A 57,671-nucleotide genomic window follows, 5' to 3' on the forward strand; every position below is an offset into this window, starting at 1 on the left:
CCCGTAATACTGGTACTCGCCGTGTGCGCGCCGGGGCGCGCGGCCGTGCCGGATCTTCGACACGGTGATGGGGCGAACAAGATTATCGGGCTTTTGCCTATTTGCACGGTGTGAAGGCAACCCCCACGGGAGACCCGGAAGGAGACCTTGTGAGGGCATGCGCCAGCCCACCGAACAGACAAGATTCTCATGGTATCGCGAGAATGCCCCGGACGCGAAATCGCGTCCGGGGCATCCGGGTGGGACCGGCTGCGCCGGCCCCTGGGTGGTGCGGGTGTTACTTGGCCTTCTCGATGATCTCCACCAGGCGCCACCGCTTGGTGGCGGACAGCGGGCGGGTCTCGCTGATCAGGACCATGTCGCCGATGCCGGCGCTGTTCTGCTCGTCGTGCGCCTTGACCTTGGAGCTGCGGCGAAGCACCTTGCCGTACAGGGCGTGCTTCACGCGGTCCTCGACCTCGACGACGATCGTCTTCTCCATCTTGTCCGAGACGACGTAGCCACGGCGTACCTTGCGGTAGCCGCGCGAGTTGGCGTCGTGGACGGCCTTCTCGGTTCCTACGGTCGTTTCGCTCTGCTGCTCACTCATTTGGCGTCCTCCTCAGAAGCCTCGGTGTCCGCGGACGGTGCGTCCTTCGCGGAGGCCTTCTTGGCTTTCTTGGGCTTGTCCGCCTTCGCGGGTGTCGCATCCTCGACGGGAGCGACGACCTCGGGACGGATGCCCAGTTCACGCTCACGCAGCACCGTGTAGATGCGTGCGATGTCGCGCTTGACCGAACGAAGGCGACCGTGGCTTTCGAGCTGGCCGGTGGCCGACTGGAAACGGAGGTTGAACAGCTCCTCCTTGGCCTTGCGCAGTTCTTCCACCAGACGCTCCTTATCGAAGCCGTCCAGCTGGTCTGTTGCCAGTTCCTTTGAACCCAGAGCCATAACTATTCACCACCCTCACGACGCACGATGCGTGCCTTCAACGGCAGCTTGTGGATCGCGAGGCGCAGGGCTTCGCGGGCTACCTCTTCGGAAACGCCGGACAGTTCGAACAGAACCCGTCCCGGCTTGACGTTGGCCACCCACCACTCGGGCGAACCCTTACCGGAACCCATGCGGGTCTCGGCGGGCTTCTTGGTCAACGGGCGGTCCGGATAGATGTTGATCCAGACCTTGCCGCCACGCTTGATGTGGCGGGTCATGGCGATACGAGCGGACTCGATCTGCCGGTTGGTGACGTATGCCGGGCTCAGAGCCTGGATACCCCACTCACCGAAGCTGACCTCGGTACCGCCCGTGGCAGCGCCCGAGCGACCCGGGTGGTGCTGCTTACGGAACCTGACTCGACGTGGGATAAGCATTTAGGCCTGTCCTCCTTCAGTCGCAGCGGGGGCTGCGGCGGTCTCGGCGGGTGCTGACGCACCCTGGCCCTCGGAGCGCTCGGGGGCGCGACGACGACGGTCGCCTCCACGGTCGCCGCCGCGGTCGGCGCCGGCAGGGCCACGGCCCGGACGGTCTCCGCCACGGCCGCGGGAAGGAGCGGCTGCAGCCTGGGCTGCGAGTTCCTTCGCCGTGACGTCACCCTTGTAGATCCACACCTTCACGCCGATGCGGCCGAAGGTGGTCTTCGCTTCGAAGAAGCCGTAGTCGATGTTGGCGCGGAGCGTGTGCAGGGGAACGCGTCCCTCGCGGTAGAACTCCGAACGGCTCATCTCGGCGCCACCCAGGCGACCGGAGCACTGGACACGGATGCCCTTGGCGCCGGCACGCTGTGCGGACTGCATGGCCTTCTTCATCGCGCGGCGGAACGCCACGCGGGAGGAGAGCTGCTCGGCGATGCCCTGGGCGACGAGCTGTGCCTCGATCTCGGGGTTCTTGACCTCGAGGATGTTCAGCTGGACCTGCTTGCCGGTGAGCTTCTCGAGCTCGCCGCGGATGCGGTCTGCCTCTGCTCCACGGCGTCCGATGACGATGCCGGGGCGTGCCGTGTGGATGTCCACGCGGACACGGTCCCGGGTGCGCTCGATCTCGACCTTGGCGATGCCGGCGCGATCCATGCCGGTCGACATCAGCTGGCGGATCTTGATGTCTTCGCGGACGAAGTCACGGTAGCGCTGGCCGGGCTTGTTGCTGTCGGCGAACCAGTGTGACCGGTGGTCGGTGGTGATGCCGAGTCGGAACCCGTGCGGGTTTACTTTCTGTCCCACTTAGCGGACCTCCACTTTCTCAGGGGTAGCGACGACAACCGTGATGTGGCTGGTCCGCTTGTTGATGCGGAACGCGCGGCCCTGGGCTCGCGGACGGAACCGCTTCATCGTGGGGCCATCGTCAACGAATGCTTCGCTGATGATGAGGTTGTCCTCGTCGAATGCGACGCCGTCACGGTCCGCGAGGACACGTGCATTGGCCATCGCCGACTGGACCACCTTGAAAACCGGCTCCGAAGCAACCTGTGGGGCAAACTTCAGAATAGCCAGAGCCTCATTCGCCTGCTTACCACGAACAAGGTTGACGACGCGCCGGGCCTTCATAGGCGTTACGCGGATATGACGCGCAATAGCCTTGGCTTCCATTGCTTTCCTTCTCTCGTCTTAGCCGTAAGAGCAGCGCCTAGCGGCGCTTGCCCTTGCGGTCGTCCTTAACATGGCCGCGGAAGGTCCGCGTGGGAGCGAATTCGCCGAGCTTGTGCCCGACCATCGACTCGGTGACAAACACCGGGATGTGCTTGCGCCCGTCGTGCACCGCGATCGTGTGCCCGAGCATGTCGGGGACGATCATGGAGCGGCGGGACCACGTCTTGATGACGTTCTTCGTGCCCGATTCGTTCTCGCGAGCGACCTTTACGTAAAGGTGCTGATCGACGAAGGGGCCTTTCTTCAGGCTGCGTGGCATGTCTCCAGGCTCCTATCGCTTGTTCTTGCCGGAACGACGGCGACGCACGATGAGTGAGTCGCTCTCTTTGTTGGGGCGACGGGTGCGGCCTTCGGCCTTGCCGTTGGGGTTGACCGGGTGGCGTCCACCGGAGGTCTTGCCCTCGCCACCACCGTGCGGGTGGTCGACCGGGTTCATGGCCACACCACGGACGGTCGGGCGGATGCCCTTCCAGCGGCTGCGGCCGGCCTTGCCCCAGTTGATGTTCGACTGCTCGGCGTTGCCGACCTCACCGACCGTCGCGCGGCAGCGGACGTCGACGTTGCGGATCTCACCGGAGGGCAGTCGCAGCTGGGCGAAGCGGCCTTCCTTGGCGACGAGCTGGACCGACGCACCGGCGGAGCGTGCCATCTTCGCGCCGCCGCCTGGGCGGAGCTCGACGGCGTGGATGACGGTACCAACGGGGATGTTGCGCAGCGGCAGGTTGTTGCCGGGCTTGATGTCAGCCCCGGCGCCGGCCTCGACGAAGTCGCCCTGCTTGAGCTTGTTCGGCGCGATGATGTAGCGCTTCGTGCCGTCCACGTAGTGCAGGAGGGCGATGCGCGCGGTGCGGTTGGGATCGTACTCGATCTCGGCAACGCGGGCGTCGACGCCGTCCTTGTCGTGGCGGCGGAAGTCGATCAGACGGTACTGACGCTTGTGTCCACCACCCTTGTGGCGGGTCGTGATCTTACCGGTGTTGTTACGACCACCCTTCTTCGGAAGGGGGCGGACCAACGACTTTTCCGGCGTCGACCGTGTGATTTCTGCGAAGTCGGCAACGCTCGAGCCGCGACGGCCCGGGGTTGTCGGCTTGTATTTACGGATTCCCATAACTCAATTCCTCGTTAAAGTGGTCTCCGCTCTAGGAGAGCGGACCGCCGAAGATGTCGATCGAGCCCTCTTTGAGGGACACGATGGCACGCTTGGTGCCCTTGCGCTGGCCCCAGCCGAACTTGGTGCGCTTGCGCTTGCCAACCCGGTTGATGGTGTTGATCGAATCGACCTTCACGGAGAAGATCTTCTCGACCGCCAGCTTGATTTCTTCCTTGTTCGAGCGCGGGTCGACCAGGAAGGTGTACTTGCCTTCGTCGATCAGTCCGTAGCTCTTCTCCGAGACGACGGGTGCAATGACGACGTCGCGCGGATCCTTTGCGATGGTGCCGCTCACTTGGCATCCTCCTCGGTGATGACATCAGCCGTGCCGACGAACTGGTCGTAGGCGGCCTTGGTGAAGATGACGTCGTCGGACACCAGCACGTCGTACGTGTTCAGCTGGTCTACGTAGAGGACGTGTACCTCGGGAACGTTGCGCACGGAGAGTGCTGCGACGTCGTTGGCACGCTCGATGATCACGAGCAGGCGGGGCCGCTCGGAGATCGCGCGCAGGGTGTCGATCGCGCCCTTGGTCGAGGGCTTGTCGCCCGTGACCAGGGATTCGAGGACGTGGATGCGACCGTTGCGGGCCCGGTCCGAGAGGGCGCCGCGCAGGGCTGCGGCCTTCATCTTCTTGGGGGTGCGCTGGCTGTAGTCGCGGGGCGTGGGTCCGTGGACGACGCCGCCGCCGGTCATGTGGGGGGCGCGGATCGAACCCTGGCGGGCGCGACCGGTTCCCTTCTGCTTGAACGGCTTGCGGCCTGCGCCGCTCACCTCGGCGCGGGTCTTGGTCTTGTGCGTGCCCTGGCGGGCGGCAGCAAGCTGTGCGACGACGACCTGGTGCAGCAGCGGCACGTTGGTCTGCGCGTCGAAGATCTCGGCGGGGAGATCGACGTTTACGGTGTTGGCAGCCATTTGGCTATGCTCCCTTCACGGCGGTGCGTACGAGGACGACCTGGCCGCGGGCGCCGGGGACGGCACCCTTGATCAGCAGCAGCGACTTCTCGGCGTCGATAGCGTGAACCCGGAGGTTCAGCGTGGTCTGACGGACGGCGCCCATACGGCCCGCCATTTTCATTCCACGGAAGACGCGGCTGGGGGTGGATGCTCCACCGATGGAACCGGGCTTGCGGTGGTTCTTGTGAGCACCGTGCGACGCTCCCACACCGTGGAAACCGTGGCGCTTCATGACGCCGGCAAAGCCCTTGCCCTTGGTGGTGCCGATGACGTCGACCGTCTGGCCGGCTTCGAACATCTCGACGGAGAGCTCCTGGCCGAGCGAGTACGAGTCGGCGTCGGAGGTCCGCAGCTCGACGACGTGACGGCGAGGCGTGACGCCTGCCTTCTCGAAGTGGCCCGCGAGGGGCTTCGTGACCTTGCGGGGGTCGATCTGGCCGAAGCCGATCTGGACGGCGGTGTAGCCGTCCTTGTCCTCGCTGAGGAGCTGGGTGATGACGTTCGAGTCTGCCTGGACGACGGTGACGGGGATGAGGATGTTGTTCTCGTCCCAGACCTGGGTCATGCCGAGCTTGATGCCGAGCAGGCCCTTGACCTGGCGCGTAAGTGAAGTAGACATATGTATCCGCTCTCCCTTACAGCTTGATTTCGATGTTCACGTCCGCAGGCAGGTCGAGACGCATCAGCGAATCGACGGCCTTGGGCGTGGGATCAATGATGTCGATCAGGCGCTTGTGAGTACGCATTTCGAAGTGCTCACGGCTGTCCTTGTACTTGTGCGGGGACCGGATGACAACGAAAACGTTCTTCTCCGTGGGCAGGGGCACGGGGCCCACTACCGTTGCGCCTGCGCGCGTCACCGTCTCAACGATCTTCCGGGCTGAAACATCGATGACCTCGTGGTCATATGACTTCAGCCGGATGCGGATTTTTTGTCCCGCCATGGCGTCTCGACTCTCTCTCTACATAACTGCCTGGGCAGTTCCGGTACGTACGTACATTTCCTGCGTCCGTTGTGCGACGCTTCCCGAACAGGCTGAATCCGGAAGGATCCGGGTTCCTCACCCTGCCGGGCTCCGACCCCCGCGCTCGGGCGTGTCGCGCTGTGCACGAACAGCACAGTCTGGACACGCACGTTCCGTGGATTCCGGACGAGCGGAACGGGGTGGATCATATTTGGGCTCCACGTGCCGGCGGATCCGGACCCTGCGCCAGGCATTATCCTGACCGGGATCGGGTCTCTGACCGCACGCGCTAGCGCTTGAACAACTTACCTAGTGTGGCAGATCGCCGGCACGATTGCGAACCGGGCCGGTCGTCGCCCGGGTGATGTGTACTACCCGACCTTCCGCCGCCGCGGTCGAACCGGGTGCGCGAGACCCGGGATACCGGCCACGGCGCGGAGGACGCCCCTTGTGGGCGTCCTGGTTCGCCGGTACGGAAGGTGAATGTCCTGCTTCCGCCGACTCGTCGTCCGTGTACGGTGCGGGTGTGCTGGGCCGGACCCGTCGACGCAGAAGGGCCCCGCTGCGGAAGCAGCGGGGCCCTTCTGAGAATCACTCAGGCAGTCGGAAGGACTACTTCAGGATCTTGGTGACACGTCCCGAACCGACGGTGCGGCCGCCTTCGCGGATGGCGAAGCCGAGGCCCTCTTCCATGGCGATCGGCTGGATGAGCTCGACGGTCATCTCGGTGTTGTCGCCGGGCATGACCATCTCGGTGCCCTCGGGGAGGGTGATGACGCCGGTCACGTCCGTGGTGCGGAAGTAGAACTGCGGGCGGTAGTTCGAGTAGAACGGGTTGTGACGCCCACCCTCGTCCTTGGCCAGGATGTAGACGTTGGCCTCGAAGTCGGTGTGGGGGGTGATCGAACCCGGCTTCACGATGACCTGGCCACGCTCTACGTCTTCGCGCTTGATGCCGCGGAGCAGCAGACCACAGTTCTCGCCGGCCCAGGCCTCGTCGAGCTGCTTGTGGAACATCTCGATACCGGTGACCGTGGTCTTCTGGACCGGACGGATACCGACGATCTCGACCTCGGAGTTGATGGCGAGGGTGCCGCGCTCGGCGCGGCCCGTGACGACGGTTCCACGACCGGTGATCGTGAAGACGTCCTCGACAGGCATGAGGAAGGGCTTGTCCTTGTCGCGGATGGGATCCGGGACGTTGTTGTCGACGGCTTCCATCAGGTCCTCGACGGACTTGACCCACTCGGGGTCGCCCTCGAGGGCCTTCAGGCCGGAGACGCGGACCACAGGGGCGTCGTCGCCGTCGAAGCCCTGCGAGCTGAGCAGTTCGCGGACCTCCATCTCGACGAGGTCGAGGAGCTCTTCGTCGTCGACCATGTCGGACTTGTTCAGCGCGACCAGCAGGTAGGGGACGCCGACCTGGCGGGCGAGCAGGACGTGCTCGCGCGTCTGGGCCATCGGACCATCGGTGGCTGCGACGACGAGGATCGCCCCGTCCATCTGGGCCGCACCGGTGATCATGTTCTTGATGTAGTCGGCGTGGCCGGGAGCGTCTACGTGGGCGTAGTGGCGCTTCTCGGTCTGGTACTCGACGTGCGAGATGTTGATGGTGATGCCGCGCTGCTTCTCCTCGGGAGCCGAGTCGATCGACGCGAAGTCACGCTGCTCGTTGAGAGTGGGGTACTTGTCGTACAGCACCTTGGAAATGGCAGCCGTCAACGTCGTCTTTCCATGGTCAACGTGACCGATGGTGCCGATGTTAACGTGCGGCTTAGTCCGCTCGAACTTTGCCTTCGCCACGGGTTCCTCCTAGAACGTTTGAGAAGATTTGCTTCCCAGCCGCGCTTGTCGCAGCTGAAACTCATGCAAGTCTACTGGGGGCTTTTGGTTTGATGAAATTGCTCTGCACCGCCGGGCCTGCTGGCCCGGCGGCAGGGGGACGGGGCGGCCGGCCCTGGGACAGGCCGCCTCCGCTCCCCCGGATCCCGTTCCCGGGAGGGGTCTATTCGCCGCGCGTCTTCTGGATGATCTCGTCGGCGACTGCCTTCGGGACCTCGGAGTAGCTGTCGAACTTCATGGAGTACACGGCACGGCCCTGGGTCTTCGACCGCAGGTCACCGATGTACCCGAACATGCCCGAGAGGGGCACGTGGGCGGTGATGACCTTCACGCCGCTGGCATCCTCCATGGACTGCATCTGGCCGCGGCGGGAGTTGAGGTCACCGATCACTTCACCCATGTATTCCTCGGGGGTGCGGACCTCCACCTCCATCAGGGGTTCGAGCAGTACGGGCTTCGCCATGCGTGCGGCTTCCTTGAAAGCCATCCGGCCGGCGATCTTGAACGCCATCTCCGAGGAGTCGACGTCGTGGTAGGCGCCGTCGAGCAGGGTCGCCTTGATGCCGACCACAGGGTATCCGGCGAGCACGCCGTCGTTGAGGGCATCCTGGATGCCGGCGTCGACGCTCGGGATGTACTCGCGGGGCACGCGGCCACCGGTCACCTTGTTGTCGAAGGCGTACATGACACCTTCCTCGACCTCCATCGGCTCGATCGCGATCTGGATCTTCGCGAACTGGCCGGAGCCACCCGTCTGCTTCTTGTGGGTGTAGTCGTGCTTGGCGACCTTGCTCCGGATGGTCTCGCGGTAGGCGACCTGGGGCTTGCCCACGTTCGCCTCGACGCGGAACTCGCGGCGCATGCGGTCCACCAGGATGTCCAGGTGGAGCTCGCCCATGCCGGCGATGATCGTCTGTCCGGTGTCCTCGTTCAGGGACACCTGGAACGTGGGGTCCTCGGCCGAGAGCTTCTGGATGGCCGTGGACAGCTTCTCCTGGTCGCCCTTGGTCTTCGGCTCGATGGCCACCGAGATCACGGGTGCGGGGAAGCTCATGGACTCGAGCACGATCTGGTTCGCCGAGTCGGAGAGGGTGTCACCGGTGGTGGTGTCCTTCAGGCCGATCGCGGCGTAGATGTGCCCGGCCGAAGCCTCCTCGACGGGGATCTCCTTGTTGGCGTGCATCTGGAAGAGCTTCCCGATGCGCTCCTTCTTGCTCTTCGTCGAGTTCACGAGCTGCGTACCGGCCGTCACGTGCCCGGAGTACACGCGGATGAACGTCAGCTGGCCGAAGAACGGGTGCGTCGCGACCTTGAACGCGAGGGCCGAGAACGGCTCCTCGGTGCTCGGCTTGCGGGTGAGCTCGACCTCTTCGTTCCGGGGATCGTGACCGATCATCGGGGGGACGTCGAGGGGCGAGGGCAGGTAGTCGATGACGGCATCGAGCATCGGCTGCACACCGCGGTTCTTGAACGCGGAACCGCAGAGGATCGGGTAGAGCTCGGAGTTGATCGTCATCTTGCGGATGCCGGCCTTGAGCTCGTCGACGGAGATCTCTTCGCCTTCGAGGTACTTGTTCATGAGCTCGTCGGAGGACTCGGCGACGGTCTCGACGAGGGCCGCGCGGTACTCCTCGGCCTTCTCCTTGAGGTCGGCCGGGATCTCCTGGATCTCGTACTTCGCACCCATGGTGACGTCACCCTTGGAGTCGCCGGGCCAGACGAGGGCACGCATGTAGAGCAGGTCGACGACGCCGACGAAGTCGTTCTCGGCGCCGATCGGGAGCTGCAGCACGAGGGGCTTGGCGCCCAGGCGGCTGATGATGGTGTCGACGGTGAAGTAGAAGTCGGCGCCCAGCTTGTCCATCTTGTTGACGAAGCAGATGCGGGGCACTTCGTACTTGTCGGCCTGGCGCCAGACGGTCTCCGACTGGGGCTCGACGCCCTCCTTGCCGTCGAACACCGCGACGGCGCCGTCGAGGACGCGCAGTGAGCGCTCGACCTCGACGGTGAAGTCGACGTGCCCGGGAGTGTCGATGATGTTGATCTGGTTGTTCTCCCAGAAGCAGGTCACGGCGGCAGACGTGATGGTGATGCCGCGCTCCTTCTCCTGTTCCATCCAGTCGGTGGTGGAGGCGCCGTCGTGCGTCTCACCGATCTTGTGGTTGACACCCGTGTAGAACAGGATGCGCTCGGTAGTAGTGGTCTTGCCGGCATCGATGTGGGCCATGATGCCGATGTTGCGGACCTTGTTGAGGTCGGTAAGCACGTCCTGTGCCACGGTGTCTCCCTTAATACGAAAATGGAGTTCTGCTGGATCGCCCGCGGGGCCGTCCCCGGAAGGGGGACGGCCCGGCCGGCAGAAGTGCTACCAGCGGTAGTGTGCGAAGGCCTTGTTGGACTCGGCCATCTTGTGCGTGTCCTCGCGGCGCTTCACTGCTGCTCCGAGACCGTTGGACGCATCCAGGATCTCGTTCTGCAGGCGCTCGGTCATGGTCTTCTCGCGGCGGGCCTTGGAGTAGCCCACGAGCCAGCGGAGGGCCAGCGCGGTCGAACGACCGGGCTTGACCTCGACGGGGACCTGGTAGGTGGCGCCACCGACGCGGCGCGAGCGGACCTCGAGGGTCGGCTTGACGTTGTCCATGGCCTTCTTCAGCGCGGCGACGGGGTCGCCGCCGGACTTGGCACGGGCGCCTTCGAGCGCGCCGTACACGATGCGCTCGGCGGTGGACTTCTTGCCGTCGACGAGCACCTTGTTGATCAGCTGCGTGACCAGGGGGGAACCGTAGACGGGATCTACAACGAGCGGCCGCTTCGGGGCCGGGCCCTTACGAGGCATATTACTTCTTCTCCATCTTCGCGCCGTAGCGGCTGCGAGCCTGCTTGCGGTTCTTCACGCCCTGGGTATCGAGAGCGCCACGGACGATCTTGTAGCGGACACCCGGGAGGTCCTTCACACGACCGCCGCGCACGAGCACGATGGAGTGTTCCTGAAGGTTGTGACCGACACCGGGGATGTAGGCGGTGACTTCGATGCCGCCGTTGAGGCGTACGCGGGCGACCTTGCGGAGAGCCGAGTTCGGCTTCTTCGGGGTGGTGGTGTAGACGCGGGTGCAGACGCCGCGCTTCATGGGGCTGCCCTTCAGTGCGGGCGCCTTGGTCTTGGAGACCTTAGGTGTCCGGCCCTTGCGGACCAGCTGGTTAATCGTAGGCACTTTCGTGTTCTCCGTAATGTCTGAAGATGAGATCTGTGACGCCCTACTCCGCGGGTGCGGCCGCTTCGCAGGGCCGCGCCGTCCAGAGATCGGGATGATCGGTCGTTTGGCGCACCACCGACGGACAGGCTGCCGCAGAACGACTGTAGGCGTGCGAAATTGTGGCATTCGCTGTACAACTTACGTACAACACGGAGATACGTTTCTCAACGCCGATCCACTGCCACACAAACAATTGGTCCCCAGTCTACCAGAGATCGGGTTCGGCCCTGTGCGCGCTCCGCTCCCCCGCGTGGTAGGGGCGGACTCCGCAGGACGCGGGAAGGCCCCGGACCGTGAGGTCCGGGGCCTTCCGTCCAGGCGGCTCCGCTCGGCGGCAGCGCTCCTTCGGGCAAGGAGCCCGGACCCGACCCTCGCAGGTGCGGGTCGGGTCCCTCGCGGCCTCCTTACCGGAAGTCGCTCGAGCCCATGTCGTAGTCGTCCAGCGGGATCGCGTGGAACTCGGGGCTCAGGCCGCCCTCGACGCCGGCGTAGTCGAAGTCGCTGAACGCGCTCGGACCGGTGAAGAGGTTCGCCTTGGCTTCCTCGGTGGGTTCGACCGTGACCTTCGTGTAGCGGTCCAGGCCGGTACCGGCCGGGATGAGCTTACCGATGATGACGTTCTCCTTGAGGCCGAGCAGCGGATCGCTCTTGCCTTCCATGGCGGCCTGCGTGAGGACACGCGTGGTCTCCTGGAAGGAAGCGGCCGACAGCCACGACTCGGTGGCGAGGGAGGCCTTGGTGATACCCATGAGCTCGGGACGGCCGGAGGCCGGCTTCTTGCCCTCGGACACCACGCGTCGGTTCTCGTCCTCGAAGCGGCGGCGCTCGGCCAGCTCACCGGGGAGCAGGTCCGACTCGCCGGACTCGATCACGGTGACGCGGCGCAGCATCTGGCGGACGATGACCTCCACGTGCTTGTCATGGATGCCCACACCCTGGCTGCGGTACACACGCTGGACCTCGTCCACCAGGAACTCCTGGGCCTTGCGGGGGCCGAGGATCCGGAGGATCTGCTTCGGGTCGACCGCGCCGAAGACGAGCTGCTGCCCGACCTCGACGTGCTCGCCGTCGGACACGAGGAGGCGTGCACGGCGCAGGACCGGGTACGCGATCTCCTCGGAGCCGTCGTCGGGGGTGACCACCAGGCGAAGCTGCTTCTCGGCATCCTCGATGGTGACGCGCCCTGCGACCTCGGAGATCGGGGCGACACCCTTGGGGGTACGCGCCTCGAAGAGCTCCTGGATGCGGGGCAGACCCTGGGTGATGTCCTCCGCCGACGCCACACCACCGGTGTGGAAGGTACGCATCGTCAGCTGGGTGCCGGGCTCGCCGATCGACTGTGCGGCGATGATGCCGACGGCCTCTCCGATGTCCACGGTCTTGCCGGTCGCGAGCGAACGGCCGTAGCAGAGGGCACAGGTGCCGACGCTGGACTCGCAGGTGAGCACGGAGCGCACCTTGATGTCCGAGATGCCGGCCTCGAACAGTTCACCGATGAGCACGTCTCCGACGTCGGCGCCCGCGGCAGCGAGCACCGTGCCCTTGGAGTCGACGACGTCGGTGGCCAGCGTACGGGCGTACGCCGAGTTCTCGACCTCTTCGTGCAGCACCAGTTCGCCGTCGGCGTTCGGCACGGCGATGGTGACCTTCAGGCCGCGCTCGGTACCGCAGTCGTCCTCCCGGACGATGACGTCCTGCGAGACGTCCACCAGTCGACGGGTCAGGTAACCCGAGTTGGCGGTACGCAGGGCGGTGTCGGCGAGGCCCTTACGGGCACCGTGCGTGGCGATGAAGTACTCCAGGACCGACAGGCCCTCGCGGTACGAGGACTTGATCGGACGCGGGATGATCTCGCCCTTGGGGTTGGCCACGAGGCCACGGATACCGGCGATCTGGCGGACCTGCAGCCAGTTGCCTCGTGCGCCGGAGGACACCATGCGGTTGATGGTGTTGTCCTTCGGCATCGCGGCGCGCATGGAGGCGGCGACCTCGTTGGTGGCCTTGTTCCAGATGTCGATGAGCTCCTGGCGGCGCTCCTCGTCGGCGATGAGGCCCTTGTCGAACTGCGACTGGACCTTGGCGGCCTGCGTCTCGTAGCCCTCCATGATGCCGGCCTTGTTGATCGGCGCGGAGATGTCCGAGATCGCGACGGTGACGCCCGAGCGGGTGGCCCAATAGAAACCGGCGTCCTTCAGGTTGTCCAGCGTCGCCGCCGTGACCACCTTCGGGTAGCGCTCCGCGAGGTCGTTGACGATCGTCGACAGCTGGCCCTTGTCGGCGACCTTCTCCACCCAGGGGTAGTCCAGGGGGAGCGTCTCGTTGAACAGCACCTGTCCGAGGGACGTCTCGATCAGGGCCGGCGTACCGGGCTCCCAGCCCTCGGGAGCGGCGACGTCGGCGCTGGGCACGAAGTTGTCGACGCGGATCCGGACCACCGAGTTGAGGTGGAGCGAGCCCATGTCGAACGCCATGACGGCTTCGGCCATGCTCGTGAAGACGCGGCCTTCGCCGGCGCTTCCCTCACGCTTGGTGGTGAGGTGGTGCAGACCGATGATCATGTCCTGCGAGGGCAGGGTCACCGGACGGCCGTCGGACGGCTTCAGGATGTTGTTCGAGGAGAGCATCAGGATGCGCGCCTCGGCCTGGGCCTCGGGGCTCAGCGGCAGGTGGACTGCCATCTGGTCACCGTCGAAGTCCGCGTTGAACGCACCACAGACCAGCGGGTGGAGCTGGAGTGCCTTGCCCTCGACGAGCTGCGGCTCGAACGCCTGGATGCCGAGGCGGTGCAGGGTGGGTGCACGGTTCAGCAGCACGGGGTGCTCGGTGATGATCTCCTCGAGGACGTCCCACACCTGGGGACGGTACCGCTCGACCATGCGCTTGGCGCTCTTGATGTTCTGCGCGTGGTTGAGGTCCACCAGGCGCTTCATCACGAACGGCTTGAAGAGCTCCAGTGCCATCTGCTTGGGCAGGCCGCACTGGTGCAGCTTCAGCTGCGGGCCGACGACGATCACCGAACGGCCCGAGTAGTCGACACGCTTGCCGAGGAGGTTCTGGCGGAAACGACCCTGCTTGCCCTTGAGCATGTCCGAGAGCGACTTCAGGGGACGGTTGCCCGGTCCGGTGACGGGGCGGCCGCGGCGGCCGTTGTCGAACAGGGAGTCGACCGCTTCCTGGAGCATGCGCTTCTCGTTGTTCACGATGATCTCGGGAGCCCCGAGATCCAGCAGGCGCTTCAGGCGGTTATTGCGGTTGATCACGCGGCGGTACAGGTCGTTGAGGTCGGACGTCGCGAAACGGCCGCCGTCGAGCTGGACCATCGGGCGCAGTTCCGGCGGGATCACCGGGACGGCGTCGAGGACCATGCCCAGGGGGCTGTTCGTCGTCGTCAGGAACGCGTTGACCACCTTGAGGCGCTTCAGGGCACGCGTCTTGCGCTGACCCTTGCCGTTCTGGATGATGTCGCGGAGCATCTCGGCTTCGGCGGGCATGTCGAAGTTCTCGAGGCGCTTCTTGATCGCCTCGGCACCCATGGAGCCCTCGAAGTACAGGCCGTAGCGGTCGCGCAGCTCGCGGTAGAGGCCTTCGTCGCCCTCGAGGTCGGCGACCTTCAGGGTCTTGAAGCGCTCCCACACCTGGACGAGGCGCTCGATGTCGGCGTCGGCGCGCTTGCGGACGTTCGCCATCTGGCGGTCGGCCGAGTCGCGGGCCTTCTTCTTGTCGGCGGCCTTGGCGCCTTCTCCCTCGAGGCGGGCGAGCTCGTCCTCGAGGTCCTTGGCGATCGCGGCGATGTCGGCGTCGCGCTGGTCCGTCATCTGCTTCTTCTCGAGGTCGTGCTCGGCCTGGAGGTTGGGCAGTTCGGCGTGGCGGTTCTCCTCGTCGACCGAGGTGATCATGTAGGCGGCGAAGTAGATGACCTTCTCGAGGTCCTTCGGTGCCAGGTCGAGGAGGTAGCCGAGGCGCGAGGGGACGCCCTTGAAGTACCAGATGTGCGTGACGGGAGCGGCGAGCTCGATGTGCCCCATGCGCTCGCGGCGCACCTTGGCACGCGTCACCTCGACGCCGCAGCGCTCACAGATGATGCCCTTGAAGCGCACGCGCTTGTACTTGCCGCAGTAGCACTCCCAGTCCCGGGAGGGGCCGAAGATCTTCTCGCAGAAGAGGCCGTCCTTCTCGGGCTTGAGCGTGCGGTAGTTGATGGTTTCCGGCTTCTTGACCTCGCCGTAGGACCAGCCGCGGATTTCGTCCGCGGTGGCAAGGCCGATTCGCATGAGGCCGAAGGAGGATTCGCTGGACATAGGGTCCCTGTTCTCTCTTTGTTCTCTAAATTCTTGAAGTCTTATGGGGTGCGGCGAAAAGCCAGGTGGACGCCGTACCGGTGTTCGAGGAAGGGGCCTTTAATATTTCAAGGCCGCCCGCGGCCGCAGAAATTTCGTTGGCCCCGTTCGAACGCCGGTACGGCGTCGTGCAACCTAGACTTCCTCGACAGAACTCGGCTCGGCCCGTGAGAGGTCGATGCCCAGTTCCTCCGCGGCCCGGAAGACTTCTTCATCCGAGTCACGCATCTCGATCGTCGTGCCGTCGGTGGAGAGGACTTCCACGTTCAGGCAGAGCGACTGCATTTCCTTGATGAGGACCTTGAAGGACTCGGGAACGCCCGGCTCGGGGATGTTCTCGCCCTTCACGATGGCCTCGTACACCTTGACGCGTCCGTGGATGTCGTCCGACTTGATGGTCAGGAGTTCCTGCAGCGTGTACGCCGCGCCGTAGGCCTCGAGGGCCCAGACTTCCATCTCACCGAAGCGCTGTCCGCCGAACTGTGCCTTACCACCCAGCGGCTGCTGCGTGATCATCGAGTACGGGCCGGTGGAGCGCGCGTGGATCTTGTCGTCCACCAGGTGGTGGAGCTTCAGGATGTACATGTAGCCGACCGAGATCGGGTCCGGGAACGGCTCGCCGGAGCGGCCGTCGAACAGCCGCGCCTTGCCGGACTCGCCGATGAGGCGCTGTCCGTCGCGGGTGACGTTCGTGGAACCCAGCAGGCCGACGATCTCGTCCTCGGTGGCGCCGTCGAACACGGGGGTCGCGACGGTGGTCGAGGAGATCTCCCGGGGAAGGTTCGGGAGGTTCTTCAGCCACTCGGGCTCGCCCTCGATCTTCCAGCCCTGCTTGGCTGCCCAGCCGAGGTGGATCTCGAGGACCTGTCCCACGTTCATGCGGCCCGGGACACCCAGGGGGTTCAGGACGATGTCGACGGGCGTACCGTCCTCCATGAAGGGCATGTCCTCGATCGGGAGGATCTTGGAGATGACGCCCTTGTTGCCGTGGCGGCCCGCGAGCTTGTCGCCATCGGTGATCTTGCGCTTCTGGGCCACGTAGACGCGGACCAGCTGGTTCACGCCGGGGGGCAGCTCGTCGTCGTTGTCGCGGTCGAAGATGCGCACACCGATGACCGTTCCGGACTCGCCGTGGGGGACCTTCAGCGAGGTGTCGCGGACTTCGCGGCTCTTCTCGCCGAAGATGGCGCGGAGCAGGCGCTCCTCGGGGGTCAGTTCCGTCTCGCCCTTCGGGGTGACACGGCCCACGAGGATGTCCCCGGCCTCGACCTCGGCACCGATGTGGATGATGCCGCGCTCGTCGAGGGCCCCGAGGACCTCCTCGGAGACGTTCGGGATGTCACGCGTGATCTCCTCGGCACCGAGCTTGGTGTCGCGGGCATCGACTTCGTGCTCCTCGATGTGGATCGACGTCAGGACGTCGTCGGAGACGATGCGCTGCGACAGGATGATCGCGTCCTCGAAGTTGTGACCCTCCCAGGACATGAACGCGACGAGCATGTTCTTGCCGAGCGCGAGCTCGCCCTGGTCCGTGGAGGGACCGTCGGCGATGATCGTGTTGTACTCGACGCGGTCGCCCTCGGCGACCAGGACGCGCTGGTTGTACGCGTTGCCCTGGTTGGAGCGGGCGAACTTCATGATCGGGTAGTTCGTCTCGGTGCCGTCGTCGTTGAGGATGCTGACGAGGTCCGCCGACACCTCCTTGACGACGCCGGCCTTCACGGCGGTGACGGCGTCACCGGCGTCGACGGCGGCGTTCTTCTCCATGCCGGTGCCCACGAGGGGACGCTCGGAACGGAGCAGGGGCACGGCCTGGCGCTGCATGTTGGCACCCATGAGGGCACGGTTGGCGTCGTCGTGCTCCAGGAACGGGATCATCGCGGTCGCGACGGACACCATCTGGCGCGGGGAGACGTCCATGTACTCGACCTCGCCGGGCGCGACGAGGACGGGCTCGCCGGAACCACCGCGGGTCCGCACGAGGACCATGTCCTCCACGAACGTGTTGTCCGCGGCGAGGGGGGCGTTCGCCTGGGCGATGAGGCGCTCCACCTCGTCGTCGGCGGTCAGGTAGTCGATCTGCTCGGTCACGAGGCCGTCGACGACCTTGCGGTACGGGGTCTCGATGAAACCGAACGCGTTGATCCGGCCGTACGAGGCGAGCGAACCGATGAGGCCGATGTTCGGGCCTTCAGGGGTCTCGATCGGGCACATACGTCCGTAGTGCGACGGGTGGACGTCACGGACCTCCATGCCTGCACGGTCACGGGACAGACCACCGGGGCCCAGCGCGGACAGGCGACGCTTGTGCGTCAGTCCGGCCAGGGGGTTGTTCTGGTCCATGAACTGCGAGAGCTGGGAGGTTCCGAAGAACTCCTTGATCGCGGCCACGACAGGGCGGATGTTGATCAGGGTCTGCGGCGTGATCGCTTCGACGTCCTGCGTGGTCATGCGCTCACGGACGACGCGCTCCATACGGGACAGGCCGGTGCGGACCTGGTTCTCGATGAGCTCGCCGACCGCGCGGATGCGACGGTTGCCGAAGTGGTCGATGTCGTCGACCTCGACGCGCAGTTCCACGTCGCCGCCGTCGCGCTTGCCGCCGAGGGTCTTCTCGCCGGCGTGCAGCGCCACCAGGAACTTGATCATCGCGACGATGTCGTCGATGTTCAGGACCGAGGCGTCGGAGTCCGTGAGGGCCTTGTCGATGCCGAGCTTCCGGTTGATCTTGTACCGGCCGACCTTCGCGAGGTCGTAGCGCTTCGGGTTGAAGTACAGGTTGTCCAGGAGGGTCTGGGCAGCCTCGACCGTGGGGGGCTCGCCCGGTCGCAGCTTGCGGTAGATGTCCAGGAGGGCGTCCTCGCGGGTCTCCGTGGCGTCCTTCTCCATGGTGGCGCGGATGGAGTCGTACTGGCCGAACTCCTCGAGGATCTGGCCCTCGGTCCAGCCGAGCGCCTTGAGGAGCACGGTGACGGACTGCTTGCGCTTGCGGTCGAGGCGGACACCGACCTGGTCGCGCTTGTCGATCTCGAGCTCGAACCAGGCACCACGCGAGGGGATGATCTTCGCGCTGAAGATGTCCTTGTCGCTGGTCTTGTCGGCGGTGCGCTCGAAGTAGGCGCCCGGCGAACGGACGAGCTGCGACACGACGACACGCTCGGTGCCGTTGATGACGAAGGTGCCCTTGTCGGTCATGAGGGGGAAGTCACCCATGAACACGGTCTGCTGCTTGATCTCGCCCGTGTTGTTGTTCATGAACTCGGCCTTGACGTACAGCGGGGCGGAGTAGGTCGCGTCGCGATCCTTGCACTCGGCCATCGTGTACTTGGGGTCGGCGAACTCCGGCTCCGAGAAGCTCAGGGACATGGTGCCCTGGAAGTCCTCGATCGGGGAGATCTCCTCGAAGATGTCGGCCAGGCCGGAGGTGGTGGCGAAGCCCTGCAGCCCCTTCTCCAGCGCTTCCTCCACGCGGGCCTTCCAGCGCTCGTTGCCGACGAGCCAGTCGAAGCTGTCCGTCTGGAGCGCGAGGAGGTTGGGGACGTCAAGCGGTTCGTGAATCTTTGCGAATGAGAGCCGGGGTGCGGCGCCGTCGGCGTCGACCTGGCTGGTAGCGGTTGCATTATTAGAGGTGCTCGGGGCGACCAAGAGGGATCCTTCCACAGACCGTCAGGCTTGTCAGCGCTTTCGCCTCAGCACCGCCACCGCAGGATGCTGCGGGGATCTCAGTGCTCACCGGAGTCTGCTCACATCCGTCCCAACCATGTGGCCAGGTCCAACGACGAGAGCAGAGCAAAGCCCACCGCTATATGAAGGCTGAGGTTTAGAGGGAAGACGCAAAGACCTACATTACGGTAAGGGCAGGCAGAAGTCCAATAGCCGCTCTCCCCGCCTACGTCAAGCCCGCCGTGCGTCAAGCCCGCCGCGCCGACGTCGGGCCGCCACGGAGTCGGTGCGCACGGCGTCCGGCTCCCCTAGCCGGCGGCGGGCTCCGCCAGGGGCCCCGTGCTCACGTCGCCCCGCAGGCGCTTCACGATGAGCTCGGCGCTGATGAGGCACATCGGGATGCCGATGCCGGGCACGGTGGAGCTGCCCGCGTAGAACAGGTTCTCGACCTTCGCGCTGCGGTTGGAGCCGCGGAAGAATGCGCTCTGCTTCAGGATGTGCGCGGGCCCGAGGGACGTCCCCCGCCAGGCGTTGAGGTCCTCCGCGAAGTCCTGCGGTCCGTAGCTGCGCCGGACGACGATGCGCTCGGCGAGGTCGGGGATCCCCGCCCAGTCGGAGATCTGGCCTATGACGGCGTCGGCGAGGTCCTCGACCCGCTGGTCCCCCCCGCGGTCGAGGCCACCCTTGCCGATGGTCACGTCCGCCGGGATGGGCACGAGGACGAACACGTTCTCGTGCCCCTCGGGCGCCACCGAGCTGTCGGTGGCACTGGGACGGCAGACGTACAGCGACGCCGGTGACGGCACGGAGGTCTCCTTGCCGAAGATCCGCCCGAAGTTGTCCCGCCAGTCCGTGGTGAACAGCAGCGTGTGGTGTTCGAGCTGCGGGAGGGAGCCGCGCACCCCCAGGTACAGCAGCAGCGCGCTCGGCCCCGGGACGCGCTTCTGCCAGTACTTCTCGGGGTAGGTCTGCAGGTCGGCCGGCAGGAGGGTGGTCTCGGTGTGGTGGAGGTCCGCGGCGGAGACGACGACGTCGGCGTCGACCGAGGTCGTCGTGCCGGCCGTCCGGTAGGTGACCGACCGCACCGTCGCAGCCTGGCGGTCCAGCGGGGACCGGCCGGGCGTACGCGTGTCCGTGTCGATGGCGACGACGTCGGCGCCGGTGCGGATGTCGACGCCCGCGTCCGTCGCGACCCGGCGCATCGCGTCGATGAGGGTCGTGAAGCCGCCCATCGGGTAGAGCACCCCGTCGTCGAGGTCGAGGTGGCTCATCAGGTGGTACATGCTCGGGGCGTCGAAGGGCGAGCTCCCGAGGAAGACCGCCGGATACCCGAGGATCTGCTGGATGCGGGGATCCTTGAACCGCTTCTCGACGAACGACTGCAGGGGCTGCAGGAGGAGCGCGCCGATGCGGGGCAGCCGCTTGAGGACGTCGGGCCGGATGAACGGGAGGAAGGACTGGAAGGTGGAGTAGAGGAAGCGCTTCTTGGCGATCTCGTAGGCGTCCTCGGCGGAGTCGAGGTACTTCGAGAGTTGCTCGCCGGCCCCGGCCTCGAGGGTCTCGAAGAGCTTCATGACGGCCTCGCGGTCGGCGGGGACGTCGACGACGTCGAGACCCTCCTCGAAGACGACCCGGTAGCCGGGGTCCAGCTTCACCAGCTCGAGCTGTTCGGCGGCGCTCGTGCCCATCAGCTTGAAGAAGTGGTCGATGACCTCGGGCATCAGGTACCAGGACGGTCCCGTGTCGAAGCGGAAGCCGTCCTGCTCCCAGGACCCCGCCCGGCCGCCGACCTCGTCCCGCTTCTCCAGCAGGGTGACGTGGTGACCCTCCCTGGCCAGCAGTGCCGACGTCGCCAGCCCGCCGATCCCGCCGCCGATCACGACGACGTCCCTGGCCCCGATGCGTGGTCGCTCGCTGTGCTGTGCGGTCATGCCGTCCTCTCCTGCGCGGCGGGTTCCGGTACCGCGCGACCGGTGAAGGCTTGCGCCATGATGCGGAACTTCACCGGGTTGGGGACCCGGATCCGTGCCCGCAGGAGTTCGTCGGCGGGCGTGCGCCTCAGGCGCGCCGCGAGTTCGGTGAACAGGCCCTGGGCGAGGGCGACGGCGCGGCGCGGCGTCCGGGGCAGCCCCGGGAGCGCGGCGGCCGAGATCCGGAGATCCTCGTCGATGTCGTCCAGCAGGCGGTTCTTGTCCGCCTCCGTGAAACTGCCGGGACGGACGCCGGGGAAGTAGCTGCGTCCGAGGGTCGAGAAGTCCTCGGCGAGGTCGCGCAGGAAGTTGATCTTCTGGAAGGCGGCGCCGAGGTGCCGCGCTCCGTCCACCAGCACCGCGTCCTCCTCCGGCGACACGGACCTGCCCACCAGGAACGCCTTGAGGCACATGAGCCCCACGACCTCCGCCGATCCGTAGACGTAGCGGTCGAACGACTCCTGGGTGTGTTCGTGCTGGGTGATGTCGGCACGCATCGAGGCGAAGAAGGGCCGGGTGAGCTCGACGCCGATCCCGGTGCTCCTCGCGGTGACGGCGAACGCATGCACCACGAGGTTGGCGCTGTAGCCCGTGGCCATCGCCGTCTCGGTGTCCCGCTCGAGGTCGTCGAGCAGGCGCTCCACCTCGCGGTCCGACAGGCCGGCCCCCGCCGCGGCGCCGTCGACGATCTCGTCCGCGACGCGCACGAGGGCGTACACGGCCTCGATGGAGCTGCGCGTGGTCCGGTCCAGGATGCGCGAGGCCAGGCCGAAGGACGTCGAGTAGCTGCGGATGACCTCGGCCGATGTCTTCAGCGCGGCGTCGCTGTAGCGCGCGAGCGACTCGTCGACGCCCACTCAGTGCACCCTGTCCACGACGGCGGTGACCACGGGTTCGAGCGCGGAGCGCAGGGCGTCCGGGACCGCGGCGGAGTCGAGGTGCACGCGGGCACGGGACGCGTATTGGGCGGCGAGGTCCGCGGAGTAGTCCTTCGCCCCGCTGTCGACGAGGATGCGCCGGACGAAGTCGGCGTCTGACGCCGACATGCCCGGACTCCCGACGAGCGAGGAGATGCTCTCCCACTCGGGGCGCGCGGACATGTAGGACAGGAGCGCGGTCCGCTTGCCCTCGCGCAGATCTCCCCAGTTCGTCTTCCCCGTGCGTGTCTCGCTGCCGAAGACGCCGAGGAGGTCGTCGGCGATCTGGTAGGCGATACCGGCGTCGCGTCCGAAGTCGCCGAGCCGCTCGACCACCTCGCCGTCCGCGCCCGCGAGGACGGCACCGGCCTGGAGCGGTCCCTCGAAGGAGTACACCGAGGTCTTGAGGCGGGCCATCTGGAGGATGTCCTCGAGCGGGGGGACCTCGGGCCTGAATGACGTCTCGACGTCGAGGAACTCCCCCGCGGCGGAGGCGAACACCGCTTCGTCGAGGATGTCCCCCAGCCGGCGTCGCGTGGCCGGCGAAGCCCGGACGCGCTCGAGCAGGCGGTAGGCGTTGGACAGGGCGAGATCGCCGGCGATCACCCCGGCGGACAGGCCCACGTGGCGTGCGCCGTCCGGTGACAGGCCCGCGGCCTCGGCGACGGTGCGGTACCGGCCGGACACGTTCGGGATCCCGCGGCGGACGAAGTCGCGGTCGATGACGTCGTCGTGGACGATCAGGGCCGTGTGGAGGAGCTCGAAAGCCGCTCCGAGTTCGGCCGCGTTGTCGAGGTCGCGGCCGCCGAGCATCTGGTAGGCCGACATCACCAGGCGGGGGCGGAAGCGTTTGCCGCCTGCGGTGCAGCGCTCGAGGGTCTCCCACAGCGCGTGGTAGCCGGGGCCGATCTTCGCGGCCCGGTTCTTGGACTCCTCGAAGAACCGCCCGAGGGCACCCTCCACCTGTTCGAGCCCGGCGGGCTCGACCAGCAGAGTGTCCATGTCCATAGGTAAAGTAAACAACGGAAAGTGCGCCCTTGACGACAGGGGGCGGCTGCCGCCGGGACGGTCTCGCGGCGGCAGCGACCCGCGGGACGCGCGGGCAACCAGCGGAAAGAGAGCCACCATGGCGAGCGAAGCAGGAATCATTCAGCAGGGCGCCGCCGGTGATGCCGGGGTGCCCCACGACGTCGAGCTCGTGGTGCTGCTGGCCGAGGACGGCACGCCGCTCGGGACGCAGGAGAAGGCGACGGTCCACACCCTCGACACGCCCCTCCACCTGGCCTTCTCCGCCCACGTGTTCGACGGCGAGGGGCGCATCCTGGTGACGCGGCGCGCGCTCGGCAAGAAGGCCTGGCCCGGCGTGTGGACCAACTCCTTCTGCGGGCATCCCGCCCCGGGTGAGGACTTCGAGGACGCGGTGCACCGGCGCGCCGCCCAGGAGCTCGGCTTCACCGTCCGGGAGGTCCGGGCCGTGCTGCCCGACTTCCGCTACCGGGCCGTGGACGCCGGCGGGATCGTCGAGAACGAGGTCTGCCCGGTATACACCGCCGTCGCCGACAGCCCGGTGGACCCCCTGCCCGAGGAGGTCATGGACTACCAGTGGGTCGACGCCCCCGGGCTGGTGCGCGCCGTCACGGCTGCCCCGTGGGCGTTCAGCCCCTGGCTGACCCTGCAGCTCCCGCTGCTGTACCCGCAGGGCGCGGACGGTCCGGGGCCGCGCGACCGCGGCTGAGCGCGCTCGGAGGCCGGCGGGGCCCTAATCTGGTAGCGGCACCATTTCAACGACGAAAGAGAGTTTCGCCATGGCGACACCCACGCCGACCCCCGACGACGTCGTCCTCGTCGGCGGAGCCCGGACACCCCTCGGGCGCCTCAACGGACAGCTCGCGTCCTTCACCGCCGTCGAGCTCGGCGGGCTCGCCATCCGGGGAGCACTGGAACGCGCGGGGGTCGACCCTTCCGCCGTGGACGCCGTCATCATGGGCCACGTGGTCCAGGCCGGGTGCGGGCAGAACCCCGCCCGGCAGTCCGCCGTGAAGGCGGGAATCCCCTGGAACGTCCCCGCGGTCACCCTCAACAAGGTCTGCCTCTCGGGCCTCACGGCCGTGATCGACGCCGCTCGCCTGATCCGCAGTGGCGAGGCGCGGGTCGTCGTCGCCGGCGGGCAGGAGTCCATGACGCGCGGCCCGCACCTGCTGCCGGGCTCCCGCCAGGGGTGGACCTACGGGTCCCTCCAGGCCCTCGACTCGGTGGCCCACGACGGGCTCACCGATGCGTTCGACGACGAGTCCATGGGTGCCTCGACGGAACGCGGCAACGTGCGGCTCGGGATCCCGCGCGCAGCGCAGGACGAGGTGGCCGCGGCCTCCCACCGGCGGGCCGCCGCCGCGACGGACAGCGGGATCCTCGCGGAGGAGATCCTCCCGGTCACCGTCCGGCAGCGCAGGGGCGACGACGTCGTCCTCACTACCGACGAGGGCATCCGCCCGACGACGAGCGTGGAGTCGCTCGCGAAACTGCGGCCGGCCTTCAACCCGGACGGCGCGATCACCGCGGGCAATTCGTCTCCGCTCTCCGACGGCGCCGCCGCGCTCGTCGTCACCACCCGCGCCTACGCGGAGGACCACGGACTCACCGTGCTCGCCGTCGTGGGACACCCCGGCCAGGTGGCGGGGCCCGACAACACGCTCCATTCGCAGCCCTCGGCCGCCATCGCGCAGGCCCTCGACCGCGCGGGCTGGTCCGCGGGGGAGCTCGACTTCATCGAGATCAATGAGGCGTTCGGGTCGGTCGCCGTGCAGTCGCTCAAGGACCTCGACTACCCGCTCGAGAAGTGCAACATCCACGGCGGGGCGATCGCGCTCGGCCACCCCATCGGGGCGTCGGGTGCCCGCCTGGCCCTGCATGCCGCCCTGGAGCTCGCACGGCGTGGTTCAGGGAGGTCCGCCGTCAGCCTCTGCGGCGGGGGCGGTCAGGGCGAGGCCCTCCTCCTCTGGCGCTGACCGTCCGCCGGATCCTGGCGGGACAGACGGAAAGAGCCCCGCTTCGCGAGAAGCGGGGCTCTTTCCGTCGTGCAGTCGACCGGCATGTGCCGGCCGGGGGTGTTACTTGAGGGTAACGGTGGCGCCGGCGGCCTCGAGGGCCTCCTTGGCCTTCTCTGCGGCTTCCTTGGTGGCGCCTTCGAGGACGGCCTTGGGCGCGCTGTCGACGACGTCCTTGGCTTCCTTCAGGCCCAGCGAGGTGAGAGCGCGAACTTCCTTGATCACTGCGATCTTCTTGTCGCCTGCAGCCTCGAGGACGACGTCGAACGCGGTCTGCTCCTCTTCGACTGCGTCAGCGCCGCCACCGGCGGGACCGGCGACTGCAACGGCAGCAGCGGTCACATCGAAGGTCTCCTCGAACAGCTTGACGAAGTCCGAGAGTTCGATGATGGACAGTTCCTTGAAAGCTTCGATGAGCTCTTCGTTGGTGAGCTTCGCCATGGGAGGCGTCCTTCCTTTAGTGGTGCAGTGCACCGGAGTATGTGGGGGGAAGCGGAACTAGTTCGCTTCGGGTGCTGCGGCTTCCTCGACGGGAGCTTCCGCGGGAGCTTCTGCGGGTGCAGCAGCCTCCTCGGTGGCAGCGGGAGCATCGGCTGCAGGTGCAGCGTCGCTTCCGTCCTCGAGCTTGATGCGCAGGGCATCGACGGTGCGTGCCAGGGAGGACATCGGCGCCTTGAGGACACCTGCCACCCGGGCGAGCTGGAGCTCGCGGGACTCGAGGGCCGCCAGAGCGACGACCTCGGGGGCACTCAGTGCCTTGCCCTCGAAGATCCCGGTCTTGATGACGAGCTTCGGGTTGGCTTTCGCGAAATCCGTGAGGCTCTTGGCCGCAGCAACGGCGTCGCCCTTGATGAAGGCGATCGCGGTGGGTCCGGAGAGCTGGCCATCGAACGCGTCGATGCCTGCTTCCTTCGCCGCGATGCCGGTCAGGGTGTTCTTGACGACGGAGAACTTGCTGTCGGTGCCGAGTGCACGACGCAGGTTCTTCAGCTGAGCAACGGTGAGCCCTCGGTATTCGGTCAGGACAGCCGCGGTGGATTCCTTGAAATCGGTGGCGATCTCATCCACTGCAGAAAGCTTGGTTGGCGTTGCCATAACCCTCCTTCCGGGGGAATATGCGCCGGCTTCCCAGCTCCCATAAAAAACGCCCCGCGCAGATGCACGGGGCTTGGCTCGACACGGACCGGGGTCCATGGAGAGGAGCTTCGTTCACCTGCGTAGGCCGTCCCCTGCGGGAACTTTCGGATCCTGGTCCTTCTTCCTCGTCGCACACGAGTATGCGGAGGGGAAGCGGAGGTGGATCGACCGACGGTCTTTGGTAGACCAAGCCTACGTGACGTCGGGGGCCTCTCCAAATCGGTGCACGGGACGCACCTTCTGCCAGCCGGCCGTCCTGCCCGCAGGCCGGAAGCCGAGGGCCACGTTGACGTCGAGCATGAACGTGTTCTCCTCCGCGTTCCAGGTATAGATGCGTTCCGCACCGGGCCATGCCGCGTGCACACGCTGGAGGTTGGCCGCCTTCAGCCAGGTGCCGAGCCGATGGCCCCGATGCTCGTCGAGGACGAGCGTGTCCTCCTGGTGGACGACGGCGGGCCTGGACGCGAAGCGCTCGAGGACGGTATGCCCGACGAGCCGCCCGGTAGCGCGGTGCCTCACCGCGCAGACGAGGGTGGACGCCCCGCCCTCTGCGGACCGTTCCTCCTCCCGGCGGATGCGGCCGGCATCCCACAGCTCCTCCTCCTGGGCGAATCCGCCGAGGGGCGCGTCGGTGCTCATCGTCCGTCGCAGCAGGGCATAGTCCGCCACCAGGTCGTCCGGGCAGCGGTCGGTCCAGGCCACCAGTTCGTAGTCCCGGGCGCCCGCCCTGCGTGCGTCCTCCGCGGCCGCCTCCGCATCGTCGGGCCCGTCGAGCCGCAGGACGCTCATGCGGTCCACCTGGACGAGTTCGAATCCCGAACGGAGCGCGAGGACCGCGGACGGCTCGTCGGCCGGGAAGAACCCGGCCCCGGTCGGTGGCGTGAGGACGGCTCCCCCGGGCTGTCCGTCCCGGACCGGCGCGTCGCTCCAGGACATGATGGTCGTGCGCCCCCTGGCGGCCACCTGCCGCTCGGCGAAGGCGAGCAGAGCGGAGCCCAGGCCCTTCCGCCGCTGTGCGGGCAGCACCTCGATCTGCAGGAACGCGGTCTGCAGATTGTCCCGGAGCGGGATCGCGAGGCGTGCTCCGGCCACGATGGACCCGCCGTGCCGCACGACGCCGAGGACGTACTCCCGGTCGGCCGTCGGCTGGACCATGACGAGGCGCTCGTCCGTCGTCATGCAGAAGTCGTCGTGGCCCCAGGTGGCGCGCTCCACCGCGTTGCTCACGTCGGCGCTGCGGCGGAAGTCCTCGCCGCCGTCGGCGCCGAGCGAGCGCGGGATCTGCAGTTGCTCGATGGTCGCTGCCGTCACGGACACAGCATAGCCCGGTGATTGGGACTTCTCAATCACTGTTGCCGCCGGACACGAAGAAGCCCCGCGGCAGACGCCGCGGGGCTTCTTCGTGGTCAGCCACTCAGACGGTGAAGACCTTCGTGACGTTCGGGTCGACGGAGATGCCGGGGCCGAAGGTGGTCGAGACGGTCGCCTTCTGGATGTAACGGCCCTTCGAGGCGGAGGGCTTCAGGCGGAGGATCTCCTCGAGCGCCGCGGCGTAGTTCTCGCCCAGCTTCTGCTCGTCGAAGGACACCTTGCCGATGATGAAGTGGAGGTTCGAGTGCTTGTCGACGCGGAAGTCGATCTTGCCACCCTTGATGTCGGTGACAGCCTTCGCGACGTCGGCCGTGACCGTTCCGGTCTTCGGGTTCGGCATCAGGTTGCGGGGGCCGAGGATCTTTCCGAGGCGTCCCACCTTGCCCATGAGGTCGGGGGTCGCAACCGCTGCGTCGAAGTCCGTCCAGCCGCCGGAGACCTTCTCGATCATGTCGTCGGAGCCGACGAAGTCAGCGCCGGCCGCGATGGCCGCCTCTGCCTTCTCGCCGGTCGCGAAGACCAGGACACGGGCAGTCTTGCCGGTGCCGTGCGGGAGGTTCACGGTGCCGCGGACCATCTGGTCCGCCTTGCGGGGGTCCACTCCGAGGCGGAAGGACACCTCGACCGTGGCGTCGAACTTCGAGGGGTTGGTCTCCTTCGCGAGGACCACCGCTTCGAGGGGGGCGTACTGCTTGTCCGCCTCGATCTTCGCGGCAGCTCCCTTGTATGCTTTGCTGCGCTGTGCCATCTGCTTGTTCTCCTTATGCAGTCGTGGTCTGCGGACCGCGCTGGGCCCTGCCACTCACGACGTCGTCCGCGGAAGCGTCGCCGTCATGCCGTGAAAATGGTGGTGTGCCCTGTCCGTCGGTGACGGACCGGGCGGGGTGCGGGTGGTCAGCCCTCGACCGTGATGCCCATCGAGCGGGCGGTGCCGGCGATGATCTTCGCAGCTGCCTGGACGTCGTTGGCGTTGAGGTCTTCCATCTTCATGGTGGCGATCTCTTCGACCTGGGCGCTGGTCAGCTTGGCGACCTTGACCGTGTGGGGCGTTCCCGATCCCTTGGCGACTCCGGCCGCCTTCTTGATCAGTTCGGCTGCCGGCGGGGTCTTCGTGATGAACGTGAACGAGCGGTCCTCGTACACCGTGATCTCCACGGGGATGACGTTGCCGCGCTGGGATTCCGTGGCGGCGTTGTACGCCTTGCAGAATTCCATGATGTTGACACCGTGCTGGCCGAGCGCGGGACCGATGGGAGGAGCCGGGTTGGCGGCACCTGCATTGATCTGCAGCTTGATGAGGCCGGTGACCTTTTTCTTGGGGGCCATGAAAGGGTCCTTCTCTTGCATTGCGTTCCCGCGGGACAGGAGCGTCCTGCGGGGTGGTGGCCGTCATGGCGTGACGGCCGTGACGGTGCTGCCCGGCCAAGCACGCCGGGCGGCACCGAAGCTTTACTGGATCTTGGTGACCTGGTTGTAGGAGAGCGTGACCGGGGTCTCGCGCTCGAAGATCGACACGAGCACGACGAGCTGCTGCGACTCGTGCTTGATCTCGGAGATCGTCGCAGGGAGGGTCTCGAACGGACCCTCGTTGACCGTGACGGACTCGCCGACCTCGAAGTTGACGGTGGCGGGGGTGAACTGCGGCTGGACGGGCTTCCCCGAGACCGCGTCGGTGTGCACGATCGTGTGCTCGAGCATCGAGAAGACCTCGCCGAGGCTCAGCGGGACCGGGTTGTGGGCGTTGCCCACGAAGCCGGTGACGCCCGGGGTGTGGCGGACGGCGCCCCACGACTCATCGGTCAGTTCCATACGGACCAGGACGTAGCCCGGGATGCGCACGCGGTTGACGATCTTCCGCGTGGTGTTCTTGATCTCGACGACCTCTTCCATCGGGACCTGGATCTCGAAGATGAAATCTTCCATGTCCAGCGTCTGGATGCGGGTCTCGAGGTTCGCCTTCACGCGGTTCTCGTAGCCGGCATAGGAGTGGATGACGAACCAGTCGCCCTCCTGGCGGCGGAGTTTCGCCTTGAAGTCGGCCACGGGGTCCTCCGCGGGGGCTTCCTCGGCGGCCTCGTCGGTGGACTCCGCGGCGTCAGCGTCCACGTCGGCGTCGTCAGCGACTGCAGTGTCGTCGGCGGAGGCGTCGTCCGCGAGGTCGGCGTCGGAGGCAGCAGCCTCGTCGACGGCGTCCACGGCCGTGGCTTCGATGGCGGAGTCGGTCTCGGCGGGGAGTTCGGCCGAGTCGGAGCCGTCAGCAGGCACGTTGACGTCGGCGGAGCCCGCCTCCGTCCCGTACTCCTCGTTCTCCAGACCATCTTCGGGAGTGATCTGCCGTTCGAGTTCTTGCTCGGACACCTAGCCGCCTGCTTTCTGACATTCTTCGAGGGTTGTTCTGCTTGCCTGCACTCGAGCCCCCGCACCGGGTGCGGGGCGGAGTATCGCCCGGGACAGCGTCAGCTGCCGCCGAACACCCACACCGCGCCGGCCCCGAACAGGAGGTCCAGGGCGGTCACGAGGAGCATCATGATGATCACGAAGACGAGGACGGTGATGGTGAATCGGACCAGTTCCCGGCGGGTGGGCGTGACGACCTTCCCGAGTTCCGCGAAGACCTGGCGGATGAACAGCATGATGCGTCCGAAGAGCCCGCGCCTGGGAGCCTTCTTCTCGGAGGGGCTTCCCTTGGAGCTGCTCGCAGCCGTATCGGTCACCGTCAACCTCATCAATCTGTGTGGTGTTCCAGCCGGACCACCAGGGGCGCGTCCAGCTGATCATGTTTACCGTCGCGCGGAACCGATACCTGCGTCGGGACTTCGTGATCTGTTTCTGCCGTGCCTCCGCTGTCGTTCCGCGAAGGCCACGCGCAGGGCAGACAGGACTCGAACCTGCAACCTGCGGTTTTGGAGACCGCTGCGCTACCAATTGCGCCACTACCCTTTGGTCTTGAACCGGTACAGCCCCATTCCGGACGGCCCGGGGAGGGCACGAACCATCAGGGTGTTTCAACACCGAGGATAAAGTCTACGCATTCACCGCCGGAACGTCGAACCGGCTCGCCCGTGTCCCGCGCCCGGGCTCCGCTCGCGGCGGCGGACCGGACGATGCACCCAGCGGGGCAGCCCCCTGTGCAGCAGCACGTATGCGGTTCCATGACGGCGTCGCGGCGCCCCCGTTCGGGTCCTGACAGGCGCCAGCACCTAAGCTGGGAGGAGACACTTGCCCCCCACGGAACGGGACCCGATGAACGCGACGACCGACGACTCCGCCCGCGCAGCACTCCCCCGGATCTCCCGCCGGATCGGCTCGATCGCCGAGTCCGCGACACTCGCCGTGGACGCCAAAGCGAAGGCCCTGAAGGCGGCGGGGCGTCCCGTGATCGGGTTCGGTGCGGGCGAGCCGGACTTCCCCACACCCGGCTACATCGTCGAGGCCGCGATCGAGGCCGCTCGCCAGCCGCGGTTCCACCGCTACTCCCCTGCAGGCGGCCTGCCGGAACTGAAGCAGGCGATCGCGGCCAAGACACTGCGCGACTCCGGGTACGCCGTCGATCCCTCCCAGGTGCTGGTGACGAACGGCGGGAAGCAGGCCGTGTACGAGTCCTTCGCCGGGCTCCTCGATCCCGGCGACGAGGTCCTCGTCCCCACCCCGTTCTGGACCACCTATCCCGAGGCCATCCGCCTCGCCGGGGGCGTGCCGGTCGAGGTCTTCGCCGGCCCCGAGCAGGGCTACCTCGTGACGGTCGACCAGCTCGCGGCAGCGCTGACGCCGCGCACCAAGGTGCTCCTGTTCGTCTCGCCGTCCAACCCCACCGGTGCGGTGTACGGGCCGGACGCCGTCCGTGAGATCGGCGAGTGGGCTGCGGCACGCGGACTGTGGGTCGTCACCGACGAGATCTACGAGCACCTCACGTACGACGACGTCCCGTTCACCTCGATCGCGACGGCGGTCCCCGCCCTCGGCGACAAGGTGGTGATCCTCAACGGGGTCGCGAAGACGTACGCGATGACGGGTTGGCGCGTGGGGTGGATGATCGGGCCGAGCGACCTCGTGAAGGCGGCGACGAACCTGCAGTCCCACGCGACGTCGAACGTCTCCAACGTCCCGCAGATGGCGGCCCTCGCCGCTGTGTCCGGCCCGCTGACGGCCGTCGAGGAGATGAAGGTCGCCTTCGACCGGCGGCGCCGCGCCATGGTGGCGGGGCTGAACGCGATCGACGGCGTCGAATGTCCCACGCCGCACGGGGCCTTCTACGCCTACGCGGATGTGCGAGCGCTGCTCGGCAGGAGCTTCGACGGCGCCTCCCCGGCGACGTCCGCCGAGCTCGCCGCGCTGATCCTCGACCGGGTGGAGGTCGCGGTCGTCCCCGGGGAGGCCTTCGGTCCCAGCGGCTTCCTGCGGCTGTCCTACGCCCTCGGCGACGACGACCTCGCGACGGGCGTGGGTCGGCTGCAGGAGTTCCTGGGGTCCGTCCGCTAGGAGCGCCGTACGCTCCCGCCGGCCCGGCTGACCGCCTGGCTGACGGCACGGCGGCCCGTACGCGCGGCCCGTGGCCGACCGCGGGTCGGAGCAGCGTGGCGGCTGCCGGGTCGGAGCAGCGTGGCGGCTGCCGGGTCAGAGCAGCCGGCGCTCCGTGGCCCAGCGCGTGAGTTCGTGGCGGGAGGACAGCTGCAGCTTCCGGAGGACCGCGGACACGTGGGTCTCGACGGTCTTCACGGAGATGAAGAGCTCCTTCGCCGTCTCCTTGTAGCTGTAGCCCCGCGCGATCAGCCGCATGACCTCGAGCTCGCGCGCGGACAGGCGATCGAGCTCGTCGTCGACGGCCACCGAGGCCGTGCCGAACGCGTCGAGGACGAAGCCGGCGAGCCGCGGGGAGAAGACGGCGTCGCCCGAGGCGATGCGCTGCACGGCGTCGGTGATCTCCGGCCCGGAGATGGTCTTGGTGACGTATCCGCGTGCCCCCGCCCGGATGACGGCGACGACGTCCTCCGCGGAGTCGGACACGCTGAGTGCCAGGAAGCGGGAGGGGACGCCGAGCCGTCCGCACCGGTGGATGACCTCCGCGCCTCCCCCGCCGCGACCGCCCGGCAGGTGCACATCGAGGAGGACGACGTCGGGCGGCGTGGCATGGATGACGGCCTCCGCCTCCTCCACCGTCGCCGCTTCTCCGAGGACGTGGATCACGGGCCCGAGCGCCGCCCGGAGCCCTGCCCGGAAGATCGCGTGGTCGTCGACGATGACCACGGAGACGGTCCCCTGCGCGGACCCGTCGGTCGGTGCGTTCTCGCTGTCCACGTGTCTCCCTCCGGCCGTCGGCCGTGCGTTGTGTCGTCGTCGTGCGGGCACCTGCCGGCGCCGTCTGCTGCCACCCAGCGTAGGGGCTCGGCGCAGGGTGTCAGGCAGGGATGCCGGCCGACCGGGGCACGCAGAGCCGCACCTCCGTGCCGTCGGCGTCGCTGCGGAGTTCCGCCGTACCGCCGTGGCGCTGCATCCTGCTGTGGATGGACTCCCGGATACCGAGGCGGTCGGCGGGGACCGCCGTCGGGTCGAAGCCCGGGCCGCGGTCCCGCACGAAGACCTCCGTGGTCTCCGGTCCGGCTTCGAGGTACACCGAGACGGCGACGCCTGCGTGCTTGGCCGCGTTCAGCATGGCTTCCCGGGCCGCCTGCGCGAGGGCGTCCTCGGGCGGCCCCAGTGCGGCATCACCCACGGCGACGACGGTGACGGGGTGCCCGTAGAGGTCCTCGATCTCCCCGGCCATGCCGCGGAGCCGCTCGGCGAGACTCACCGGGTCCTGGCCGGGATCGGCGAAGAGCCACTGACGCAGCTCACGCTCCTGGGCGCGGGCGAGGCGCAGCACGTCCGTCTCGGAGTCCGCCCGGTTCTGGATGAGGGCCAGGGTCTGCAGGACCGAATCGTGCAGGTGGGCTGCGATCTCGGCGCGCTCCGTCTCGCGGACGCGGGCGGCCCGCTCGGTCTCCAGGTCCCGCCAGAACTTGAGGCCCCAGGGTGCGAGGACGAGCCCCACACCGGCGAGGACGGCGAGGACGGCGACGAGGGTGGCCATCGTCAGGGTCCACGAACCGCTGCTCGAGAGCGCGACGAGGACTCCTGCGACGACGAGGACGATCCCCGCGAACAGGCGCAGGGCGCCGCCGGCCCGTTCGGCGCCGGCGCGGTTCATTACCCGTGCCCGGCGCACGTCGTCGAGCTGGGACCAGGCGAGGGCGGCTCCGGTCGCGACGACGGCGATCGGGACGAGGAAGCCCCAGTTGACCGGCACACCGAGCAGCTGGACGACGAGGACGGCCGCCGTGACCAGCAGCGCGGTCCCGAACAGGATCTCCCGGTGCCCGGCGCGTTCGGTCCCGCCGCGCCAGTCCGCGCCGGGGGCGGCGGCGCCACCGGGCAGCGCATCGGAGGGAACGGCGGCCGGGGAAGCCGTACCGGACGCGGCCGACCCCGGACGGGGGTGCCAGGCGGAGGAGTCCACGTCTCCTGCCGTCGGACCCCCGACGGTGCCGTCCTGCGGACCCGTCCCGCCGACGTCGTGCATGAAGGCCGCGGGACCCCTCCGGTGTCCCGCGGCTGCAGCCCGGTCCGCTGCCGTCGGGACGAAGATCCAGAGCCAGGCGTACAGGAACACGCCGGCCCCGGAGGCGAGGGTCAGGACCACCATCGCGACCCTGACCCAGGACCGCGGGATCCCCAGGTGGACGGCGAGGCCCGCACACACGCCGGCGATGACGCCGTCGGACGTGCGCAGCAGCGGGGGTCTCATGCCCTCATCAAAGCACGCAGGGGGGCGTGCGGGGGCGGTCCCGGAGCAGAATCAGGGCACACTCAGGGTTCATTCAGGGTAGGCCCCGATATCCCCCGCCGTGACCCCGGCGGAAGGATGGGGGCATGAGCTCGACCACACCGCCAGGCGGGCCGTCCTGGCACCAAGAACCGGCCGCACCACACCCCGCGGGTCCTCCCGCCTCGTCGTCGTTCTTCCGCTGGTTGCGGGGCCTCGACATCACCCGGGCCCCCGACCGCTGGGTCGGCGGAGTAGCCGGCGGCGTGGCCCGCCGCACGGGCCTGGACATCGCCCTCGTCCGGGGGCTGATCGTGATCCTCGCGATCTTCGGGGGCATCGGCGTGCTGCTGTACGGGCTCGCGTGGGCCCTGCTCCCCGAGCCCGACGGGCGCATCCACGTGGAGCAGGCCGGCTGGGGCTCCTGGACCTCGGGCCTGACCGGCGCTGCGGCGCTCGTGGTGATCGGCCTCTGGCGGCCGTATCTGCCCCTCCTCGAGGGCGGCGGCCTGGGCGGCCTGCTCTGGACCCTGTTCTGGGTCGGCGCGGTCGGCTTCTTCGTGTACTGGATCGTCAACCGCTCCACCGGCGGACCGGGCCGCCCCATCCCGGGCGGCCCGGGCGGCCCGGCCGGCACCGGCCGACCCGGGAGCGGACCGGTCCCGCCATCGGGGCCGGCGTCCTGGCCCGGCGGCTCCCGGAACCCGGTCCCCGCGGGCCCGCCCTCGGCCCACGACGGCGAAGGACCCGCAACGGATCCCCCGGCCGATGCCGGCGGACCCGCGACGGGCTCGGCCGGGGCCTCGACCCGCACCGAGGACGGCCCGTCGGCGGGCGACTCCCCCGATTCCCCCGGCGCCGCCGATACCCCCGGCGCTTCGGGCGCTTCCGGCGCTGACGCCCCTTCAGACGACGACGCAGTGCACCGCACCGTCCCCCTGCCGTACCAACCCAGGGCCTACGCGGAGCCGTGGACGCCGCAGTCGTACCCGACGCAGCCGCTCCCCTACGAACCCGGTCCGGCGTCGTGGTCCGCGTCCACGTATCCGACGTCCTCGCCTGGTCCCGTCGCCGGCCGTGCGGCGGTCACCCGGTACCGGCCACCGCAGCCGTCCGGGCCCACCACGGCGCTCCTGGTCGGTGGAGCCATCACCGTCGGGGCGACCCTCCTCGCCGTCGACTACCTCGGCGCCCTGGACCTCGCCAGTCCGGGCGTCGTCGCACTCGCGGCAGCCTCGATCGTCCTCGCCCTCGGCGTCATCGGGCTCGGCATCCGGGGGCGGACCTCCGGATTCGTGGGATTCGCGGCCGCACTCGCCGTCATCGGCGCACTCATCGCCTCCTTCACGCTCGTCGGCGGTGCGTGGATCATCGCCCAGGAGTCGAGGACCGCACCGGCCTCGCCGGAGACCGCCTCCAACGGCTACAGCGTGCTCGCCGCCCAGACCACCATCGACCTCACCGGCCTGACCTCGCTCTCGAGCGACGTCGTCGTGCCGGTGAACTCGCTCGCCAGCGCCGTGACCGTGGTGGTGCCCGACGACGTCCCGGTCGAGGTCCGCACGCGGATGGCGCTCGGCAGCGCCGGCACGCGCGGCACCCTGGAGGGGCCTGACGGCACGTCGACGGAACCCCAAAGCGCCGGCGGTGTCCTGCAGGTGCGGAACGGGACGCTGAACCCCGACGCCACCGGGTCCGCGATCCTCCTCGACGTGCGGGGCGCGATGAGCGACGTCAGTGTCGTCACCGCACCCGGGAGCGGCGACACCTCCTCGAACCGCAGTACCGACCCCACCGGAGACACACCATGAGCACCTCGACGACGCCACCCACACGACGCTCCCGCCTCGTGACCATCATCTGGGGGTCGGTGATCCTCGCCATCGCCTCCCTGCTCCTCGTCGGCCAGTTCGTGGAACTGTCCCTCGACCCGGTGATCCTGGCCCTGGGCCTGCTCGTGGGCGTCGGTCTGGCGCTGATCGCCGGCGGCATCCTGTCCCTGCGGTCCACATCGCCGGCCGACGACGCAGAGGACCACGACGACGACCCCCTGACCCGATACTGACCCCGACCCGGATGCACATCCGGGTCCGGCCCCCGACCCCGGCCGACCGACCCGCCCGAGAACCGAAAGGCACACCATGCAGTCCTTCTACCGCATCCTCCGCTCCTCACCCATCAAACGTGCTCCCGGAGGCCTTCTCGGAGGCATCGCCGCCGGCATCGCCCTGCAGTACGGCTGGCGCGTGAGCTACGTCCGCATCGGGATGCTGCTGAGCTTCCTGCTCCCCTTCATCGGCATCCCGCTCTACCTCGTCCTCTGGCTCCTGCTCCCGACGACGGACGGGAGCATCGCCCTCGAGAAGCTGCTCGCCGGAGGGTAGGGACCAGGGACGCAGCAGGGGGCACCCGCCGTCCGGCGGGTGCCCCCTGCTGCTGCCCGACCTGCAAGGATGGAGGGCGTGCCGAAGACTCCACCCGCCCGTCGCTTCCCCCGCCTGCTGATCGCGTCCTGCGCCTTCCTGTTCGTCTCCGGCTACTTCGTGGTGCGATTCCCGGACGTCGAGGGCGCGAGCTACGCCTCCTACGGCTTCAACCTCCTGATCGCCCTGCCGGCGTTCATCGCGCTCGTGCGCCAGTTCGGTGCCGCACGGGGAGCCGCAGCCCTCGCGGCAGTCTCCGTCTTCGGGTACCTGATCGAGGGCTTCGGGGTCGCCACCGGCATCCCCTACGGCGAGTTCTACTACGGCGAACCGTTGGGCCCCACCATCCTCGGCCTCGTCCCGTACCTGCTGCCCCTGTCCTACGTCCCGCTGGTCATCGGAGCGGTGGCCGTCGTCTCGGGCGGCGGGACCGTCCTGCGGAGGATCCTCCTCGGCGGGCTGCTGCTGGTGGTCATCGACGGCGTCCTCGATCCCGGGGCCGTGTCCCTGGGCTTCTGGATCTGGCCCGGCGGCGGCCCCTACTACGGGGTCCCGCTCTCGAACTACGGCGGCTGGCTCATCTCGGGGCTCGTCGCCTCGGCCCTGGTCACCCTGATCGGTGGGCGGCGCCTGACCGACCGCCCGCTCCGCCCGGGGCTGGTCGACAGCCTGCTCGTCTCCCTGTTCCTGTGGTTCGGCGTCTGCGTCTTCTCGGGGCTCGTGTTCCCCGCGGTGCTCGCCGTAGCCCTGATCGTCCTCGTGGTGTCCAGGCGGCTGCAGCTCACGCGAGCCGCGCCCTCGCCCGCGACGACCACGGGGGGCACCGGCGGCGCGCCGATGGACGCCGCCCCGCGGGCCTGAGCTCCAGCCGGTCCCGCCGTCAGACGGGACCGAGCCGTCCCAGCAGCTTCTGCGTGGACATCATCGCGCCCCCGAGGACCGCGGGCAGGCCGCCGCCGGGGTGCACGGACGCCCCGACACGCCACAGCCAGGGGCGCCGCGGATCCGAATAGGGCGGGAGGTGGAACGGGCCGCTCATCCACGCGGGCCGCACGGCCCCGTAGAGCGCCCCGCCGGCCGCGCCGCGCTCGCCGAAGTAGCCCGGGTCGAGGATCTCGTGTGTGTCGAAGTAGTCCTCGATGGGTTCGGGGAGCCCGAGGACGCGCGTCGTCCGATCCAGCTCGCGCCGCACGAACGGGTTCCCGAGCGAGTACGTCCTGCCGTTCGCCGGCGCCGTGAGGAGCAGCGCGAGCGTCGCGGACCCGTTGGGGTACACGCCGTGCGCCGGATAGTAGTTCGCGAACGCCATGGTCTGGTCGGGTTCGTCGCCGGCCTCCAGGCTCGCGTACAGCGCTGCCGGGTCGTCCGGCATGATCACCCCGTGGCGGGCCGTCCCCTCGGGGAGCGGCCGGGCCAGGACGGCGTAGATCCCGACGGCGGAGCAGGTGAGCTTCCGCGGCGTCCGGGGTGCGCGCCCGGCCAGCAACCCCGCCAGGCGGTGGGCGTCGAGGCCGCTGACCACCGCGTCGGCAGGGTACGTGCGTGAGGCCGTGGTCACCCGCCGTCGTCCGATGCCCTGCACGGGCTCGCCCGTGCGGATCTCGACGCCGGCGGCCTCGGCGAGGCGGTGGAGCGCCAGCACGAGTTCGTAGATGCCGCCCGCCGGGATCCAGACGCCGTCGTGGGCCATGATCGCGGGCATGCTCGCGTAGAGGGCGGGCGTCCGGGTGGGGCTGACGCCCGCGTTGAGGGTGTGGATCGCGATGACCTCGCGGAGCCCCTCGGGGAGCCACGGCAGGCTGTCGAGATAGCTCCGCGTGGTGAGCCTCCGCCCGTACAGTCCGGCGAGCTTCGCCAGCGCCGGGTAGGAGGACTTCTCCAGCGGACCCGTGGTGAGCAGGCGCGACACGTCGTCCCCGAGGATGCCGTGCTCCGCTGCGAAGCGCGTCCAGGCGGGGTGCCACGCGTGCCCCTCCGGTACCGGCAGGGAGACCGCCTCGCCCCGGTAGTAGTAGGTGCCGACCTCCGGCAGCCGTTCGAGCCGGAGGTTCGCGACGTCCGCGGCCGGGGCCGCGCCGGCCGGTGCGACGGCGTCGAGCAGGCGCAGGAGTTCCTCCCACACGCCCGGGAACGTGAGGAGCGAGGGCCCCGTGTCCATGCGCTGGCCCGCGACCTCGACGCGGCGGCTCTTGCCTCCCACCTGGTCGGAGGCCTCCACCAGCGTCACGCGGTGGCCCGCGCGCCCGAGGATGGCGGCGGCGGTGAGGCCGCCGATCCCGCCGCCGACGACGACGACCCGGCTCATCGGTGGAGACCCAGCGTCAGGGCGACGACGAGCTGGACGCCCGCCACGGTGCCTGCCACGTAAGGGAAGGCGATCGAGTACCGGTACAGCCGGTGGCCCGTCTCCGGGCGGGGATCCCGGTACAGGCCCAGCAGCAGCCAGCCCGCGATCAGGGCGTTCACGACGGCGACCGGGAGGTTGACCACGGCGAAGCACGCCGTCGAGACAGCCCACCAGGCCCCGCTCCAGGCGACGACGCCGCGGGGCCCCAGCCGCACCGCCGTCGTCGTGATGCCCACCCCGCGGTCCTCGTCGATGTCCTGGACGGCATCGTAGGTGTGCTTCGCCGCGCTCCACGCCATCAGTCCGAGCGCGGCGGCCCAGACCGGCGCGTCGCCGAGGGCGTAGGGGACGAAGACGAGCGGGAACGCGTAGGCGGCGTTGCTGACGGAGTCGAGGTACGGGCGGGCCTTGAAGCGCAGCGGCGGTGCCGAGTAGAAGACGAAGACGAGGACGTACAGCGCGATCCACAGGAGCGCTGCCGGAGAGAGGGTGGCCGCGAACCACGCGAGGAACGGCAGATTCGTGACGAGCACGGCGATCCAGATGGCGCGGACCTCCGAGGCCCTGATCCGGGCACCCTCGAGCGATCCCTTCCGCGGGTTCAGGGCGTCGGTGTCCTGGTCGAAGATGTCGTTCACGCCGTAGATGAGCAGGTTGAAGGGCAGTGTCAGCCAGACCAGGAGGGCGAGCGCCTCCCACTGCCAGAACGTCCCCGTGAGCCACATGCCGACGACTCCGGTGCCGAGGGTGTTGATCCAGAGGACCGGCCGGGAGATGTGGACCATGCGGAGCGCCGCTGGCGCAAAACCTGCCTGGGGCACTGCGGGTGTCCTCCTCGGACGGACGGGCGCGCACCCGTGGGCCCGAGCCCGTCGTGCGCCGAATGATCCCACACTACGTGCTCACCGACCTGCGAGGTGCCGGACAGGGACGCCGACGCACCGGTGAGGGGGGGGCGACCCGCCTGTGTCTAGAATCATAGTCGGGCCCGATGGCGTGCTCCTGATGCACAACCACCCCCTCCTCGAAGGAACCCCACGCCATATGAAGATCGGAATCCTCACCAGCGGCGGCGACTGCCCCGGACTGAACGCGGTCATCCGCGGTGCCGTCCTCAAGGGCATCAAGGTCTACGATCAGGAATTCGTCGGATTCCGGGACGGCTGGCGCGGCGTCGTCGAGGGCGACGTCGTCGACCTCCCCCGCCATGCGGTGCGCGGCATCTCCAAGCAGGGCGGGACGATCCTGGGGACCTCCCGCACCAATCCGTTCGAGGGCAACGGCGGCGCGGACGTCGTCAAGGCGAACATGGAGCGCCTCGGCATCGACGCGATGATCGCGATCGGCGGGGAGGGGACGCTCGCTGCGGCGAAGCGCCTCACCGACCTCGGCCTGAAGATCGTCGGTGTCCCGAAGACCGTCGACAACGACCTCGACGCCACCGACTACACCTTCGGTTTCGACACCGCGGTGCAGATCGCCACCGAGGCCATCGACCGACTGCGCACCACGGGCGAGTCCCACAGCCGCTGCATGATCGCCGAGGTCATGGGCCGCCACGTCGGGTGGATCGCCCTGCACGCCGGCATGGCATCCGGCGCCCACGCCATCCTGATCCCCGAACAGCAGACGAGCGTGGAGCAGATCGCCGAGTGGGTGTCCACCGCCAACGCGCGCGGGCGCGCGCCCCTCGTCGTCGTCGCCGAGGGCTTCGTGCCCTCCCACCTGGAGCAGGCGCACTCCGAGCGGGGCCTCGACACCTTCGGCCGTCCGCGGCTCGGCGGGATCGCGGACCAGCTCGCCCCGGAGCTCGAAGCGCGTACGGGTATCGAGACCCGCGCCACGATCCTCGGCCACATCCAGCGGGGCGGGGTCCCGTCGTCGTTCGACCGCGTGCTCGCCACGCGTCTCGGCATGGCCGCCGTGGACTCCGTCAAGGACGAGCTGTGGGGCACCATGGTGTCCCTGAGCGGCACGGAGATCGCCCACGTGGGCTTCGAGGCGGCCCTCGGCAACCTCAAGCGGGTCCCGCAGCACAGGTACGACGAAGCCTCCATCCTGTTCGGCTGACCCGTGGAACTCGATCCCGGCACGGTCTCGATCATCCAGCTCGCCTGGTCGCGGCTGCTCGGGCTCGACGACGGCGCCCTCGCCACGGGCTCGGGCCGCCTGTACACGGTCGACGACGACGCCCCGGTGCTGACCTTCGTCACCCTGTTCGGCCGCGAGGTGCTCCAGGGGCCGGCGTGGGCGGTCGACGCGGGGCGCACGCTGTCCGGGCCCGAGCTGCGCAGCCACACGACGCTGCTCAGGCTCGGCCGGGAGCACGGCGGCCGCGGGCTCGGTGAGGCCCAGCTGTACTTCTGCGACGAGCTGCCGCGGTTCGAGGGACCGCCCGCCGTCGTGTCCGGTGAGGCTTCGCTCGTCCGCGAGCTCGAGCGCCGGTGCCCGCCCGACGACGTCGCGGAAGCCGGCCTCGCCGCCGTCGACCACCCGTTCGTGCTGGTCGACGAGGGCGCCGACCCCGACAGCGCGCCCGCTCCCCTGGCCGGGGCCGGCTACGACATCTGGCAGGGCATCCTGGCGCACGTCGCGGCCATCACCCCGCCCGAGGAACGACGCAGGGGCTACGCCGGGCGGGTCGCCGCCGTCGCGGTCGAGGACGCCATGGCGGCGGGGCTCGTGCCGCAGTGGCGTGCGAGGACGGACAACACGGCCTCCCAGCGGACGGCACGCCGGGCCGGCTTCGTCTTCGCGGGAACACAGACGTCGGTGCTGCTGGGCGCCTGAGCACCCTCCCTTCCGTCCCGTCACTCCCCCGCCGTACCGATTCCGTGGTACCGATTCCGGGGGCTTCGACGCCGCCCGGGGCGGGTCGTCCCCGGACACTCCGCTGTGGGGCGGCAGCCGGTTGCAGAGACCCCGGGTCCGCTGGGGGCAGAGGCCGACGGGCAGCAGCAGACCGGACGGGTCAGCCGAGCAGCTCCAGGAGTCCGGTCCGCCCGAACATCCGGGCTGCGGCGCGGGCCGAGGGGGTTCCGGCGTCCGCGTCGGCGCCGGCCTCGACGAGCAGCCGCACGACGTCGTCGTGCCCCTTGAACACGGCCCCGGCGAGCGGGGTCTGGCCGCGGTCGTTGACCTGGTCGGCTTCCGCGCCACGCGCCAGCAGGTCGCGCACGATCGCCGGATGGCCGTTGTACGCGGCGAGCATCAGGAGGCTGTCGCCCGCGGTGTTCGTGAGGGTGAAGGGCACCCCGGCGTCGAGGTACCTCCCCAGCGTGGCGCCGTCACCCTGCCGCGCGGCGTCGAACAGGGCGTGCGCCAGGGCGATGGCAGCGTCCGCGCCGGAGCCGACCGAGGAACCAGCGGGGTCCTGGCCGTCCTTCCCGGCGCTCATCGCGGAGCCTTCAGGAATCCGGCGGCGCGGCCGACGACCTGCCCCGCGTCGGGGGCGACGATGACCTCCTGGCCGGCGGCGTACGCCTCGTCGCCGTCCTGCACCAGCAGACCGGCGGAGGCGTCGACGGACCGTTTGAGCACGGCGAGGGCGATCGGGCCCATCTCGTAGTGGTGACCGACGGACGTCACCCGTCCCACCGTGCGACCCTCGCTGACCACCGGGCTCCCGGGCGCGGGCAGGGTGTGCTGGCTGCCGTCGAGGTGCAGGAAGGCGAGCCGGCGCGGCGGGTGCCCGAGGTTGTGCACGCGGGCGATCGTCTCCTGCCCCTTGTAGCAGCCCTTCGCGAGGTGGACGGCGGTGCGCATGAGGTCGAGCTCGTGCGGGATGGTCTTCTCGTCGGTCTCGAACCCGGGCCGCGGACGCCACGCCGCGATGCGCAGGGCCTCGGCGGCCAGCGACCCGGCCGGCGCCAGTCCCGTGGCGGACACCGCGGCGTCGAGGTCCTTGCGCGGCACGAGGTACTCGAACCAGGGGCGTTCGCGGCCCGGGTGCTCGCGGTCGTCGACCGTCGCGTAGGAGTATCCACCCGGGCCGACGGCGGGCCAGGGGTCCTCCCAGACGACCGCGCCGCCCAGTCCGGGCAGGGACGTCGTCGATCCGAGGACGGCCCAGGCGTCGGTGGCGTCGGCGACCTCGACGCGGAGCATGAACTTCATGCGCTCCAGCCAGGCGGCCAGCGGAGCCGCCTCGCCGCCCTCGGTGATGAGCCACGTGGTGGTGCCATCGTCGACGACGTGCGCCGCGTACTCGATCCGCCCCTGCACGGTGAGGAGCAGCGTCTCGGAGCTGCGGCCGGGCTGGAGGCCGAGGAGCAGCTGGGAGGAGAGCGTGTTCAGCCAGCTGAGGCGGTCCGGTCCGGACACGGTGACGACGCCCCGCTGCGACAGGTCGACGACGGCCTCGCCGGCCGACAGGAGCCGCTGCTCGCGGAAGGGGTCACCGTAGTGGGAGGCCACGCCGGCGTCGGGTCCGCCACCCTCGACGGCACCGGGTCGGCTCAGCAGGGGGCTTCGTGGGGTCATGGACGGTACAACGCCTTCCAGGCGGGTCTATTCCGGGGGCGCAGCCGCACTATGGGAGCGTCAGGAGACTTTCTTCAGGATCGCGGACGCGTGGGCCTCGAGCGAGTTGCCCTGTGCCGCGACGTCCCAGCGCCAGTACAGGTTGCCCTCGACGAGGCCGAACAGCCGGGTGGCGGCCGCGTACTCCTTGGAGTGCTGGCCGCGCATCACGAGGTCCGTGCTGAGCCGGATCTGCGGTCCCTTGATGCTCCCGTAGTAGAGCTCCGCGATGCCGCCGGGGTGCACCACCGTGGCCGTGATGTCGAAGCCGCCGGAGTCGTTGCGGAACTGCTCCACCTCGTCGGCGGTCTTCAGCGCCGGGACGATGTCCGCGGGATTGAGGCCGGGCCCGACGTCGGCGTCGTTCAGCTTGCGGTCGAGCGCCCAGAAACCGGTCTCGACCGACAGGGGGCGCAGCTGGGCGCCCTCCTCGTCGATGAGCCAGGATTCGGCACTGTACTGGAGGTACGGCAGACCGTTCTGCGAGAACACGACGCGCTGCGAGAACCGTTCCGAATCGGCGGTACCCTCGCCGAGCATCCCCGTCCCCTCCCAGGTTCCGAGGAGCCACGACAGCGGGACGAGTTCGGGTGTCAGGTCGGTGGGCAGGTCGATCGACATGGGGCCTCCGGGGTCAGTCGGCTACTTCTGGCCCTTGTACAGGCGCGTGATGACGAGGGCCGCGAAACCGGCCATGCCGAGACCGGCGACGACCAGCAGCGAGATGAAGAAGATTTCAAGGGCAAGGATGGACATGCTTCCATCCTAACGCCCGGTCCGGACAGGGAAGGAACGCGTGCTGCGGTCTCCCGCAGGACGGAGGTCGGCGCCACCGGGCCGGTTCAGGCGAGGAGGAGCGCGTCGAGGAAGTACACGACGGCGCCGATGGCGAGCACGGGGGTGGTGCCGGCGGCGATGGCTGCGATCGGGTTGATCGGGGCCTCCCGGGCCACGAGCAGCCGGCGGGTCCCCGCGATCACGGCGCCGCAGGCGAGCCCGACCACCGCGGCGGGGAGGGCCGGCACATCCGTGAAGAGCAACGCTCCGAGGGGCCCGGCGAGCGCGGCGAGCACGAGGGCGGCGGGGGCGACGAGGCGGTCGGGCAGCGGCAGCAGGCACACGGCGATCGCGACGAGGATACTGACACCGGTCACGAGCGTCATGCCCGAATCGGCGGCGTTGACGGCCAGGCGGTCGGTCGCCACCCAGCCCGAGCCCATGCCGACGGCCAGGACCCCGGAACTCGCTCCGAGGGTCGATTCCAGGCGCAGGCTCTGGCCGGTCCCCCGCAGGAGCTGGATCATGAAGATCGCCCCGACGCCGAGCGCCACGGAGATGGGGAACCAGCCCAGGAAGAACGGGCCGGGTACGGCAGCGGTGAGGACGACGGCGAGCACTGCGGCGAATCCGATCGCGGCCGACAGCGTCTTCCTGGCCGGCACGCGGAGGACATGCGGCCACCCGATGGCGGCCAGGACGCACAGCAGGCCGACGGCGACCGTGACCGCCGTGAGGGAGATGTAGGAGGACGCGACGATCGCGGCGGTCGCGACTGCCGCGGCTCCGGCCGCTGCGACCACATTCGTCCTCTTCACCCGAGCAATACTGCCCTACCCGCGCTGGTGCGGGAAAACAGTGCCGACGACGACGGCAGGGCGTGCGGCGCATCACAGGCCGAGGGCTATACTTGACCAACTTTCGACCGCGCCACCACCCCGTCCGGGGACGAGCGCAGTTGCCCGATGATGCGCATCCCCGACCCGTGGAGGACACATGCCGCACATCCTGATGCTCACCAACACCACCGGCTCGTCCGTCGACATCCTGCCGGCCCTGGAACTGCTCAACCACAGGGTGCACATCCTCGCGGCCGAACCCACGGCGCTCCTCGAGACGGAACCCTGCGACGTCGTCCTCGTCGACGCGCGGAAGGACCTCGTCGGCGCGCGGTCCCTCACCCAGCTCCTGAAGGCCACCGGGCTCGGGGCCCCCCTCATCCTGGTGCTCACCGAGGGCGGCATGGCGGCGGTCGCCGCGAATTGGCTGGCCGACGACGTCGTCCTCGACTCGGCGGGCCCGGCGGAGGTGGAGGCGCGGTTGCGGCTGGTGATCGCCCGGGCGGCGACGGCGGGCGAGGAGGCGAGCACCGAGATCCACGCGTCCGGCGTGGTGATCGACGAGGCCAGCTACACGGCGCGCGTGGGCGGAGAGCCGCTGAACCTGACGTACAAGGAGTTCGAGCTCCTCAAGTACCTCGCCCAGCACCCCGGGCGCGTGTTCACCCGGGACCAGCTCCTGCACGAGGTGTGGGGCTACGACTACTACGGGGGCACGCGCACCGTCGACGTCCACGTGCGGCGTCTGCGGGCGAAGCTCGGATCCGACCACGAGCAGCTGATCGGCACCGTCCGGAACGTCGGCTACCGGTTCACGCTGACCCGTCTGCCCGAGGACCGCAGCTCGGTCGACCAGGACGCCTGACCACACGAAAGCCCCTTCCACCCGCGGGTGGAAGGGGCTTTCGGTGTCTCCGGCCTGGCCGGCGATGGTGGAGGACATACGGGTCGAACGTATCGCGGGCGCCCCACTGGCGCATCCCCCTCGAGCAGTTCCCGACACTACCCCACACCGCGGGCCGGCACCAAACCGCACGGTGGCGCGCGACTAGGCTGGACGCATGACCGCCGCGCAGCACGCCCCCACCTGGTCCGTCGGCAGGATCGCCGGCGCACCGCCCGCCGATATCGTCGACGACATCCGACGCCTGGCCGACGCCGCCGCCGAGGCCGACGGCAACCCGCCGCTCTCGGAGCAGACCCTCCTCACCCTCCGCGCGGACGACACCGGCGGCCGCCTGCTCGTCCTCACGGCCCGCACCTCCGGCGAGCCCGAGAGCGAACTCGCGGGGGTCGCCGTCGTCACGCTCGGCGCGGAGGACGGCGCGGTCCTCGAGCTCGTGGTCCGGCCCGACTGCCGCGGCGAGGGCGCCGGGACGGCCCTGATCGAGGCGGTCCTCGCCGAGGGGATTACCGGCCTCCGCGGCTGGTCCCACGGCAACCATTCCGCGGCCGCCGACCTGGCCGCGCGCTTCGGTTACGGACCGGTGCGGGAACTGTGGAGGATGCGCCTGACCCGCGCCGCCGTAACGGAATCGGTGCCAGCACTCCACCTGCCCGACGGCGTCGTGCTGCGTGCGTTCGTCCGCGGGCAGGACGAGGGGGCCTGGCTGGCGGCCAATGCCGCGGCCTTCGCGCACCACCCCGAGCAGGGCGCGACCACGCGTGCGGACCTCGAGGCCCGCCTGGACGAGGACTGGTTCGACGCCGAGGGCTTCCTGCTCGCCGTACGGGAGAGCGACGGCGCCCTCCTCGGTTTCCACTGGACCAAGGTCCACCCGGCAGTGGGCGCCCACCCGGCGATGGGCGAGGTCTACGTGGTCGGCGTGACGCCCCAGGCGCAGGGCATGGGCCTCGGCAAGGCCCTGACGATCGCCGGGATCGAGTATCTCCACGCGCGGGGGCTGCAGGCCATCATGCTCTACGTCGACGCCGACAACACGGCGGCCGTCGCGCTCTACCGGTCGCTGGGGTTCACGCGCTGGGATGTGGACGTCATGTACGCGGCCCGGACGACGCGGCCCACCTTGTAAGGTTGAATTCGAGGCGTGTCCCGGCCCGTCGGAGCCGGGTTCCCGCCACCATGCCCGCCCACGCTGCAGGAGACGCAATGGATTCAGGAATCAAGCGCCGGGGTGCGTCCCTGTACGGGTCCGCCGAGACGGCTCCGGCCCGGGCGACCCAGGACCGCATCGACATCCCGGAGTTCGCCCCCAGCCTCCTGCCGACCGGCGACATCGGGCCGGACCGCTTCCTCGACCGTGAGATCAGCTGGCTCGACTTCAACGCACGCGTCCTCGAGCTCGCGGAGGACCCGGAACTCTTCCTCCTGGAGCGGGTCGCCTTCCTGTCGATCTTCGCGTCGAACCTCGACGAGTTCTTCATGGTGCGGGTCGCAGGCCTCAAGCGAAGGATCGCGACGGGCCTCGCGGTGCCCTCGGCGGCGGGCCTCAGCCCCATCGAGCAGCTCGAGAAGATCATGCAGGACGGCTACCAGCTGCAGCAGCGCCACGCGGCCGTCTTCGCCGAGCACATCCGGCCGGCCCTCGCCCGGGAGCAGATCCACCTCACGACGTGGGAGGAGCTGGACGACGCCGCACGGGCCGCGGTACACACGATCTTCGCCGAGAAGGTCTTCCCGATCCTCACGCCGCTCGCCGTCGACCCCGCCCACCCGTTCCCGTACATCTCGGGGCTGTCCCTCAACCTCGCCGTCGTGGTCCGCAACCCCATCAGCGAGAAGGAACTCTTCGCGCGTGTGAAGGTGCCCGACCAGTTGCCCCGCCTCATCTCCGTGGACGGCCCCCGCGCAGGCAATGTGGCAGGGCGCATCGCCCGCTTCATCCCGCTCGAGGAAGTCATCGCCGTCCACCTGGACCAGCTCTTCCCCGGCATGGAGGTGCTGGAGCACCACCTCTTCCGCGTCACGCGCAACGAGGACCTGGAGGTCGAGGAGGACGACGCCGAGAACCTGCTGCAGGCCCTCGAGAAGGAACTGCTGCGCCGCCGGTTCGGACCTCCCGTCCGCCTCGAGGTCACCACGGACATCAACCCGAGCATCAGGGCGCTGCTCTCGCGGGAGCTCGGCGTGGAGGAGGACGAGGTCTACAACCTCCCGGCACCCCTGGACCTGCGGGGCCTCAGCGTGATCGCGGGGATCGACCGCGGGGACCTGCACTTCCCCAAGCACGTGCCCCACACCAGCCGCTACCTCAACGAGAGCGAGACCTCGAAGGCCGCGAACGTCTTCGCCGCCATGCGCCGCCGGGACATCCTGCTGCATCACCCGTACGACTCCTTCTCCACCTCCGTGCAGGCGTTCCTCGAGCAGGCGGCCGCCGATCCCAAGGTGCAGGCCATCAAGCAGACGCTGTACCGGACGTCGGGCGACTCCCCGATCGTGGACGCCCTGATCGACGCCGCGGAGGCGGGCAAGCAGGTGCTGGCGCTCGTGGAGATCAAGGCCCGCTTCGACGAGCAGGCCAACATCTCCTGGGCGCGGAAGCTGGAGCAGGCGGGCGTTCACGTGGTCTACGGGATCGTGGGCCTCAAGACGCACTGCAAGCTCTCGCTCGTGGTGCGGCAGGAGATCGACGGACTGCGGCGCTACTGCCACATCGGTACCGGCAACTACCACCCGCGCACGGCCCGGTACTACGAGGACCTCGGCCTGCTCACCTCGAACGAGCAGGTGGGCGAGGACCTCTCGCGCCTGTTCAACCAGCTCTCCGGCTACGCGCCGAAATCGACCTTCAAGCGCCTCCTGGTGGCACCGCGGTCCGTCCGCTCCGGCCTGATCGACCGCATCGAGCGGGAGATCGCGAACAAGAAGGCCGGGCTGGCCGCCCGCGTGGTCATCAAGGTGAACTCCATGGTCGACGAGGCGATCATCGACTCGCTCTACCGTGCGTCGCAGGCCGGCGTCCAGGTGGACGTGATCGTCCGCGGCATCTGCTCCGTGCGGCCCGGTGTCCCGGGGCTGAGCGAGAACGTGACGGTGCGTTCCGTGCTGGGCCGGTTCCTCGAGCACTCGCGGGTCTTCGGCTTCGCCAACGGCGGCGAGCCCGCCGTGTTCATCGGGTCCGCCGACATGATGCACCGCAACCTGGACCGCCGCGTGGAGGCGCTCGTGCAGCTCAGTTCGGCGGAGGACATCTCCTACCTGATGAACCTCATGGACCGGTACATGGACCCGTCGGTCTCCAGCTGGCACCTCGACGAGACCGGCCGCTGGACCCGCCACCACAAGGATGCCGACGGCGTGCTCCTCGAGGACATCCAGTCGTCGCTGCTGGCCTCCCGCACGCGCCAGCGCGCGGTGTCGCGCCGCTGATGGTCTCACCCACGAAGGACGCCACCGCTGCGACGACGGCGAGCGGCAGCTCCGCGGTCGTCGCTGCCGGGACCCTGTGCTGGCGCATCGAGAAGGGCTCGCTCGAGGTCCTGATCATCCACCGCCCCCGGTACCAGGACTGGTCCTGGCCGAAGGGCAAGCTCGATCCCGGAGAGACGACGCCCGAGTGCGCCGTCCGCGAGACGTTCGAGGAAGTGCGCCTGAGCGTGCGGCTCGGCATCCCGCTGGCGACCATCACGTACCCCGTGAACTCCGGGGACAAGACGGTGTACTACTGGGCGGCGAGGATCGAACGGCTGGCTCCTGTGCCTGACGGCAGTGAGGTGGACGACGCGCGGTGGGTGTCGCCCGAGAAGGCGCGCACCATGCTGAGCAACCCGTCCGACGTCGCGCCCCTGGATTCGCTCATCGAGGCCCACCGAGCGAGGAACCTGCAGACGTGGCCGCTGATCGTGGTCCGCCACGCCAAGGCCAAGCCCCGGTCGTCGTGGAGCAGGGCCGAGGGCGAGAGGCCCCTCGCCGCCACCGGCCGGCGGCAGGCCACCGCGGTGAGCCGCCTGCTGCAGGCCTGGACCCCCGAGCGCGTGGTGAGCAGCCCCTGGGTACGGTGCGTCCAGACGATCTCGCCCTACGTGAAGCAGCGCAGCGCGAAGCTCAAACTCGTCGACGCACTGACGGAACACGACGCCAAACGGCGGCCCGCCCGCGCCCGGGCCGCCGTCGAACGGGTGATCGACAAGCGCCGGTCCGTGGCCATCTGCACCCACCGCCCGGTGCTCCCGCTCGTCCTGTCGGTGCTGGGCCGGCACATGCCGGACCACCTTCGGCAGCTCCTGCCCGTCGAAGACCCGTACCTTGCGCCCGGCGAAGCGGTGATCTGCCAGGTGAGCAGCGCCAACCAGGGTCGTGTCGTGTCCGTGGAACAGTTCCGTGCCTACGACGACTGATCGCGGGATCTGACCGCCTGACCGGCGCCCCGACCGGCGAAGAGGAAGGATTCACCCGGCGTCAGCCTCCCGATCGCGCACGTTCATGCCTCGTTCACACTCGGCCCCTAGCGTCGGGTCCTCACCCAGCCAGCGGCACCGATGACGGGAACGTACCCATGGCCGATGTGAAGGGCCTCGTACGGAGGCTCGCACCGCACGAGATCGAGCAGATCCACCGGATAGGACCCGACGGGCCCCTCACGCCCCGGCTCATGCACGCCATCGACCGCGCCGCCGGTGGACCCGGTGAGGGCCGCGGCTACTACATCTACGGGCGCCCGGCCGACTCCGACCGGCCGCGGCCGTTCGTCCTGCGTGAGGACGTCTGCGCGGAACTCTTCGGTGGCCACTAGGGCGACCCCGCCGACTGGTCCCGGCACCCCGACCTCGGCGACCATGGTGGGGTGACGCGTTTCCCCAGCAGGCCGTTCCGGAGCACGACGCTCCCGGTCGCCGACCCCGAGGGCCTACCGCCGGGTGCGGTGGTCCGCCTGCACGGCATCGGACCGGATGCCGATCTCCTCCCCACCGCCACCATGCTCCGGGACCTCGACGCCGTGGAGCGCAGGCGGGCGGCCCGGACCGTCGATGCCGTGCAGCGCGCATCGTTCGTCGCGGGCCGGTACTACCTGCGTTCCCTTGCCGCGGAGCTGCTCGGGGTCCGGGCCGGCCTGCTCGAATCCGGCTTCACGTGCCCGGCCTGCGGCCCGGACGGGGCGCCCGACCACGGCCGGCCGGGGTACCTGCTGCGCGGCGAACGCCCACCGCTGGCGCTCAGCCTGTCCCGCGCCGGCGGCTTCGTCCTGCTCGGGGCGCTCGGACCGCGCGACACCGGCCCGGGGGCCCCGACGGGTCCCGGGGCGCCCGGTTCAGGGCTGGACCCCCTGCCCGGGCTCGGCGTGGACCTCGCTGCCATCACGGGCATGGACTTCGCCGGGTTCGACGACGTGGCCCTGAGTCCGGAGGAGCGGCGTGCGATCGGCAGGCTCCCTGTCGACGAGCGCCGCATGGCCCGGGCGCGACTGTGGGCCCGCAAGGAGTCGCTGGTCAAGGCTCTGGGCTCGGGATTCTCCGGCCGGGGCCCGGACGCGGTCGATGTCCTGCGGGAGCGGAGGGTCACCGATCTTCCGGCTGTCTCCGGCACGGCGCTGGAGCCCCTGGGCCTCGTGGCCGCCATCGCCGTGAGCCCCTAGGGGCCGGTCGGCGCGCATCACAGGGCGGGCAGTGCATCCGAGAACAGCCACGATGCCAGCAGGCTCTCGACCGCCACACCGGGGAGGAGCCGCACGGCGAGCGTGATGAAGTCGGGTGTGGTGACCGTCCCGAAGCGGTACTCCGCGGTCCAGGCGCGCAGCAGCCCGAAGAAGGCGTCGTCGCCCGCGGCGGATCGGAGCGCCTGCAGGGTGAGGGCGCCGCGCTTGTAGACGCGGTCGTCGAACATGTCGGCGGCGCCGGGGTCGACGATGACGAGGTCCTGGGGTGCCCGGTCGAGGCGCTGATGCGTGGATCGGGCGTGGGTGGCCGCCGTCGCCGAGCCGCTCGCTTCGGACCAGAGCCACTCGGCGTAGCAGGCGAAACCCTCGTGCAGCCAGATGTCCTGCCAGCGCGACGCGGTGACGGAGTTGCCGAACCACTGGTGGGCGAGCTCGTGGGCGATCAGTCGCTGCGCCTCCCAGCCCTGATCGAGGTGGTTGCGCCCGATGATGGACAGGGTCTGCGCCTCGAGGGGGATCTCGAGGTCGTCGTCGGCGACGACCACGAGGTACTGCGGAAAGGGGTAGGGCCCGAAGCGGTGCTCGAACGCCGTCATCATCTGGTGGTGCCGGGCCAGCGCTTCCCCGGCGGCGGGCATGAGGGACCGCGGCACCGCGGCGTACTGCGGAACGGGACTCCCGGGTCCGCGCGGTGCTCCGTGGACGGGAAGGGGGACGGCGGGGCGGGCGGGGTCGTTCAGCGCCACCAGGCCGTACCGCCCGATCTGCACGGTCGCGAGGTAGGTGGCCATGGGCTCCTCCTGCTCGTAGACCCAGGAGGTCCGGCTGGATCTGTCGATCCGTGAGACGAGGACCCCGTTGCAGATGGCCCGGTACCCGGCATCGGTGGTCACCGCGATCCGGTAGGCCGCCTTGTGCGAGGGGTGGTCGTTGCACGGGAACCAGGAGGGCGCCCCGGTGGGCTGCCCGGCCACGAGGACGCCGTCGGTCAGTTCCTCCCACCCGACCTCGCCCCACGTCCCGGTCAGCGGGAGGGGGTTGCCCTCGTACCGGATGTCGAGCCGGAACGCGGACCCGGCCGGCACGGGGTCGCGGAAACCGACGACGAGCTTGCCCGCGCGGTCCTTGAAGGACCGGATGCGGACGGTGTCGGAGGTGATCTTCGTGGTGCGCAGGCCGCTGAGGTCGAGTTCGAGCTGGCGCAGGTCACGGAGCGCAACCAGGGTGAGGACCGCACGGCCGGTCAGACGGTTGCTCGAGAGCCGGTAGTCGAGGTCGAGGTCGTAGTGGTCGACGCGGTAGGCGGTGCTGCCGTTGGTCGGGGTATACGGGTCCGGTGCAGAACTCTCGGAACCGGTGCTCACGCACCGGCTCCCGGGCCCGACCAGGAGCTGACCGGGTTCCCCATCCAGTAGGTCCCGGCGGGGACCGTCTCACCGCGCATGACCAGGGACGCCGGCCCCACGGTGGCGCCCTGGTCGATCCGTGCGGCGGGCAGGATCACGCCGTGGGGGCCGAGGGTTGCTCCGGCGGCGAGCTCCACGGTGTCCATGCTCATGATCCTGTCATGGAAGAGATGGGTCTGCACGACGCATCCGCGGTTGACGGTGGACCCGGTGCCGAGCGTCACCAGATCCGCTTCGGGGAGCCAGTAGCTCTCGCACCAGACGCCGTGCCCGATCCTCGACCCCAGCGCCCGCAGCCACCAGACCAGCGCCGGCGTGCCGCTGGCGGCGCGGGCGAACCACGGGGCGCTCACGCTCTCGATGAACGTGTCCACCACCTCGTTGCGCCAGATGAAGGAACTCCACAGCGGGTGCTCGCCCGCGGTGATCCGCCCGACCAGCAGCCACTTCGCCGCGACGGCGCTCCCTGCGGCGACCGCGCCCAGCACCGTGAACACGACGCCGCTCAGCAGGGCCGCCACGAGGTAGCCCCCCCACAGGGCGAGTGCGTCGAAGACGACGAGGGCCGCGGCGGCGATCGTGACGGTGAGGATGACCGGGACCACCCGGCACAGTTCCCAGAACGCGCGCGCCGCCTTGAGGCGGCCGGGGGGCTGGAACGTGCGGGTCTGGTCTCCCGTGACGGCGAGCCGGCGCAGGCGGGAGGGCGGGCTGCCCAGCCAGGAACTGCCGGCCTTGGCCTTCGCCGGCGTGGCCGAGAGCACCGCGACGAGCGAGTTCTTCGGCACGCGCCGCCCCGCCGACGTCATGCCCGAATTGCCGAGGAAAGCCCTCCGGCCGATCTTGGCGGGCGCGATGCGCAGGTACCCGCCGCCGAGGTCGTAGGAGGCGACCATGGTGTCGTCCGCGAGGAAGGCGCCTTCACCGATCGTGGTCATCTTCGGGATGAGGAGCACGGTGGACGCCTCGACGTTCGGGCCGACCCGCGCCCCGAGGAGCCGCAGCCACACGGGCGTGAACAGGCTCGCGTAGAGCGGGAAGAGGAGGTCCCGCGCCATGTCGAGGGTGCGCTCGGTGGCCCAGATCTGCCAGCCGATGCGGCTGCGCGCAGGATAGTGGCCCTCCTTCAGTCCGATACCGAGCAGCCGGACCGTGGCGAGCACGAGGGCCGCGGTGACGACGAGCCAGAGGACGGCGGCGAGCGCCACGGGTCCCACCAGGGAGGGCCACGACGACGACAGGGACGGGGCACCGCGCAGCGCGGCCACGACGGGCAGGGAGGCGACGACGGCGGCAGCGAACGGGATGAGCGAGAGCGCGCCCGACGCGGCGGCGAAGGCCACGAAGCTCAGGCGCGAGTGCAGGCCGGAGCGGGCCGGCGGGGCGTCGGGCCAGTCCTGCCTGGCCCTGCCCACCCGGGTGGCGGGCGACCCGGCGAAGGACTGCCCTGACCGGACGGATCCCTGCACGGCCGAGCCGGGGGCGATCTCGGCGCCCGCGCCGATCCTCGTGCCCGGCATCAGGGTGCTGCGTGCTCCGACCACGGCTCCGGCGCCCACGGTGATCCCGCCGATGTGGACGCGGTCGCCGTCGATCCACCAGCCCGAGAGATCCACCTCGGGTTCCACGGAGGCTCCGGCTCCGAGGGTGAGCAGGCCCGTGACGGGCGGGACGGAATGGAGGTCGACGTGGGGCCCGATGCGCGCTCCGAGCGCCCGCGCGTAGAAGTGCACCCAGGGTGCACTCGCGAGGCTGACCGCTCCGACGCTGTCCGAGATCTGCTCGGCGAGCCAGAGTCTCAGGTGCACCCGGCCGGACCGCGGGTAGACGCCGGGCTCCACTCCGCCCAGTAGCAGGCGGGACGCGAGGACGGAGATCCCCATGCGCCCGAACGGGCTGACGAACACGAGCCAGCACAGGACCACCCACCACCAGGACAGGGTCGGCGCGGACGTGAGGATCCCGAACCGGGCGAGGAGGTCGCTCGCGATCATGGCGTAGGTGAGCCAGCGCATGCCTGCGAGGAACTGCATCGGGATGCCCATGACGGTCTGGAAGACCTGCGACCGGCGTGCGGTGCGCCGGACGGCACGCTCGGGGGTCGCCGGCTGTTCGTCGCCGTCGCCCGTCCCGGCCGCGAAGGAGGCGAGGGCTCCGAGCCGTGGATGGGCGTAGATGTCGGCGACGGTGATGATCGGGTAGCGGGTACGGATGAGCGAGACGAGCCGGGCGGCGGCGAGGGACCCGCCGCCGTGCAGGAAGAAGTCCGCGTCCTCGTCGGCCGGGACGGTGCCGAGGACGGCAGCCCACTGGTCCGCGATCCACCGGACACGGGGGTCGAGGTCCTCCAGGCTGCCGGGCCCGGGGTCGCCGACGTCCGCGAGCGGCCAGGGCAGGGCGTTCCGATCCACCTTGCCGCTGGTCTTCGTGGGCAGGGCATCTGTGAGTGTCAGGAGCGGGACGAGCGCGGCCGGCAGCTCGGCGGCGAGCAGCGTGCGCAGCGCCGGGAGGTCCGGGGTGTCGCCGGCCGGGACCAGGTAGCCGACGAGGAGCTGGTTGCCCGACGGCGTCGTCCGGACGGCGGCTGCCGCGCCGGCGATGCCGGGCAGGGCCTGCAGCGCCGCGTCCACCTCGCCGAGCTCGACGCGGCGGCCGCCGAGCTTCACCTGGTCGTCGGCCCTGCCCACGAAGACGAGCCCGGCGGCCTGGAGCTGCACGAGGTCCCCGGAGCGGTAGGCGCGGCGCCACCCGAGTGTGGGCATCGGGGCGTACTTCTCGGCGTCCTTCGCCGGGTCCAGGTAGCGGGCCAGTCCCACTCCCCCGATGATGAGCTCGCCGGTGCCGCCCTCCGGGACGGCCATGCCGGACTCGTCCACGACGGCGAGGTCCCACCCGTCCAGCGGCAGGCCGATGCGTACCGGGCCGTCGCCGCCCAGGCGCGCGGCGCAGGCGACGACGGTTGCCTCGGTGGGTCCGTACGTGTTCCACACCTCCCGGTCGTGGACGACCAGGCGCTGCGCGAGGTCCGGCGGACAGGCCTCCCCGCCGAAGATGAGGAGGCGGACGTTCTCGAGGGAGTCGGCGGGCCAGAGGGCCGCCAGGGTGGGCACGGTGGACACGACGGTGATGCCGCGGGCGATCAGCCAGGGACCGAGATCGACGCCGGTCCGGACGAGCGCGCGGGGCGCCGGCACGAGGCACGCGCCATGCCTCCAGGCGAGCCACATCTCCTCGCAGGAGGCGTCGAACGCGACGGAGAGGCCGGCCAGCACGCGGTCGGCGGGCCCGAGGGGTTCGTGCTGCAGGAACAGGCGCGCCTCCGCGTCAACGAAGGCGGCTGCCGAGCGGTGGGAGACGGCCACCCCCTTCGGCGTGCCGGTGGAACCGGACGTGAAGATGATCCAGGCGTCGTCGTCGGGCGTCGGGTCTCCGCTGCCTCCCCGGCGGCCGCCCGGTCCGGTCACCACCGACAGGCCGTGCCCGACGACGGCGGCGACCCGAGCTTCCCCGAAGACGACGCGTGCGCGCTCGTCCGGGTCGTCGGCGTCGACCGGGACATAGGCCGCGCCGGCCGCGAGCACGCCGAGGATCGCTATGTACAGCTCGTTGGTGCCCGAGGGGAGGCGTACCCCGACGGCGTCGCCGCGGCCCACGCCGGCGTCGTGCAGAACCGCGGCGAACAGGTCCGCGGCGGCCATCAGCTCCGTGTAGCTGAGGCTCACGGTGCCGTCGTCGAGCGCCGAGGCGCTGGGGTGCTCCGCGGCCGTGGACCGCAGGACGTCGAGGAGGGTGCGGGGTGCGGGCGCCCGCCCGGACGCGAGGAATCTCTCGGCGACGGGTGCGGTCTCGGTCTCGGGCGAAGGTGCGGTCACGGCTGGATTCTTCCGGTTCGAGATGAACAGCAGGTGAGCATCGAGGCCTCACCCGTACGATCCGGGGGTAGTCTACCGGGGCTCCTGCGGCGGGCCCGGTGATCCGGCCGTCCTAGACTGGCGGGGTGAGTACTCCCATCCCCACCCCGTACGAGGACCTGCTGCGCGACGTGATGGCGAACGGCGCGGCGAAGAGCGACAGGACGGGCACCGGCACCCGGAGCGTGTTCGGGCGGCAACTCCGCTTCGACCTCAGCGAGTCCTTCCCGCTCGTGACCACCAAGCGCGTGCATTTCAAGTCCGTGGCACTGGAACTGCTGTGGTTCCTCCGCGGCGATTCCAACGTGCGCTGGCTGCAGGAGCGGGGCGTGTCCATCTGGAACGAGTGGGCGGACGACGACGGCGAGCTCGGCCCCGTCTACGGCGTCCAGTGGCGGTCGTGGCCCACGCCCGACGGCGGCCACATCGACCAGATCGCCCAGGTGGTCGAGGGACTCAGGACGAACCCCGACTCCCGCCGCCACCTCGTCTCGGCCTGGAACGTCTCCGAACTGCACAACATGGCGCTGCCGCCCTGCCACGTCTTCTTCCAGTTCTACGTGAGCCCGGGAGTGGACGGTGGTCCCGGCAGGCTCTCCTGCCAGCTGTACCAGCGGTCCGCGGACACGTTCCTCGGGGTCCCGTTCAACATCGCCTCCTACGCCCTGCTGACCCTGATGGTCGCCCAGCAGACGGGCCTCGAGCCCGGCGAGTTCATCTGGACCGGCGGCGACGTCCACGTGTACGACAACCACGTGGAGCAGGTCACCGAGCAGCTGTCCCGGGAGCCCTACCCGTACCCGCGCGTCGAGCTGAAGCGGAAACCCGAGAGCATCTTCGACTACGCCCTGGAGGACTTC

The 57,671-nt window shown here is 69.3% G+C and carries 53 protein-coding genes and 1 tRNA gene (1 of these 54 running past the window's edge); 16 read left to right on the forward strand and 38 right to left on the reverse strand.

What is annotated here, in order from left to right:
• Window positions 1–277: 277 nt before the first annotated feature.
• From rpsQ to ACX80P_RS08490, 20 genes are all read right to left on the reverse strand, one after another.
• Window positions 278–589: a 30S ribosomal protein S17 gene (rpsQ, locus tag ACX80P_RS08395; protein ID WP_459277630.1), complete on the reverse strand. Its 312-nt coding sequence runs from the start codon at window positions 587–589 to the stop codon at window positions 278–280.
• Complete coding sequence (rpmC, locus tag ACX80P_RS08400) at window positions 586–930, reverse strand: 50S ribosomal protein L29 (protein WP_459277631.1); 345 nt, start codon at window positions 928–930, stop codon at window positions 586–588. Before rpmC ends, rpsQ begins: the two co-directional genes overlap by 4 nt.
• 2 nt (window positions 931–932) lie before the next feature.
• A complete protein-coding gene (gene rplP / locus ACX80P_RS08405) occupies window positions 933–1,349 on the reverse strand; it encodes a 50S ribosomal protein L16 (RefSeq protein ID WP_043440626.1) in 417 nt (138 codons plus the stop codon).
• A complete protein-coding gene (gene rpsC, locus ACX80P_RS08410; RefSeq protein ID WP_104118808.1) occupies window positions 1,350–2,195 on the reverse strand; it encodes a 30S ribosomal protein S3 in 846 nt (281 codons plus the stop codon).
• Window positions 2,196–2,561: a 50S ribosomal protein L22 gene (gene rplV / locus ACX80P_RS08415; RefSeq protein ID WP_459277632.1), complete on the reverse strand. Its 366-nt coding sequence runs from the start codon at window positions 2,559–2,561 to the stop codon at window positions 2,196–2,198.
• Between the two features lie 37 nt (window positions 2,562–2,598).
• Window positions 2,599–2,880: a 30S ribosomal protein S19 gene (rpsS, locus tag ACX80P_RS08420; RefSeq protein ID WP_026549122.1), complete on the reverse strand. Its 282-nt coding sequence runs from the start codon at window positions 2,878–2,880 to the stop codon at window positions 2,599–2,601.
• 12 nt (window positions 2,881–2,892) lie between these two features.
• A complete protein-coding gene (gene rplB / locus ACX80P_RS08425) occupies window positions 2,893–3,732 on the reverse strand; it encodes a 50S ribosomal protein L2 (protein ID WP_199278705.1) in 840 nt (279 codons plus the stop codon).
• 31 nt (window positions 3,733–3,763) lie between these two features.
• The gene (gene rplW, locus ACX80P_RS08430; protein WP_026531955.1) at window positions 3,764–4,069 is read right to left on the reverse strand and encodes a 50S ribosomal protein L23; all 306 of its coding nucleotides are present in this window, start codon (window positions 4,067–4,069) and stop codon (window positions 3,764–3,766) included.
• Entirely contained in the window at window positions 4,066–4,689 is a 624-nt protein-coding gene (gene rplD, locus ACX80P_RS08435) for a 50S ribosomal protein L4 (protein ID WP_459277633.1), read from the reverse strand. Before rplD ends, rplW begins: the two co-directional genes overlap by 4 nt.
• Window positions 4,690–4,693: 4 nt before the next feature.
• Window positions 4,694–5,350, reverse strand: a complete 657-nt coding sequence (gene rplC, locus ACX80P_RS08440) for a 50S ribosomal protein L3 (protein WP_459277634.1) — start codon at window positions 5,348–5,350, stop codon at window positions 4,694–4,696.
• 16 nt (window positions 5,351–5,366) lie between these two features.
• Complete coding sequence (gene rpsJ / locus ACX80P_RS08445; RefSeq protein WP_026531952.1) at window positions 5,367–5,675, reverse strand: 30S ribosomal protein S10; 309 nt, start codon at window positions 5,673–5,675, stop codon at window positions 5,367–5,369.
• 633 nt (window positions 5,676–6,308) lie between these two features.
• Complete coding sequence (gene tuf / locus ACX80P_RS08450; protein ID WP_459277635.1) at window positions 6,309–7,499, reverse strand: elongation factor Tu; 1,191 nt, start codon at window positions 7,497–7,499, stop codon at window positions 6,309–6,311.
• A 202-nt stretch (window positions 7,500–7,701) separates the two neighbouring features.
• Window positions 7,702–9,816 (reverse strand): elongation factor G, encoded by a 2,115-nt coding sequence (gene fusA, locus ACX80P_RS08455; protein WP_459277636.1) that lies wholly within the window; start codon window positions 9,814–9,816, stop codon window positions 7,702–7,704.
• An 87-nt stretch (window positions 9,817–9,903) separates the two neighbouring features.
• Window positions 9,904–10,374: a 30S ribosomal protein S7 gene (gene rpsG, locus ACX80P_RS08460; RefSeq protein WP_043440595.1), complete on the reverse strand. Its 471-nt coding sequence runs from the start codon at window positions 10,372–10,374 to the stop codon at window positions 9,904–9,906.
• 1 nt (window position 10,375) lies between these two features.
• Window positions 10,376–10,750: a 30S ribosomal protein S12 gene (rpsL, locus tag ACX80P_RS08465; RefSeq protein WP_043440593.1), complete on the reverse strand. Its 375-nt coding sequence runs from the start codon at window positions 10,748–10,750 to the stop codon at window positions 10,376–10,378.
• Between the two features lie 446 nt (window positions 10,751–11,196).
• Window positions 11,197–15,090, reverse strand: a complete 3,894-nt coding sequence (locus ACX80P_RS08470; protein ID WP_459277637.1) for a DNA-directed RNA polymerase subunit beta' — start codon at window positions 15,088–15,090, stop codon at window positions 11,197–11,199.
• 174 nt (window positions 15,091–15,264) lie between these two features.
• Complete coding sequence (gene rpoB, locus ACX80P_RS08475) at window positions 15,265–18,774, reverse strand: DNA-directed RNA polymerase subunit beta (RefSeq protein WP_459277638.1); 3,510 nt, start codon at window positions 18,772–18,774, stop codon at window positions 15,265–15,267.
• Window positions 18,775–19,100: 326 nt separating this feature from the next.
• Window positions 19,101–20,723, reverse strand: coding sequence for a phytoene desaturase family protein (gene crtI / locus ACX80P_RS08480; protein ID WP_459277639.1), 1,623 nt, complete (start codon window positions 20,721–20,723; stop codon window positions 19,101–19,103).
• Entirely contained in the window at window positions 20,720–21,619 is a 900-nt protein-coding gene (locus ACX80P_RS08485) for a phytoene/squalene synthase family protein (RefSeq protein WP_459277640.1), read from the reverse strand. Before ACX80P_RS08485 ends, crtI begins: the two co-directional genes overlap by 4 nt.
• A complete protein-coding gene (locus ACX80P_RS08490) occupies window positions 21,620–22,687 on the reverse strand; it encodes a polyprenyl synthetase family protein (protein ID WP_459277641.1) in 1,068 nt (355 codons plus the stop codon).
• A 118-nt stretch (window positions 22,688–22,805) separates the two neighbouring features.
• Here ACX80P_RS08490 and idi point away from each other — a divergent pair, with 118 nt between their 5' ends.
• Window positions 22,806–23,414 (forward strand): isopentenyl-diphosphate Delta-isomerase, encoded by a 609-nt coding sequence (gene idi / locus ACX80P_RS08495; RefSeq protein WP_459277642.1) that lies wholly within the window; start codon window positions 22,806–22,808, stop codon window positions 23,412–23,414.
• A gap of 70 nt (window positions 23,415–23,484) precedes the next feature.
• On the forward strand, window positions 23,485–24,684 hold the full coding sequence (locus tag ACX80P_RS08500; protein WP_459277643.1) for an acetyl-CoA C-acetyltransferase: 1,200 nt from the start codon (window positions 23,485–23,487) through the stop codon (window positions 24,682–24,684).
• Between the two features lie 102 nt (window positions 24,685–24,786).
• Here ACX80P_RS08500 and rplL read toward each other — a convergent pair whose 3' ends face one another.
• From rplL to ACX80P_RS08540, 8 genes are all read right to left on the reverse strand, one after another.
• Window positions 24,787–25,164, reverse strand: coding sequence for a 50S ribosomal protein L7/L12 (rplL, locus tag ACX80P_RS08505; RefSeq protein ID WP_104121380.1), 378 nt, complete (start codon window positions 25,162–25,164; stop codon window positions 24,787–24,789).
• Window positions 25,165–25,221: 57 nt separating this feature from the next.
• Complete coding sequence (rplJ, locus tag ACX80P_RS08510) at window positions 25,222–25,818, reverse strand: 50S ribosomal protein L10 (protein ID WP_459277644.1); 597 nt, start codon at window positions 25,816–25,818, stop codon at window positions 25,222–25,224.
• 234 nt (window positions 25,819–26,052) lie between these two features.
• A complete protein-coding gene (locus ACX80P_RS08515) occupies window positions 26,053–27,171 on the reverse strand; it encodes a GNAT family N-acetyltransferase (protein WP_459277645.1) in 1,119 nt (372 codons plus the stop codon).
• 103 nt (window positions 27,172–27,274) lie between these two features.
• Window positions 27,275–27,979 (reverse strand): 50S ribosomal protein L1, encoded by a 705-nt coding sequence (gene rplA, locus ACX80P_RS08520; protein WP_400482746.1) that lies wholly within the window; start codon window positions 27,977–27,979, stop codon window positions 27,275–27,277.
• A 146-nt stretch (window positions 27,980–28,125) separates the two neighbouring features.
• A complete protein-coding gene (rplK, locus tag ACX80P_RS08525; protein WP_459277646.1) occupies window positions 28,126–28,557 on the reverse strand; it encodes a 50S ribosomal protein L11 in 432 nt (143 codons plus the stop codon).
• A 123-nt stretch (window positions 28,558–28,680) separates the two neighbouring features.
• Complete coding sequence (nusG, locus tag ACX80P_RS08530; protein ID WP_459277647.1) at window positions 28,681–29,589, reverse strand: transcription termination/antitermination protein NusG; 909 nt, start codon at window positions 29,587–29,589, stop codon at window positions 28,681–28,683.
• Between the two features lie 98 nt (window positions 29,590–29,687).
• Window positions 29,688–29,945, reverse strand: a complete 258-nt coding sequence (secE, locus tag ACX80P_RS08535) for a preprotein translocase subunit SecE (RefSeq protein WP_459277648.1) — start codon at window positions 29,943–29,945, stop codon at window positions 29,688–29,690.
• Between the two features lie 153 nt (window positions 29,946–30,098).
• Window positions 30,099–30,171: transfer RNA gene (locus ACX80P_RS08540), tRNA-Trp, on the reverse strand.
• Between the two features lie 303 nt (window positions 30,172–30,474).
• On the opposite strand from ACX80P_RS08540, the gene ACX80P_RS08545 reads away from it, so the two are divergent.
• A complete protein-coding gene (locus ACX80P_RS08545) occupies window positions 30,475–31,710 on the forward strand; it encodes a pyridoxal phosphate-dependent aminotransferase (RefSeq protein WP_459277649.1) in 1,236 nt (411 codons plus the stop codon).
• A gap of 135 nt (window positions 31,711–31,845) precedes the next feature.
• On the opposite strand, the gene ACX80P_RS08550 is transcribed toward ACX80P_RS08545, so the two are convergent.
• Window positions 31,846–32,526, reverse strand: a complete 681-nt coding sequence (locus ACX80P_RS08550; protein WP_459277650.1) for a LuxR C-terminal-related transcriptional regulator — start codon at window positions 32,524–32,526, stop codon at window positions 31,846–31,848.
• Window positions 32,527–32,626: 100 nt separating this feature from the next.
• Window positions 32,627–34,012 carry an ATP-binding protein gene (locus tag ACX80P_RS08555; RefSeq protein WP_459277651.1) on the reverse strand — a complete coding sequence of 462 codons (1,386 nt, stop codon included), beginning with the start codon at window positions 34,010–34,012 and terminating at the stop codon, window positions 32,627–32,629.
• Window positions 34,013–34,137: 125 nt separating this feature from the next.
• On the opposite strand from ACX80P_RS08555, the gene ACX80P_RS08560 reads away from it, so the two are divergent.
• From ACX80P_RS08560 to ACX80P_RS08575, 4 genes are all read left to right on the forward strand, one after another.
• A complete protein-coding gene (locus ACX80P_RS08560; protein ID WP_459277652.1) occupies window positions 34,138–35,841 on the forward strand; it encodes a PspC domain-containing protein in 1,704 nt (567 codons plus the stop codon).
• A complete protein-coding gene (locus ACX80P_RS08565) occupies window positions 35,838–36,095 on the forward strand; it encodes a hypothetical protein (RefSeq protein ID WP_459277653.1) in 258 nt (85 codons plus the stop codon). The genes ACX80P_RS08560 and ACX80P_RS08565 overlap by 4 nt, the downstream gene beginning before the upstream one ends.
• A 76-nt stretch (window positions 36,096–36,171) precedes the next feature.
• Entirely contained in the window at window positions 36,172–36,414 is a 243-nt protein-coding gene (locus ACX80P_RS08570; protein WP_459277654.1) for a PspC domain-containing protein, read from the forward strand.
• Between the two features lie 78 nt (window positions 36,415–36,492).
• A complete protein-coding gene (locus ACX80P_RS08575) occupies window positions 36,493–37,314 on the forward strand; it encodes a carotenoid biosynthesis protein (RefSeq protein ID WP_459277655.1) in 822 nt (273 codons plus the stop codon).
• A gap of 19 nt (window positions 37,315–37,333) precedes the next feature.
• Here ACX80P_RS08575 and ACX80P_RS08580 read toward each other — a convergent pair whose 3' ends face one another.
• Together ACX80P_RS08580 and ACX80P_RS08585 are read right to left on the reverse strand one after the other, a co-directional pair.
• Entirely contained in the window at window positions 37,334–38,758 is a 1,425-nt protein-coding gene (locus ACX80P_RS08580; protein WP_459277656.1) for a phytoene desaturase family protein, read from the reverse strand.
• Window positions 38,755–39,585: a UbiA family prenyltransferase gene (locus ACX80P_RS08585; protein WP_459277657.1), complete on the reverse strand. Its 831-nt coding sequence runs from the start codon at window positions 39,583–39,585 to the stop codon at window positions 38,755–38,757. The genes ACX80P_RS08580 and ACX80P_RS08585 overlap by 4 nt, the downstream gene beginning before the upstream one ends.
• A 259-nt stretch (window positions 39,586–39,844) precedes the next feature.
• On the opposite strand from ACX80P_RS08585, the gene ACX80P_RS08590 reads away from it, so the two are divergent.
• Window positions 39,845–40,870 carry a 6-phosphofructokinase gene (locus ACX80P_RS08590; protein WP_459277658.1) on the forward strand — a complete coding sequence of 342 codons (1,026 nt, stop codon included), beginning with the start codon at window positions 39,845–39,847 and terminating at the stop codon, window positions 40,868–40,870.
• A 3-nt stretch (window positions 40,871–40,873) separates the two neighbouring features.
• The gene (locus tag ACX80P_RS08595) at window positions 40,874–41,590 is read left to right on the forward strand and encodes a GNAT family N-acetyltransferase (RefSeq protein ID WP_459277659.1); all 717 of its coding nucleotides are present in this window, start codon (window positions 40,874–40,876) and stop codon (window positions 41,588–41,590) included.
• A 181-nt stretch (window positions 41,591–41,771) separates the two neighbouring features.
• On the opposite strand, the gene ACX80P_RS08600 is transcribed toward ACX80P_RS08595, so the two are convergent.
• The 4 genes from ACX80P_RS08600 to ACX80P_RS08615 form a co-directional block, all read right to left on the reverse strand.
• Window positions 41,772–42,197, reverse strand: a complete 426-nt coding sequence (locus tag ACX80P_RS08600) for an ankyrin repeat domain-containing protein (protein ID WP_459277660.1) — start codon at window positions 42,195–42,197, stop codon at window positions 41,772–41,774.
• Entirely contained in the window at window positions 42,194–43,282 is a 1,089-nt protein-coding gene (gene ygfZ / locus ACX80P_RS08605) for a CAF17-like 4Fe-4S cluster assembly/insertion protein YgfZ (RefSeq protein ID WP_459277661.1), read from the reverse strand. The genes ACX80P_RS08600 and ygfZ overlap by 4 nt, the downstream gene beginning before the upstream one ends.
• A 60-nt stretch (window positions 43,283–43,342) precedes the next feature.
• A complete protein-coding gene (locus tag ACX80P_RS08610) occupies window positions 43,343–43,942 on the reverse strand; it encodes a nitrobindin family protein (protein WP_459277662.1) in 600 nt (199 codons plus the stop codon).
• 221 nt (window positions 43,943–44,163) lie between these two features.
• A complete protein-coding gene (locus tag ACX80P_RS08615; RefSeq protein ID WP_459277663.1) occupies window positions 44,164–44,916 on the reverse strand; it encodes a hypothetical protein in 753 nt (250 codons plus the stop codon).
• Window positions 44,917–45,094: 178 nt separating this feature from the next.
• Here ACX80P_RS08615 and ACX80P_RS08620 point away from each other — a divergent pair, with 178 nt between their 5' ends.
• From ACX80P_RS08620 to ACX80P_RS08645, 6 genes are all read left to right on the forward strand, one after another.
• Window positions 45,095–45,802, forward strand: a complete 708-nt coding sequence (locus tag ACX80P_RS08620) for a winged helix-turn-helix transcriptional regulator (RefSeq protein ID WP_459277664.1) — start codon at window positions 45,095–45,097, stop codon at window positions 45,800–45,802.
• Window positions 45,803–45,998: 196 nt separating this feature from the next.
• Complete coding sequence (mshD, locus tag ACX80P_RS08625; RefSeq protein ID WP_459277665.1) at window positions 45,999–46,970, forward strand: mycothiol synthase; 972 nt, start codon at window positions 45,999–46,001, stop codon at window positions 46,968–46,970.
• A 77-nt stretch (window positions 46,971–47,047) separates the two neighbouring features.
• A complete protein-coding gene (locus tag ACX80P_RS08630) occupies window positions 47,048–49,270 on the forward strand; it encodes an RNA degradosome polyphosphate kinase (protein WP_459277666.1) in 2,223 nt (740 codons plus the stop codon).
• A complete protein-coding gene (locus tag ACX80P_RS08635; RefSeq protein ID WP_459277667.1) occupies window positions 49,270–50,238 on the forward strand; it encodes an NUDIX hydrolase in 969 nt (322 codons plus the stop codon). The genes ACX80P_RS08630 and ACX80P_RS08635 overlap by 1 nt, the downstream gene beginning before the upstream one ends.
• A gap of 158 nt (window positions 50,239–50,396) precedes the next feature.
• Window positions 50,397–50,633 carry a hypothetical protein gene (locus ACX80P_RS08640; protein WP_459277668.1) on the forward strand — a complete coding sequence of 79 codons (237 nt, stop codon included), beginning with the start codon at window positions 50,397–50,399 and terminating at the stop codon, window positions 50,631–50,633.
• A 51-nt stretch (window positions 50,634–50,684) separates the two neighbouring features.
• On the forward strand, window positions 50,685–51,473 hold the full coding sequence (locus tag ACX80P_RS08645) for a 4'-phosphopantetheinyl transferase family protein (protein WP_459277669.1): 789 nt from the start codon (window positions 50,685–50,687) through the stop codon (window positions 51,471–51,473).
• Between the two features lie 17 nt (window positions 51,474–51,490).
• Here ACX80P_RS08645 and ACX80P_RS08650 read toward each other — a convergent pair whose 3' ends face one another.
• Both ACX80P_RS08650 and ACX80P_RS08655 read right to left on the reverse strand, forming a co-directional pair.
• Window positions 51,491–52,858: a M1 family metallopeptidase gene (locus ACX80P_RS08650; protein WP_459277670.1), complete on the reverse strand. Its 1,368-nt coding sequence runs from the start codon at window positions 52,856–52,858 to the stop codon at window positions 51,491–51,493.
• Window positions 52,855–56,772 (reverse strand): Pls/PosA family non-ribosomal peptide synthetase, encoded by a 3,918-nt coding sequence (locus ACX80P_RS08655; protein ID WP_459277671.1) that lies wholly within the window; start codon window positions 56,770–56,772, stop codon window positions 52,855–52,857. The genes ACX80P_RS08650 and ACX80P_RS08655 overlap by 4 nt, the downstream gene beginning before the upstream one ends.
• Window positions 56,773–56,945: 173 nt before the next feature.
• On the opposite strand from ACX80P_RS08655, the gene ACX80P_RS08660 reads away from it, so the two are divergent.
• A protein-coding gene (locus tag ACX80P_RS08660; protein ID WP_459278182.1) for a thymidylate synthase crosses the window boundary here: on the forward strand, window positions 56,946–57,671 show its 5' portion. Its footprint extends 54 nt past the window's final position; 726 of the gene's 780 nt are visible here — the first part of the coding sequence; its start codon is at window positions 56,946–56,948; its stop codon lies beyond the right edge, outside the window.

The organism is Arthrobacter arabinosi, assembly GCF_054511115.1.

Bases quoted from the DNA above. Each gene is read 5' to 3' on its own strand.
- mshD (WP_459277665.1), top strand. From the start codon at position 45,999: ATGACCGCCGCGCAGCACGCCCCCACCTGGTCCGTCGGCAGGATCGCC.
- ACX80P_RS08500 (WP_459277643.1), top strand. From the start codon at position 23,485: ATGGCGACACCCACGCCGACCCCCGACGACGTCGTCCTCGTCGGCGGA.
- rplV (WP_459277632.1), bottom strand. From the start codon at position 2,561: ATGGAAGCCAAGGCTATTGCGCGTCATATCCGCGTAACGCCTATGAAG.
- ACX80P_RS08600 (WP_459277660.1), bottom strand. From the start codon at position 42,197: ATGAGCGCCGGGAAGGACGGCCAGGACCCCGCTGGTTCCTCGGTCGGC.
- rplC (WP_459277634.1), bottom strand. From the start codon at position 5,350: ATGTCTACTTCACTTACGCGCCAGGTCAAGGGCCTGCTCGGCATCAAG.
- rplD (WP_459277633.1), bottom strand. From the start codon at position 4,689: ATGGCTGCCAACACCGTAAACGTCGATCTCCCCGCCGAGATCTTCGAC.
- ygfZ (WP_459277661.1), bottom strand. From the start codon at position 43,282: ATGACCCCACGAAGCCCCCTGCTGAGCCGACCCGGTGCCGTCGAGGGT.
- ACX80P_RS08620 (WP_459277664.1), top strand. From the start codon at position 45,095: ATGCCGCACATCCTGATGCTCACCAACACCACCGGCTCGTCCGTCGAC.
- rpsQ (WP_459277630.1), bottom strand. From the start codon at position 589: ATGAGTGAGCAGCAGAGCGAAACGACCGTAGGAACCGAGAAGGCCGTC.
- crtI (WP_459277639.1), bottom strand. From the start codon at position 20,723: ATGACCGCACAGCACAGCGAGCGACCACGCATCGGGGCCAGGGACGTC.
- ACX80P_RS08470 (WP_459277637.1), bottom strand. From the start codon at position 15,090: ATGTCCAGCGAATCCTCCTTCGGCCTCATGCGAATCGGCCTTGCCACC.
- ACX80P_RS08590 (WP_459277658.1), top strand. From the start codon at position 39,845: ATGAAGATCGGAATCCTCACCAGCGGCGGCGACTGCCCCGGACTGAAC.
- rpsJ (WP_026531952.1), bottom strand. From the start codon at position 5,675: ATGGCGGGACAAAAAATCCGCATCCGGCTGAAGTCATATGACCACGAG.
- ACX80P_RS08640 (WP_459277668.1), top strand. From the start codon at position 50,397: ATGGCCGATGTGAAGGGCCTCGTACGGAGGCTCGCACCGCACGAGATC.
- idi (WP_459277642.1), top strand. From the start codon at position 22,806: ATGGCGAGCGAAGCAGGAATCATTCAGCAGGGCGCCGCCGGTGATGCC.
- ACX80P_RS08585 (WP_459277657.1), bottom strand. From the start codon at position 39,585: ATGGTCCACATCTCCCGGCCGGTCCTCTGGATCAACACCCTCGGCACC.
- rplP (WP_043440626.1), bottom strand. From the start codon at position 1,349: ATGCTTATCCCACGTCGAGTCAGGTTCCGTAAGCAGCACCACCCGGGT.
- rplA (WP_400482746.1), bottom strand. From the start codon at position 27,979: ATGGCACAGCGCAGCAAAGCATACAAGGGAGCTGCCGCGAAGATCGAG.
- rplK (WP_459277646.1), bottom strand. From the start codon at position 28,557: ATGGCCCCCAAGAAAAAGGTCACCGGCCTCATCAAGCTGCAGATCAAT.
- ACX80P_RS08565 (WP_459277653.1), top strand. From the start codon at position 35,838: ATGAGCACCTCGACGACGCCACCCACACGACGCTCCCGCCTCGTGACC.
- ACX80P_RS08610 (WP_459277662.1), bottom strand. From the start codon at position 43,942: ATGTCGATCGACCTGCCCACCGACCTGACACCCGAACTCGTCCCGCTG.
- rpsG (WP_043440595.1), bottom strand. From the start codon at position 10,374: ATGCCTCGTAAGGGCCCGGCCCCGAAGCGGCCGCTCGTTGTAGATCCC.
- rpmC (WP_459277631.1), bottom strand. From the start codon at position 930: ATGGCTCTGGGTTCAAAGGAACTGGCAACAGACCAGCTGGACGGCTTC.
- ACX80P_RS08490 (WP_459277641.1), bottom strand. From the start codon at position 22,687: ATGGACATGGACACTCTGCTGGTCGAGCCCGCCGGGCTCGAACAGGTG.
- ACX80P_RS08635 (WP_459277667.1), top strand. From the start codon at position 49,270: ATGGTCTCACCCACGAAGGACGCCACCGCTGCGACGACGGCGAGCGGC.
- rplB (WP_199278705.1), bottom strand. From the start codon at position 3,732: ATGGGAATCCGTAAATACAAGCCGACAACCCCGGGCCGTCGCGGCTCG.
- ACX80P_RS08630 (WP_459277666.1), top strand. From the start codon at position 47,048: ATGGATTCAGGAATCAAGCGCCGGGGTGCGTCCCTGTACGGGTCCGCC.
- ACX80P_RS08555 (WP_459277651.1), bottom strand. From the start codon at position 34,012: ATGAGACCCCCGCTGCTGCGCACGTCCGACGGCGTCATCGCCGGCGTG.
- ACX80P_RS08545 (WP_459277649.1), top strand. From the start codon at position 30,475: ATGAACGCGACGACCGACGACTCCGCCCGCGCAGCACTCCCCCGGATC.
- ACX80P_RS08580 (WP_459277656.1), bottom strand. From the start codon at position 38,758: ATGAGCCGGGTCGTCGTCGTCGGCGGCGGGATCGGCGGCCTCACCGCC.
- ACX80P_RS08570 (WP_459277654.1), top strand. From the start codon at position 36,172: ATGCAGTCCTTCTACCGCATCCTCCGCTCCTCACCCATCAAACGTGCT.
- rplL (WP_104121380.1), bottom strand. From the start codon at position 25,164: ATGGCGAAGCTCACCAACGAAGAGCTCATCGAAGCTTTCAAGGAACTG.
- rpsS (WP_026549122.1), bottom strand. From the start codon at position 2,880: ATGCCACGCAGCCTGAAGAAAGGCCCCTTCGTCGATCAGCACCTTTAC.
- ACX80P_RS08560 (WP_459277652.1), top strand. From the start codon at position 34,138: ATGAGCTCGACCACACCGCCAGGCGGGCCGTCCTGGCACCAAGAACCG.
- rplJ (WP_459277644.1), bottom strand. From the start codon at position 25,818: ATGGCAACGCCAACCAAGCTTTCTGCAGTGGATGAGATCGCCACCGAT.